Raw genomic sequence first — 57,671 nt, 5'->3', positions numbered from 1 at the left:
GACACTGGCGTGACACTCATGTAAGAGTAGTGGGTGAAGCTTCATCTGATTTGAAAATGATCTTCGAAGACCATTGGAATATTGCTTCACCAGAACAAATAAATACAAAATCTAGAATGAAAACAAAAACTGGAAAAGATGGTTCCCCCATCACTCCTACAACCAGCTTATCAAACCCATTTACCATGTTGACAGAATGGAGCACCGAGTTGGGGACTATTGAAGAAACAAACGCGAATGAAGTTCCGACCAATGGGATGCACCAAGCCTATGTACAGACAGTGGAAGGCAATCCTGGTATTCCTACGCCAGTTATTAGGCAGGCTTACTTTATCGGGATAACACAAGCCACAAAGACCGTTGATATCACCACACCCTACTTTGTACCAGATCAAGATATTATTATGGGACTTAAGACAGCAGTTGAACGTGGAGTACGTGTAAGACTGCTGGTTCCTCGTCAAGGGGATCAAAAAATCGTAGAACATGCAAGTTTTACTTATTACGGAGAGTTGTTGGAAGCAGGGGTTCATATCTACCTATATAACAAAGGCATGCTGCACGCGAAGTCGATGGTTATCGATGGGGAAGTAGCGGAAGTAGGAGCAGCAAACTATGATATGAGAAGTTTTCGCTTAAATTACGAAGTTTGTGAATTTTTTTACAGTAAAGACGCGGCAAAAGACCTTACAGAACAATTTGAGCGGGACCTACATGATTCTGTCTCTTTACAAATGGAGGATATATGTCAGCGCTCTCCTTTACAGAGGTTAATGCAGCAGGGTGCCCGTCTCCTTTTTCCGTTGTTGTAGCCATTAACATAGTATCAAATTTGGGAATACAGAATTGGAAGAGAGATTACTGGTTTATTTTTAAGTTGTTATATAATAATTGTGAAAGGTTTCACTTAAACTAACGGGTGCGTTCGTATTATAGGGTTAACCAGTTTTTAAACTGTACCCGTTGTAAAGGACATTTTTAAAAAGGTTATGCTACATTTAGAAGATGATTTCTGTATTCAACAGGAGTCATCTTCTTTAAATTCCATTGATATCTAAAATTATTATAGTAGGTCATATAACTCCTTATTTCTCTTTTAAGTTCCTCTAAGGAATTACATGGTTTTATATATGCTTCATCCTTAAAATGACCAAAAAAAGACTCTTGTGGAGCGCTATCCCAACAATTTCCTCTTCTTGACATAGATTGTCCTAGCCCAAATTTTTTTACATGCTTCTGAAAAGTAGGACTAGTATAGTGTACTCCTTGATCTGAGTGAATAAAGGCTCCTTCCGCAAACTTTACTTTTCTATTATTCTTTAACTTTACCAATGTATCCGTTGCTAAATCCAATGTAAGTCGATCTGAAAGATTATAGGCCAATATTTCATTCGTGGAACTATCCTTAATAGTGGACAAATAAGCTTTTTGTCCCTTCCCGTAATATAAATAAGTAATATCAGTGAGTAATACTTTACCTGGGATTTCTTGTTTGAATTCTCGGTTTAGTAAATTCGGTAGTACGGAGTGTTCTTGGGTAGCTTTCAACATCTTCTTATATGGATTAGGTCTTCTAACTGGGCATACAATCTTATATTTCTTCATAATCCTTCGGATTCGTTTAATATTATATTTAATATCAAACTGCCCTTTTAAAGTCATCTTAATTTGGCGAGCACCTTTATGACGTCGTTTAAAATGAAACGCCTTTAAAATATTCTCTTTTAAAATTAAGTCCTCTTTTTCACGGCGTTCTCTATTTTCCTGAGATTTCGGAGAAAAATAATTATAATAACCTGAACGAGAAACTCCAGATATTTCGCATAAGAAACTAACCATATGTTTAAGATCATACTTTTCAATTACTGTACGAATTAAAAGGAACTTCTGTTCCGCAGTTACTTTTACTCGTTTCTCTCTAGCCCCCTTTCCATCATATCTAACTTTTTTAGCAATTCATTTTGGCGTAGCTTTCGGTCGGCCAAGAGCTCAGGTAACAGAAGAGTTTAAAGAAGTATACCACCGATGGAAAGCAAGAGAGATGACAGCTGTTAAGGCCATGGAGGAAGTTGGTTTAAAAAAGACGACCTTTTATACACTTGTCAGGGACTATGAAGAGTTAACACAAAAATAAACATATATAATAGGAAGAAACTCGTCAAAAAAGAATCACCTGCGGGATGTAGGTGCTATTCAATTAAAAAAGGAATACATTTTATATCTTTTTTAGTTTTCTAGATTTATGTACCGCCTCTTTATAATAAAGCAGGAATTTCCCTTTCATTTATCTAATCTTATTAAGTGACAAACGTGTAAAACATATGTTATGTTTTTATGCCTACATAAATTTTAAAAATAAAAAGAAGTGTGCTTTACTAGAGCAAACCTTTTATCGAGTTTGCTCTTTTTTCAATTCCCGATAATTGTAGCAGCTACCCCAGTAGCTTCCTTAATTTCTTTTTCAGCCATTCTTTGGAATGGTACAAGACGATATCTTGGTTAAGTTTTTTGTTGATTAACCTTTGGTTTTCCATCTTTACGACTCTAGCTCTGGCTGCCTTTAGGCCAGCCGTGGTCCGTTCACGAATGATGTCCCGTTCAAATTCCACCAATACTGATAACATCCCAATCAAAGCTTTACCTGCAGCAGTACTTTTATAAAACTTTTTTTGAATACTTACAAGTTCTACTTCTTTTTTAAGAGGAATTAATATAAAAAATGAGGATGCCTCGGACTTGGGACAAATTTATGGTCTACAAACTAGATGTCTGGCCAGGTCTTCAGAACGATTAATTGAAATTGCTAAACCTTGCGTGGTGCCGTATCCGATGAACTTGTCAATTTGTAGTTCTAAATCCTCATCTTTAGTAGCTATCAAGGATAACTAATTATTTCCTATTCTAATGCCTTCTCTCTTTATTTTCTAAAAGCAATAACTTCAGCACAAACTGTAATGGACTAACATTCAGACACCACAAAGTTTAGTTGATCCACTAGACACTGGCCAGTGGGAGGTCAATGTTGTTTCAACTAAGAATTTGGACAGCCATTTTCCTAAACAAAAAACGGTTTCTTTGTCCTCCCTTAAAAAGATTGCTTGGCCAGTTTTGTATAAAGAAATAAAAAATGCAATCGGCAATTTAGAGTAAATAAAAATATCCTGTTTTTATCCGATTTGTCAAAACTAATAGTAACAATAATAGTCAAAAGACAGCTTTTTTCTGGTATAGTAAAGATGGACTATTTTACATATTTTCGGTAATGAAATAGCTAAGTATTTTGGAGGTTTTGTCTGAGATTAATGGTGGATTTATATTTCGACCCCAAAAATCATTATTATTATTTATAGAGCTTAAAGGGACCTCTCCTAAGATCTATTTTTACGCTATTCTGGACTTTTCTATGTCCACCTAGCCATCTTCTTCAAATTCATGGAAGCTAGTCCTATTTTGTTACACCCTTCTCAGAAATCAACACATGTATTTTTACATTGATCTTTACATTTGGATATTGTTTTAACCACTTTTGATCATTAAAGTTTCTAGTCCGGCTTCTTACTTCGTCGCCTATGCCAATTGGATCAATCTTATACTTTTGAAACGATCGAATCATGGTTGTAGCTTGTTTTTCTAATTGTTCAGTCATTTTTTTTTCTATTTTGATTTTTTCTCTTTGATCTAATTTATCCCCTGTAAATTCTTTGATATTCCCTTTTACATTCAGACGTATAGCGATTTTAGGTAATTCTTTTATGTTGTGAATATTGAATTTATGTTTTGTGTAAACGCTCTCTATAAAAACATTATCCCTTTTGTTAAGCCTTACCTTGTAAGAACCTAAAGTGATATTTTCAATAAGCGCCTTAAAAATAAAAAAATTATTTTGGCCAAGAGTTTCAATATACCGGTCACCCTTAAACAATGCGATTCCATTTATATTCACTTCATCATCCTTTTTTTGTATTAATGGCAAAAAGGGGTCACTGATTTTAGAAAAATAAGCGGATAAAAAATAATGAAGATTAGTGGTTGGCATTAAACCGGTATCCATATTATGTTCGATAAGCTCTGATAAATATAAGCCATTATCTACTTCACCAAATTGTTTATTTAAAAGTGTTTTTGCTTGACCATCTACCACAGTTAAATAAATTTTTTCACTGATCGTCGGATCTCGGTAAAGGGTATCAAGCAGGTTACCAATCCCATGCCTGGCGATTTTTTTACTATAAACAGCGACTTCTAATTTGCCATTTTCTATTCGCCGGGATGATTTTCTTCTGAGTGTGCCCAACGTCTCTTTGCTTAATTCGCCCTTTGCAGATAAGGTTTTATTCTCTATACTTTTATCCGGCTTGTAGATAGGGAGAACAGCCGTAGTTTGGATCATATCTTTATCTATGTAGTCATATCCTACCGCGGCAGGCATTTCAATATCATCCACAATCAGTTTTGGCTGCCTGCCATAAAATAATATAACAGTTATGATTATAATAACTAACACGATTTTGGTCTTCATGTTCTATCCCTAAGTCGAAGTCGGATATGATAAACAATAAATAGAAATGGTATATAAATATAGAAAGCATAAACTGCGAAAGATAGAATTCTGGTAGCGAATAGAATGCTTTCCCTATCTTTCAACAGAGAGCAAATCATCAAACCAACCAGTAAAAAAATCGCGACTGCTCTCTTTTGATTCATCTTAAACAATTGCTTTGCGATACGGCTCGCCCCCCATACTTCAAGGCAAATAATTGGTAAAATGATAAGCGACCAAGAGGTAATTCCGATAAATTCAAATCGCTCTACAAATGGTAATTCGATGATTTTCCATAGGGTTAAAGTCGGCCAAGTCGTTTTTAACAAATGGTCCTGCTTAAAATAAACAAGCGTCACTATCAGAATAAACAAATAAATAGCCATCGAAAAAAGATTGCCATAATGAGCCCATTTCTGTGATGTTTCAGGCTTTTGTATAAAGGGATAATACAAAAACAATAGCTGGAACCCAGAAAATCCAAACATCGAATCAAGTGCGGAAAGAGTTACATTTTTCACAGAAGTATCCCATACAGGCAATAGATTGCGAAATTGAGAAAATTCAAGCGGTACAAAAAAAGTAAAAAATAAATAAAAAGGAAGGACCACTCCTAAAAAGCAAACCCCTGTAACGGTACGAAAACCATTTGATACGACATAGTAAACACCAAGTAAAAAAACTAAAGCAAAGGGCCATGTTTTCATTAAAGGAAACATCCAAACTTGAATAACTTCGTTATACGTACGGAGGACTATTGCACTGTCAGCAAGAAAAAAAAGAAGAAAACCTATACTCAACAGCCCACCTGCCCATTTCCCAAACGTTTGTTGGTGAATCACGATAAGGTCGCCCTTTTCCTTATCTAATATCTTATAAATCATCGAAATTAAAATATGGACAATAATTCCACTGATAATGACTGCCATCCATGAGTCGTGACCAGAAGATTCAGACAGCGTTCGCTGAAAACTTAAAACTCCAATGCCAAACTGCATTGTATGTATTAGAAAAAAGACAAGGAAAGGTTTTACACAGAATTGGTTTTTTATAGTCGTTTTTATGCTTCCACCATGCATCCTAATCATTTTAAACCTCTCATTCATCCATATCTTTCTTTTCTTTCGCCTTTTCCTCATTAAAACGTCGGTTATCCTCCGTTTGTAAAAGAAAAGGTCTTTTGGATTGCCATGAAAATGGAAGGCGAACAAAGGCATCTTTAAAGTCATTTAGCCTTGGAGGATAGATCGGTTCCAAGTATGGCCTTCCTAAAGATGTTAACCGTAATAAATGAGTAATTAAAAAAATAGAGGCAACTGCAATTCCTAACAGTCCCCACAGTTCCGCTAAGAAAAGAAAAGGAAAACGAATTAAGCGAATCGCATTTCCCATCCGGTAGACAGGCGTTGTAAACGAAGCAAGGGCGGCAAGAGCCACAATGATGAGCAGTACATTACTCGTTAATCCAGCTTCAACCGCCGCTGTCCCTATTACGATACCGCCTACGATACCGATCGTCTGTCCAACTTTTGTCGGTAATCTTGCTCCCGCTTCCCGAAGCAGCTCAATCGTTAATTCTAAAATGATTGCTTCAAGAAAGGGCGACAGTGGAATCGCTCTTCTTGAAGAAACTAATGTAACCATTAAGTCTTTTGGTATTAATTCATAATGATAGGATAAGACCGCAACATAAATAGGTGTAACCATTATAGAAAAACTGACAGCAAGTAAACGAATAATTCTAAGAGCAGAGGACAATTGCCAATGGATAAAGTAATCATCAAACGCACCGAAAAATGCGATTAACGACGTCGGGCCAATAAGGGCATGTGGTGAGCCATCTACTAAGATAACAACACTTCCTTCGGCAAGTGAAGCTGCTGCACGGTCTGGACGCTCTGTATCTATTAACTGAGGAAACACAGAATTTGAGTTATCGGCGATCAATTGCGCTATATATGAACTATCGAGAATTTGATAATATTGCAGATCATGGAGACGTTGCATAACCGTATTAATATTTTCTTCATTTACAATCCCGTCGATATATAAAACGGCAACTTTTGTATTTGAAAGAGTTCCTATTACCGTTTCTTTGACTTGTAATTGTGAAATGGGTAATCGTTTTCGAATTAAATTTAAATTCGTCGATAACGATTCCACAAATGATTCTTTTGGCCCGACCACACTATACTCTTCTTCTGGAATCGTGACCTCACGCGCCTTCTTTATTTCGGCAGGAACCAGTACCCCTGTAAAATCCTTTTCATCAAAATGAATGAACACTGATCCTTTTAATAATTCATTTTGAATTTTTTCTAAAACATTTGTAATTACAATATTTTCAAGTGGCAATACGGCCTGTAACTCTTCCAATGAGGTCAAGGATGTTTTTTTTAGATTTGGCAGTATATCCCGGTGTAAAATCTCCACATCAATTAAGGAACTAAAATAGGAAATCCAAAAGGGTTTAGGGGATTGCGGGTTATAAAAATGAACAAAATCACCTGATTGTTTGAATTGATTAATTAATGTTAAAATATCAGATTCTTGATGATTTTTTATGAAACCACTTTTTCATAGGTTTATCCTTTCATTCTGTAACCTGGAATTAACTCCATTTCGATTGACCTATAAGATACTTTCTCTAACGAAATTTAAATGAAAAATATTCTACATATTAGGATTCCCAAATAACCGTTTCCTTATGAGGGGGTAGCGTCAGGAAACTTTAATTATCTATACTTAGAAGTAAAAAACCTTGATGTGATAAGGATTTTACATTGAAGATATGTACACAATGTATTCGTCTAGATAACAAAACTCGTAACAAATCCCTTGGGTTCCAAGGGGTTTCAACATGTCTAAATTTATCGTATGCATGATTTTATACATCGTTGATGAATCAACGTTTCAGGCTTCTGAAGAATCCGGGCAGCTGCATAAAAAGTAGAGTTTTATACAACTTTCTTATTCAATTAACGAGCACTTTTGTTGAATAGGGATAGAGGTGATATGGATTTATCACCTAATACCTATTTAAACATTTCAAAATGATTCGCAACCCATTTTTTATGATTGAGAGCCACATATACTCTATTTGAATGAGTCTATTTACAAGCTCTTCTTTTGAAAACTTCATATACTTTGGTCTTAAGTTTGAAAGATTGCGTTTAGGTGATATTTTTCTAATTGCTGATTCGTCAAATGTTGTGTTCGATAAAGGATTTTTCTTCACTTGGCTTACTTTAAAAGTCTTACTGTGTTTTTGTAATGGGAGTATAGTTCCTTACCCATGTTATGATGGATAAAATAATAGACAGCGAAATAAGGAATATGTAAAATACCCAAGGATAATCATTGATTACTTTGGACTGCCAAGGCCAAAGTAATTTTTCCATTGTCAGATTCAGCTCCTTTTCATTCTAAAATCCACTTTTTTTCATTTGGTTGATGGAAATTTTTTTGCGAATGACTGCCACGATCAATAGCAGACTTGGGAGTATCATATAAGCTGTTATTGACTTATATCTAATGTTTTTTGCAGAATACCAATGTTCTGAAGTGTTCCTTGATAGAGTTATTCCTAAAAAGAGGACAACAACCACTATAGGAAGAACGAGTACCCTGCTGTCACGAAGGTACAACAATTGCTGTATTCCTCGAATGGCTCCATATTTGTATCGTCACTTTAAAAAAGGCGGTGCCAATAAAATACAAAATTCCCAGTGCATCAAGATTTTCAAGAAAGTCCGCAACAGAGATCACTTTCACTAACCTGTATAAGGGATACCTATTCGTTGAAAAAATTCCTTCACCAAAGGTAAGAATGGTCAGTATATCGAAACTGGAAAGGAGAATTCCGTATAATATGGTTGCTATGATAGTCGTTTTTATAATGCGTTTCGGATGTAAAGTTAATGTCCAGATCATCGCAAACTAAATGGTCTCCCAAAATGATTGTAGGATGCCAATCGGCCATACAGCTTTCCAAACACGCCCCCATCCTTCTCCCAAAACCGGCTGTAAACGCTCGATATGAATTGTATTTGAGGCAAATATTAAAATGATCTCAATCAAAAACAAAATGACAGGTAAAATGATTTCTCCGAGCCGGGCTAGAACTTCAATTCCACTAAACAACGCATAGGTGATGGCAATCATAAATACGCAAAGTATGATCCAATTAGGAGTACCCAATGAGATGAGATCCTTTATATCACCCAGTGTACGACTCGCGGTATATAAAAAATGAAGGCTATAGAACCACGCAATGGGGGTTGTCTTGTTATCGTACTCTACAATTTTTCCATTAGGGTATTCTTTAACAAGTCCATTTTCTGTTTCATAAACAATATATGTGTCATTGGCTTTTGCATCAATTTTATTCCACCCTGTCTTAAATAGGATTCTTTAATCATGTTTCTCTTGGATATCCCCCTGGCTTCATAAACGGGGCCGAGCGGCAGTCGAAGCTCATGTAGATCCGATGTATCTTAACTGCGCACACCTTGGCTTATATGTCCGTTCAAGAAACAGGGAAGCTATACCGTGGTCGGACAAAATTATCCGCATGATTTTACAGTTATTGTTAGTACGATACTAATGACGGGATAGGTATGTCCTTTTATAGTGTTATTTACAAAAAAAGTAAAAAACAAACCAATGGTTTGACCGAATTATCTATCACCCCCTACTTTATTTTTTAAATTATTTCATTTCGATTTTATTTTGTCCTGTTTAACCGTTATTGCATGGTTTAGCTTATGTGTCTCGTTTCATCTATTAACAACAAAATTTTAAAGTGGACCCTCTTACTTGTCGTTAGTCTAGCCTTTCTTTCAGTCCTTTCCATTCTACACTTATGGGTCCTGTCACTCACAGTTTCATAAAAAAAGCCCTTCGCTCAATGGTAGTAAAGGGCTGGAAATTTTAGTATCTACAAACTAAATTACTTTTTTATTTCCATTAGTCGAGGTATTCTTCCTTCCATTCACTTCTTTCGCTGATTTAGGCAAAAGCATAATCGACACGATGGCCATTAATCCTGTTCCTATCAAGAAGAAGGCAGGCATTAATTTATTGCCTGTAGATGTCTGCAATGAAGTGATGATGAAAGGTGCACCGCCACCAAAAATGGCCGTCGATACATTATAAGAAATACCATAGGCACTATTTCTTACCCGATTTGGAAACAGCATTGGAAGTGTAGAAGGGAAAACACCAATAAAGAGTGCAACGATAATACTTAAAGCAAAATAACCGACCAATGGACCTGCTGGCGATCCACTTGAGATGAAAGCGATGATAGGGATGGCAGTGAATATAGCCAATAAGGCTGATAAAAGCAGAAACCTCTTTCTACCATAGCGATCGGCCAGAGTCCCAAAAATCGGAAAGAGGATCATCATGAACACCATCCCGCATGTCGTGACCACTAGTGATTGGAGAGTCGTTAACCCAACTTGTGTCTCGAAATAAGAAGGAAGAAAGGTCAATAACGTGTAATAAGCGCCATTTGCGAACGCCACACTTAAAAATGAAATAACAAGCGGCTTCCGGGCAGTTGAGAACATCTCTTTCAAAGGATTGTTTGACAAAGTGTTTTCATTCTTCATTTTAATAAAAGTTGGTGTATCATCAATTTTCGTTCTGACATACATTCCGACTAACGCTAAAGGCAGTGAACAAATAAACGGGATACGCCATCCCCATGCTGCCATATCGTCTGTGCTGAGTATCGAATTAAGCACAGTAACAAAAATAGAACCAATAATGTAGCCTAGCAGTGATCCTGATTCAAGTAAACTAGTGAATAGTCCGCGTCGGGAATTAGGGGCAGACTCATTCATAAATACTGACGCACCAGTATATTCCCCGCCAGCGGCTAATCCCTGTGTCATCCGCATCAAAATTAATAACAGCGGAGCAATAAAACCGATTGACACATAATTAGGAATTAGACCAATGATTGCAGTAGAAGAAGACATCATCAGAATCGTGACGACTAATATCTTCTTTCGCCCCAACCTGTCACCGATTGAGCCAAAAATCAATCCGCCTAGCGGCCTAAAGAAAAACGAAATGGCAAACACCGCAAAACCGTAAAGCAAAGCTACCGAACTACTCTCTTCTGGAAAAAACTGCGCTCCGATAATTGCTGCAGTATAACTATAGATACCGTATTCATACCATTCGACTAGATTCCCTATTGCAGTAGCCATTATAGCTTTCTTCATTCATGCACCATCCCCTTTGTTTGAAAACTCATCCCTTGTTCAGAGATGAAGGATCTCACTATACAAATTCTTTCAAAGTCAAGTTTCTTAGCAGCTGGGCAAAGTTTCGCATCCCGTTTCAGTGATTCTGATTGACTCGCTCGTAATGATCCAACCATATCCCGGAATAAGGTGGAAGATCATATTAGGCTGCAAAATAGATTTGTCGCTTTTTCGAATACTTACGGTGTGCTCGCCCCAATCTGGAGGGTAATTCAGTCCCATTGAATATCCAAGACGCGATTCTTTCACAAAGCCCTTTTCTCAATCGTTTTTCTCCATGTTTCTTCAATTTCTTCACAAGCAATGCCTGACAAATCATATCTAAACATGCATTTATACCTTCTACCGCAATCTATGAAAGGGTTTGCATTTAGTCCTTTGGTCTTCCAATCTGAACGGTTCGGGCTAGTGGCGAATGATACCTCTTATAGCCAGCCTGCTAATTCCAAAATTACGGCGTCTTCGTCTTTATAACCGGTCATCCGTCCAGGTTAAATGTGGAGTAGAAGTTTTTTCGCCTGACGGCAATAGTGGAACGATTGCCGGATAATCAGACCTTTTTTAAGTTGTTCATAGCTTTAATGTATCTATTTCTACACCAACAGAGCGGTTATCTTAGTCAATAATGAGAACTAACATCTGATACATATAAATCGACCAGCCATCGTAGCCAGATAGGTAATTAATTTTAGCCGGATCGGTGATAAGCAGAACATCGATTCCTTTTTGCATCATTCGTTCTTTTGTTTTACGAGTTCTCTCTTTATACTCATAGGTTGTAAATGACTTGAGCAAATTTCCTTCTTCATCTGGAATCAATTTTCTAAATTGTTTTATCTTTACCGATCTAATTTAACTTAAAGCACACTACTTTTGGTTCGGTCATTTCTTGGAGGGCAAACTTAATGCCTTCTCTGCCTAAACCAGATTTTTTTACTCCGCCGAACGGCATAGCATCAATCCGATAGTCGCTGCTGTCATTGATCATAATGCCGCCAACATCCAATTGAGCAATGGCCTTGTGCGCTTTTTCAAGGTTTTTCGTGAAAATACCAGCCTGCAAACCATAATCAACGTTGTTTGATTTTTCAATGGCTTCTTCCAAATCCGCTACCGGGTAAAGAAGAACCACTGGACCAAAAATTTCTTCCTTAGCAATTTTACAATTCTCAGGAACATTTGTTAAAACAGTCGGAGAGTAAAATGCTCCGTTCCGCTGTCCGCCAGTAAGTAGAAGGGCGCCTTTTTCAATCGCTTCCTGAACCAATTTTTCAACACGGATTGCTTCTTTTTCCGTAATCAGCGGCCCCATATCTGTTAGGTTAGATTGCTTATCCCCTACACAGTATTGCTCCGTTCGCGAAATAAACGCTTTTTGGAATGTCTCATAAATGCTTTCTTGAATATAAATACGCTGTACACCGAGACAATTCTGACCGGCTGCCCAAAATGCTCCTGATACAGACGATTCAACGGCATCCTCAAGATCTGCATCTTCCAAAACAATAACCGGAGAATTCGATCCAAGCTCCATACTAATTTTTTTCAAGCCAGCTTTACGAACAATATCTTCTCCTGCTTTCAATCCCCCTGTGAAGCTAATCATTCGAATAGCAGGATGGATGACAAGAATATCGCCGATCTCACGTCCATGCCCTGTAATAACAGATAAAACTTTAGGCGGGAGTCCCGCGTATGAGAATGCTTCAGCAAGCAATAGAGCACTTAACGGTGTTACAGTTGCTGGTTTCACGATAATCGCATTACCAGATGCAATGGCTGGTCCAACTTTGTGAGCAACAAGGTTTAATGGATCATTAAATGGTGTAATAGCTGCGATAATCCCAATTGGGAAACGGTAATAATAGCCAACCCGATTCTCACTGCCAGGCATTTGATCAAAGGGAATCGTTTCACCATTAATTCGTCTGGCTTCTTCGGCACTAATTCTTAGTGTCTGAATACATCTTGCTGCCTCTTTTTGTGCTTCCCGAATCGTTTTGCTTCCTTCCTTACTGATGATGAAAGCATATTTTTCTTTATTTTCTTCTATATAATCTGCAGCAGCATTGATGATTCTGATTCTTTCGTGAACAGGCATTGAGGCAGCGATTTTCGCACCTTCTTTTGCCTCCTCGATACATTGAAGCATATCTTCTGTACTAGCAGCTGGAACGGTATCAATTAGACTATTATCTTGAGGGTCACGAACTTCAATAATCTCGTCGCTTCCTACCCATTTGCCGCCAATCAACATTTTCTGTCCTCTAATTTGATCTATCATCACTTTCCCACCCTTCTCTTTCTTTTTAAACAGTTACCGGTTTACGTTCACGGTTGATCGTAATCAAGTCTATTAAAAGAGAAAATCCTGTTTCTGTTTTACCAGCTCCCACCCCGCTTAATGTGACAGGACCAAGTAAATCACATTCATAGGTGATCGCATTAACAGCGCCGCCGATGGAAGCCAAAGAATCCGTAATTTCGACTTTTTCCGGTGCAACCTGTGCCACTACATTACCGTTTTCCTTTTTGACTTTCGCAAGCAGTTTCCATCGTTTTCCTTCAGCCTTTGCTTCTTCTATGTCTTTTAACGAAATATCGGAAATTCCTTTGCAGGAAACGTCTTCTACTTTTAACGGTACGCCCATGATATAATTTGCCAGAATGACAATCTTATATCGTGCATCGTAGCCCTCTACATCACTAGTAGGATCTGCTTCTGCATAGCCAAGATCCTGTGCTTCTTTTAAGGCTGCTTCATAGGAAACGCCTTCCTGTTCCATTTTCGTTAAAATATAATTGGTTGTACCATTCAATATTCCACGAATTTCCTTTATCTCATTTCCTGCTAACGTAACAATTGGCATTCTTAATGATGGAGTACCACTCATGACGGTACCTTCAAAGCCCCAAGAGACATCATGCTTTTCAGCAATTTCGGATAGCTCCTTATAGGCAAGGGCAACTGGACCTTTATTGGTCATCACCACATTTTTTCCGCTCTTAAACGCTGCTTTGCAGTGGTCGATCGCAGGCTGCCCTGTTTTTACATCTGTATAGGACACCTCAATAATCGTATCGGCATTTGTCTGGGTGATGGTTTTAAAACTGTCCTATCCTGTGATTAATCCAGGTGTTTGCGGATAATTTTCTATATTTCCTGTTTCACGTAAAGTCTTTAAAACCACTTCTAAATCAAGGCCGTTCGGGTTATAGATGGAGCCTTTTATAAAATCAGAGATTGCAACAATAGTTGCTTCAAATCCTTCTTTTTGCTTTAATTCTTCTTTTTTCTCCAGCAATATTTCGGCTAAACCCTGACCCACAACACCGAATCCGATAAAAGCTAATTTATGAGACATGTACCTAAACCTCCGTTTTTTTGTTAATTGGTAAATGGGATTTTTTTTGCAAAAAGTTCACAGCTGTCTGAGTAAGGATTGCTGCGCCTTTTGTCAAGCTGCTCTCATCAAAATCAAAGATAGGGGTGTGCAAATCCCTTTGAATTCCATCTTTTGTTCCACTTCCTAGGAAAAATAAAGCACCTGGCAGTTTTTGCGTCACATAGCCAAAGTCTTCTCCGCCCATGCCAAACGGACGCTTGACAATCTGTAAATCCGGATACATTTCTTCCATCGACTTTAAAAATAAACGGTTTATATGAGCGTCATTGTTTAAAGCCGGTTCTCCTCTTTCAACATCGAGCGAATAGCTGCCGCCCATTGGTTCAACGATGGACAGTGCCTTTTTTAACTCTGAACTCAATAAATCACGAGCTTCAGGTGTATAGCTGCGGATGGTACCTGTAATCACGATTTCATTAGGAATAATATTACTTGCGGTACCAGCATGGATTTGCCCAATACTAATCACCCCAGCCTCTAAAGCCGACAGTTTTCGGGCAACAATCCCATGCAATGCCTGCATCACTACTCCAAGCATCCAAATTGGATCTGTTCCCATCTCTGGATAAGCGCCATGGCCGCCCGTTCCAAAAATTTTAGCCGTAAATACATCAACATTGGCCATGCTGTATCCATTGTTCACTTGTGCTGCACCATCAGGAAGCCAAGGGCACATATGAAGGGCAATAGCAGCATCTACATTGTCATAGGCACCTGCTTGAACCATGTATGGCGAGCCCGAAAGTCCGTTTTCATCTGTTGCCTCTTCTGCAGGCTGGAAAATAAATTTGATGGTTCCTTTCAGTCCTTCTTTTTCAAATTTAGCTGCCAGAAGATGGGCTGCTCCAAGTAAGATCGCCGTATGGGCATCATGTCCGCAAGCATGCATGACCCCTTCATTTTTCGATTTATAGTCGAACGTGTTTTCTTCCTTAATCGGAAGCGCGTCCATATCAGCACGGATCGCAATCACTGGTCCTTCTCCAGAAGTTAACGTAGCGACTACACTTGTTTCTACTCCAATACCAGTTTCAACATGTATACCCTTTATATTTTTCAGTGTTTCCGCAACAAAATTAGAGGTCCCGAACTCTTGAAAACTGAGTTCGGGATGTTGATGAAACTGACGCCTCCATTCGATCAGCTTAGCTGATAACTCGTTTGCCTGAACCACTGTAGGATGATCGGTATGTTCTGCCATCTGCTACTTGCCTCCTGCCATTCGAATGGAAGATTACTTCACTTTTAAAATACTATCAACGTGGTTGAATGCTTGCTCAAAATCAGCAATGATATCATCAATTTCTTCAATTCCACAAGAAATACGGATAAGCCCTTCAGGAATTCCCATAGCCGCGCGTTCTTCTGGTGTACATTCTACATGGCTTGTTGTACGAGCTGGTCCAACAGTTGTTTCTACTGCACCTAAGTTAGCAGCGCGGTTAGCATACTGTAATTTAGGAAGAAGATCTCGAACTGTATCCACACCGCCCTTAACTGCAAAGCTAAGCATGCCGCCAAAGTCTTTCATTTGTTTTTTCGCAACATCATGGTGCGGATGTGTTTCAAGACCTGGATAATAAACAGCTTCTACGATTTCTTTTGTTTGCAAATATTTTGCTAGAGCCAAAGCATTTGCACATTGCTGACGAACACGTAAATGAAGGGTTTTCATCCCGCGTAAAATTAAATATGCTGCCATTGGATCCATTGTGGCTCCGTTAATTTCACGGAAATGATAAATCTTTTCAACTAATTCTTCAGATCCGCATACCACACCGCCTAAGGCATCTGCGTGTCCTCCTAAAAACTTAGTTGCACTATGGATCACTAAATCAGCACCCAAGGAAAGCGGATTTTGATTCATTGGTGTACCAAATGTATTATCTACAACGACTAGTGCCCCAGCAGCTTTACCTGCCTTTGCCATCCGTTCAATATCGGTAATTTTTACAGTTGGGTTTGTTGGTGTTTCTAAATATAAAATTTTGCAGCCTTTTTCAACTTCCCGTTCAATTTGCTCGTGATTTCCAGTTTCACATAATGCTACTTCGATTTGCTGACGAGGTAAGAACTCAGTAAAGATTTTATTTGTACCACCATACGTATCTTTAATGGAAACAATGCGGTCCCCAGGTACTAAGAAAGTGGATAGTGTATTGCTGATTGCTGCCATCCCTGTTGAAAAGCTTGTGGCTGCTTCTGCTCCTTCAAGAATTTTGATTTTATCTTCAAAAGCCTGAACAGTTGGGTTTGTATTACGTCCATATATATGGCCTTTCTTTTTCCCAATTGCTACGTCATACCATTCATCCATATCGTCATATCCGTAAGCTACACTTAATACAACTGGTACTTGTGTTGCTCCATGTACTAAATAATCCTTTTCTCCTGCCCATACTGCTTTCGTTCCCATTTTTGTATTTGTGTTTGTCATTAAAACCACTCCTCTTTAGTTTTTTAATAAATTTTTGTTATCTCCGATTTTTAACCCTTTATTTCTTTTGATCATTTCTTGATAGGCAAACAGGGCAATAGCTGTATCTTGTACACCCGTTCCTGTTAAATCACAAACGGTAATTTGTTCATTATTTTCACGACCGGCCACCTTCAAGGATGTCAGGTCACCTAATTCCACAACCTGTGACTCCTCGGTAAGTACACCCGCTGTAAGAGCATGATGAAGTTCCCCTAAGCGAGCGCATTGAGCTTTTGTATCACAGACAAGAATGTCTGCTTTTGCCAATACTTCCGGCTCTAATTCTTGCTTATGTTCAGCATCCGATCCCATAGCTGTAATATGAAGACCTGGATGCAGCCATTCTGCTTTTATCATCGGCTCTTTTGCCGGGGTCGTAGTAATTACAGTATCACTGTTTCTGACCACCGCTTCAGCACTTTCAGCCGCAACGACTTCTACCCCTAATTCAGCTGTCATTTCTTCAGCAAATTTTTGGGAGCGTTCCAATGACCGAGCATATACGAGAACTTTAGTAAACTTCCTCACTATGTTTAGCGCTCTAAGCTGATATCTTGCCTGGCTTCCTGCCCCGATGACACCGACAGTTTCAATTGTATTTTTGGAAAGATGGGCAGCCGCAACCGCACCTGCAGCAGCCGTACGAACATCTGTTAAGTATCCATTGTCTAGCAATATCGCTTCCGGAACTCCGGTTTGCGTGTTAATTAAGATCATCATTCCATTTCCAGTCGGCAGCCCTAGCTGATAATTATTGAAAAACCCGGAAGATATCTTAATCGCAAACATCTCTTTTCCCTTGATATAAGCAGTTTTGACATCCACTTCACCATTTTGATCCACAATGTCCACTCTCATAATGGGCGGCATCACAGCCTCATTATTTGATAGTTTGGTAAATGCATCTTGGACTAATTTCACTGCCTCGAGATTTAGTTGAACATATTGCTTTAGTTCTTGTTCTGTAAAAATAAGCACCGGTCTTTACACCTCCATTTTAGTTTTACTTTGAAAACTGATGACCTTTTAAAGTCAAGTCCCTTGGGAGATTGGCAAACGTTTCACAGCCGTTTTCCGTAATTCGGATTGACTCACTCACTTCAAATCCATAATCATCTAGCCACAATCCCGGAATGAGATGGATTGTCATATTAGGCTGCAGGATCGTTTTATCGCCTTTTCGTATGCTTACGGTGTGCTCGCCCCAATCCGGTGGATAATTACATCCCATTGAGTAGCCCAACCGGGATTCTTTCACAAATCCACTTTTCTCAATTGTTTTTCTCCATGTTTCTTCAATCTCTTCGCAGGCAATGCCTGGGCGAATCATATCCAAGCAGGCGTTAATGCCTTCTACCGCTACACTTGAAAGGGTTTTCATTTCATCCTTTGGTCTGCCAATCTGAACTGTTCTTGCAAGCGGTGAATGATAACGTTTATAACATCCAGCCACCTCTAAAATAACGGCGTCCCCATCTTTATAGCGGTCATCCGTCCAGGTTAAATGTGGTGTAGAAGTTTTTTCTCCGGATGGCAGCAGTGGAACGATGGATGGATAATCTCCGCCAAATTCTTCAGTTCCTGTAATCTGCGTGTAAAAAATCTTTGCTGCAACATCACATTCCCTGACGCCTGCTTCAATTAAATCGATTCCTGCCTGCATTGCCTTTTCTACAATCCTTGCCGCTCGTTTCATGTATTCAATTTCAACATCCGACTTTATCAAACGTACCCAATTGACTAGTAAAGTAGCATCTTGGAAAGAGGAATTCGGAAGTCCTTTCTTTAACTGTTCATAACACTTGGCTGTGAAATAATAGTTTTCCATTTCAACTCCAATGGAGCAGTTTCCTTTGCCAAATTCTTTTAATCGATCCGCTACAAAATCCATCGGATGCTTGATTTCAGAATGTACATAATCATCAGGATAAGAAATAATATTTTCATGAGAGAGCCATGTCGTTGCTTTTGCTCCGTTGGCATCCTGCCCCCGTCCAATCCATTTTGGCTGTTCTTCATCAATCATTAAGACCAGCATTTGATGCACATAAAACGACCATCCATCATACCCAGAAAGATAATTAAGGTTAGCTGGATCTGTAATAAGCAAAACATCGATTCCTTTTTGCATCATCCGTTCTTTTGTTTGACGGATTCTTTCTTTGTATTCTGTCATTGAAAATGACATATATTCTATCACTCCTACTTGTAAAATGACTTTGTTTAATTTTTGGGAATATTTCTATTTGATTGTATTATACAAAGTCATAAAAAGCTTTTTCACCTGATATTGTGTATGAAAGATTTTGACGATTTCTAGTCAAAATTATCAAATGAATGAACACTGTCAGTTATTAGCTTAATGACCAAGGCATTCATGCATTTCTATTGTTAGGATTATCTACTTTTAAATTATTCAAAATGTCCCAATTGAACTGTATATTATTCCGACAATCTGTAGGATGACAGTTCATTTCTAGTTCAGTATGATAGATAAGAAAAGCGGAAGCGCCCGTTTAGCGAGTATGGACTGGAGCGCTCTGACTGAGATAAAGGAAACACAGAGAGCGGGGAGATTCGATGTTGACTTATGAGGAGAGCGAAGTACACTAGTCGCTGGGCGCTGGACAATTCTCAAAGTTAAAATGATATAAATTCTAGTGTTAAAAACAATGAAGGAGAAATGCGAAAATGCTGCCATTTGAAAAAGTGGAATACCAAGAGCGAGTACGTAAAGTAAAAACTAGTATGGAAGAACAAGGAATAGAAGTATTATTGATTACAGACCCGGCGAATATGAATTATGTTTCGGGATATGATGCAATGTCCTATTACGTACCTCAATGCATTATCCTAGCAACAGATTTAGAAGAGCCAGTATGTATTGTAAGATTGCAAGATCTGTACTGTGCAACTGAAACAACCTGGATGTCAGAAGAAAATGTAATCGCGTATCCTGATAAATATTTGTGGGAGCCTAAAGTTCTCCATGTAATGGATTTTATTGGTGATTTTTTAAAAGAAAAAGGACTTCATACTAAAAAAACAGGTCTCGAATTCGATGCTTATTATTTTACTGCTCATTGGTATAAAAGGTTAGAAAGAAGTTTACCGGATGCAGAATTTATAGATACGACATCCCTTGTAAACTGGGTAAGAGGGCAAAAATCCGTAAAAGAATTAGAATACATGCAAATCGCTGCAAGAATCGTAGAAAAGACCATGTATAATGCAATCGAAAAGATTAATGTAGGCGTTAGAGAATCCCATGTTGCAGCAGGAGTATACAGCGACTTAGTGGAAGGAACAGGCGTGTACGGCGGTGAATATCCAGCACTGGCACCGGTCATGCCGGCGGGAGAAAGAACAGCTGGAGCCCACTTCTCATGGACAACAGAAGGAAAATATCAAGATGATCAATTAGTCTACATGGAATTATCAGGAAGTTATAAACGATATCATGCTCCCTTGACAAGGACCATCTTTATCGGAGAACCGCCTGTGAAAGTAAAAGATACAGCCAAGATTGTTATAGAGGGACTAAACACCGCACTAGCGGCCGTAAAGCCTGGGGTAACATGTGAAGAGGTAGAAAAAGCGTGGCAAACAACCATCAATAAATACGGTTTGGAAAAAGAATCAAGAATGGGCTATACCGTGGGCATTGGCTATCCGCCTGTGTGGATGGAAAATTCAGCATTTTTCAAACCGGGAGATAAGACAGTCTTAAAGCCGAATATGACGTTCCATATGATGCCTGGTATGTGGCTTGACGGCTATGGTGTGGCCATAACTGAAACTATTCGGGTTACGGATAATGGCTGTGAAACCATCACGAGATTCCCAAGAGAGTTGTTTGTAAAATAAAACAAAAACCAGATATCTGCTAAACCAATGGGTCCCTTGAAATAGCGGTACTTCTAAGGTTCGTAGTATCTGGTTTTTCAATTATTATAAACCTGTTTCTTCAATGAAAAACCGCCATAAAATCCTCTTTTAACGGATTATTATGACGGCCATTTACTTTAGATTACCAGCCGCGCTCCTGCATACGCTGTTCAGGATTTAAGCTGGATATTTCAATTCCCTTCATCGGTGTTCCTAGATTTTTTGAAAGATGGGCAATAAGTTCATAATCTTGGTAATGGGTTGTTGCTTCTACAATGGCTTTAGCAAATTTTTCTGGGTTTGCTGATTTAAAGATTCCAGATCCCACAAATACACCGTCAGACCCCAGCTCCATCATCAAGGCTGCATCAGCTGGAGTTGCGACTCCGCCAGCTGCAAAGTTTACGACAGGCAGACGTCCTGTTTCTCTTATTTGCAGTAAAAGTTCAAATGGCGCCTGCAAATCTTTCGCTTTAGTCATTAACTCATCGTGATTCATATTGGCCACTTGGCGAATTTGAGCTTGAATAAGGCGCATATGGCGAACAGCTTCGACAACATTACCTGTTCCAGGCTCTCCTTTTGTTCGAATCATTGATGCTCCTTCACCAACTCTTCTTAATGCTTCTCCAAGATTTCGGGCACCGCATACAAATGGCACCACGAATTTTCGTTTATCAAGATGATATTCTTCATCAGCAGGTGTTAAGACTTCACTTTCGTCAATATAGTCGACTCCAAGTGCTTCCAATACACGCGCCTCAACAATATGTCCAATTCTTGCTTTTGCCATAACCGGAATGGATACAGCATTCATGACTTGTTCCACTATCGTTGGCTCCGCCATACGTGCAACTCCGCCAGCTGCCCGGATATCTGATGGTACCCGTTCAAGTGCCATGACTGCTACTGCACCCGCTTCTTCTGCGATTTTTGCTTGTTCAGCATTGACAACGTCCATAATCACGCCGCCTTTTTGCATTTCCGCCATCCCTCTTTTTACTACATCTGAACCTGTTTCCATTATTCATGTCTCCCTTGCTGGTTTATGGTTGTTCATTGTTTCTGTAACTCTTTTTTATACAAAACTACTAAAAATCAGGAGTAGTTAAACTTCTCCTTTTCTTCAATCTCTATCAAGAAGAGAGGCACCAGCTATTCCTGGTTCGGTCATTTCATAAGGGTTTAAAATCAGATCTAATTCTTCCTCTGTTAACACATCGTATAGAAGGCATAGTTCACGAACTGATTTGCCTTTTACGATTGCTTCCCTTGCAATCCGTGCTGCCTCTTCATACCCAATATGCGGATTGACGGCTGTAATCATTCCTACACTTTTTTCTACATATTTCTTTTTTCATGGATGTACCGGCTCCGCCTTGAAATGGGGGCAACAGCTGTCGGAACGGGACTCAATGCGGACCCTCGCTATATTAAACAAGTGGTCGGCCATCTGGCTGATATTAGCGGTCTCCCGCTTACAGGGGCAGAACATCAGGGTCAACGATAAAAAATTCATGCCATTTTCCTTCAATGATTTCGTCTGCTGCTTTTACGATTGTTTCCCCAAGTCCTTCATATAAACTTTTCACGTCCATATTCGCGAGTGCTGCAGCCTTTTTTACCATCGCTAGAGCTTTAATTAAATCTTCATGAATTCGATAGCCTGTAATAGGGAAGTTCTCTACGGCTCGTAATGTTTGAATACCATAATAGACTTCCTTTGGTCCAAGGAAATCGCTTTCAATCCTTACATTACTAATACCGATACCATTTGACATAATTTTCACCCTCTGTTTTCAAACGTGTAATTTTGAATTAACGTAAGCAGTACGGAAAGGTCAACATTCTGTCCGCTGATAATAACAGCAATATCACCCTCTTGATGCGGGATTTTGCTCCCTAAAACGGCTGCAATCCCAGTCGCTGCGGCCCCCTCCATAATCATTCGGTGTTTGTCCATCATAAAGGCCATACTATAAGCAATTTCTTTTTCAGGAATGAGTACCACATCATCCATATATTGCTGTACCATTTGAAAGGTGTATTGATTATCAAGTCCAATTCCGCCTAGTAAACTATCAGCTAGAGTCTCGCTTTCCTCTAGCATGACTGGTTTGCCAGCTTTTAAACTTTCATACATGACGGCGGATTTTTCCATTGAAACCCCGGTTACTCTTATATCACAATCATTGGATTTCAATGCCAAACCAATTCCAGAAAGTAGTCCGCCGCCTGAAAGCGGAACAATCACATCTATTAATTGTGGAAGATCCTCTAGAAATTCCAACCCGATGGTTCCTTGTCCGGCAATAACATGGGGATCATCAAATGGCTCGATCACGGTTAATCCCTTCTCTTTTTCAAGCTCATAACAGCGCACACCAGCGGCATCCTGGCTATCACCGACGATCTCAATTTGAGCCCCAAGCCTTTTTAATGAGTCCACCTTTGCTTTTGGCACCCGATTTGAAATACATACAACTGCATCAATTCCAAGCTTTTTGGCAACATACGCAACCGCCATACCATGATTTCCCGTTGAGTATGTTGCAACTCCTCGTTTTCTTTCTTCTTCACTCAAGCTTAAGATTTTATTGGCCGCTCCCCTTACTTTAAATGCTCCAACCTCATGGACATTTTCTAGTTTTAAATAGACATTACGGCCAATTTTCTCTGATAAAATAGTAGATTGAATAACTGGCGTCCGATTGATGATCGGACTAATCCGTTTTCTTGCTTTCCAAACGTCACGGATGTTCATTTCTTTTGTCAGTTTTGTAGAAGTCATCGAATTCTCCCCTCCTCGTGTTACTTTTATGTATTTATAAAATAAATACTAAGTCCTTCTAAAAGTGATATCAATTGTCAAAACTGACTATAATTCTAGTTACTTTTCATACAATTTTATGGTTGAATATCTCTATCCATTCTAGTTGAAAACTAGCAAAGCCCTAGAGCTAAACAGTTTCTAAAATATAGCTGGCTTAATAAAAAAGCCAACTATGAGAAGAACTGCACCTCTTTAGCTGGCTACTTTCTATTTTAAAAATAGGTTTTCTTTTCTATCTGATAACTTAAATTATTAGCTATTAAATCCCATTTTCCAAGTTTTAATACTTAAATCTAATAAAAACAAATCATCCGGATCAACAAGTGAAAGCCCGGTTACTTCTTCAATTTTTCTTAAGCGGTAAAGTAAGGATTGCCGATGCAAGAATAAAGCTTTAGCTGTCTTACTTACATTACCTTGATAATGAGTATACGTACTAATCGTACCGATTAAATCGAGGTTCCGCTGTTTATTATATTCTACTAATGGTTCAACTGTTGACGTAATGATTTCTTTCATTTCTTGGTTTTGGAAGAGATTTAAAAGCAAGCGGTCAATGCGCGTATTTTCATACATGACCCGATTCCCAATCCCTTTTTTATTTCTGCTGATATTTAAAGCAATGTTTGCATTTTGATAGCTTTCCTTAAAGCCTAAAACATCTTCATTATAATTGCCAATCCCCCAAGAAATGACGACATTCGGAAGTAAACTCCGCAGTCGGCGGTCGACAAGGTCTAAGAAGTTTGTTACGCTTTCTTTCTTATTTTCTAGGGAAACTTCTAGAAAAACTAGAAATTTTTCTTCCTGATAAGTAATCATGACTTCTTTTTTTAATGATTGTGCTGCATAGTAAATTTCTTCTTTTATATAATGAATCATGCTTTCAGACCATAGCTGATAAGATGCTTCATCTAATTTTCTTTGTTTAAAAAGCTTTTTTAAATTTTCTGGTGACCCAACGATACAAATATAAGGCAGTTTAAGATTATAGCCAACAATTTCAGCTCTTGAATTGGCCAAATCCCAAGATTTAAATTCTCCACTAATAATTTCTTTAATAAAAGAATCGTGGAGGATAGATTTTTCTTCTTCAACGGCATTTTTCCTTGAAAACCATAGAGCGATTGTTGTCACAGCATGCTCTAATACATTAACTGTATACTGGGTTAGAAACTTATCCAGCGCGATATCAGAGGGAAGGATGACAAATAAAAAATCTTGTGTATTTCCTGAGACTTGAATAACAGGAAGCTGCAATATGCAGTAATCTTCAATTTCAATCGTTTGTATTTTTTGAATCATCGGGTCATGTGAAGATGGTGACACCGGTTTTCGTGCTGGTATGATTCCTTTCACAGCATATTCTCGCCAATTATCAAGAAAATTAGGGATCTCTTTACTTTGAGCTTGAATGGTTCCAATCTGGTCGGTAATAATAACGGGGTATCCGACATGCTGATATAAATAATTCGCTATACAAGTAAGCTCTGTTTCTTTAAGAATTAAATTTAAAAGCTCCTGCTGGACTTTTTCGGATCTCCTGCTTTCTTTATAATTGACATCATTTATTTCTAACATTACCTCTTCAATGATTTCTGAAAAACGTAATTCCCACGGAATTTCAATAAGAATAAGTTTATTATTATTCGCCTTTTCGATAACTTCTGTTGGAATATAGCAAATGTATCGCCCTAAAGCCACGGCCAAAGCTGATGCCTCTGAATCAATGACATCCTGAACAAATTTTTCAAATTCCTTAAGGTTATGGCCGCAGCCAATCGCGGTAGTTAAAACAAATTCATTCTTGCGGACAAAGCTTTCTACCGGCATTTCCATTGCTGAAACCCATTGAACTTCTTTTTCCTTAATTAAATTTTCCCCAGCGACCACCTTCGCGTCCCTCATAATCTCTAATTGTAAGATGTCATATACCTGTAAACTCATAGAAACCTCCTAACTACTCAAACCAATTACCAGTAAAATTGCAGCGATGTTACTTATTGATTAGATTTTCCAGATGTATCTGTTAAAAAGGAGGACTGAAAGCCTGTGAAAGTTGAATGTGATACTTCCCAGGCTTTTTAAAAAATTTCAAGGTTCTTCTCCCATTATGGTAGTCAGTATTTATAAAAAACACCAGTGTATTGTCTAATGGGTCCATTAAAAGAGGTGAAAGCCTTTACATATTATATACCAAAATAATATTATTTAGTAAATTGGGTAAAAGAATTAGAACCTGGGTAACGGAGTGTATATTCTGGTTGTTAATCCACAAGTATGCATAGGACACGAGGAAACCAAAGACAGCTCCTAACCGTAATGCAACGCCTTTGCCTGTCCCAAGCCAGGTTGTCACAAGAAGGACTAGAATACCCCAGGGCACCGCATTCAGCAAAAGTGTTCCATAATTAAGTCGACCAAAAATAAAAGCAGTAACCAGAGCGAGAAGTATCGTGGACCAGTAACGAGTCGGCAGTTTAGTCAAAGTGTGTTTCATCATATAACCTCTCTTAATGAAAAATGTTTTTTTTAACGAAGTTACGCTTGTGTTAACTGGTCAATTCCTTTGATTGTTCCACGTTTAAGTCCCATCGAAGCAAAGATTGTACCTAGTGACATTAAAATGATTCTAGTGATAAACATTGAGCTACTTACATCTTGTGTGATAAATAATTGTGGTGCATGAACAGTAATCCTGACGATTAAGATGGTTGACAGCACTACTGATACTACCATTCCAAACAAAATGATGATTTCAGGGATATATACGAATTTTAGTTCAGATAATTGAAACTCAGGTTAAACCGAAAAAGTGCCCACAACTAGTAGGAGACCCGAAAGTATAAGATACCCAATCAAAATGGCATAAATATGAGCGTGCGGATGCCAAATCACAAGGATTGTTGTAGAAAGAGCAAATAAAAGTAGGCATGAAAGAGCTACCCAAAATGGACGTAACACATCTTGCTTTCCATTTCTGAATGCTCGTCTAACTATATGGTGTCGGTTGGAGTTTGCTTCAACGGCTCAATGACCCAATTCCTAATTTTCAAGTGATAGACAAAATTCATCCTGAGTTTGGAATTCTTTATAATGCCATTTTTATTGTTGGATTTATCTCATTTTTAGCAATTTTAATAGGTGGTTTTCCTATTTTCTTTATTTCACAAATATAGCGTATCCATGTTTCGGTCCATTTGCTAGACTCGAAAGGATAAGAAATGATGCATCAGAAAAACGCCCTAATTCATTATGTCTCATAAAAAATTTCCTCCACTTTTTATTACGTTTAACTTAATAAGTTTAACTGAATAAAAAAATACCCTTTAATTGTTGTCAAGATTTTATTGGCGATTTAAACAAGTTATTTATAAGTTTATATTAAATCCCCTTATTTGAGGAAATTTTTCATTGTGATAAAAGGTTTGATAATTAAAAAACGAGCCCTCTTCTTTCGTGAAGAGGACCCACTTCTACTTCTCAACGGAACCCGTTACAAAAAGTCAGTTATCCTACTTTTTGGACAGCCCCTTTTTTATATTAATCTTCCATCGTTGAAAGGTCGCCTGTCGGCAGGTCAAGTTCCCAAGCCTTTAAGACACGTCTCATAATTTTGCCGCTTCGGGTTTTTGGCAGCTTGTCCCGGAATTCGATTTCCCTAGGTGCGGCATGGGCGGCGAGGCCTTTTTTCACGAACAGCCTGATTTCTTCTTTCAGTTCCTCTGATGGCACGAACCCGTCTTTTAAGGCGATGAATGCTTTAATTATTTCACCGCGGACCGGATCTGGTTTTCCGATTACACCTGCTTCCGCAACTGCCGGATGCTCAACAAGCTTGCTTTCCACCTCAAATGGTCCTACACGTTCGCCGGATGTATTAATAACATCATCAACGCGTCCCTGGAACCAGAAATAGCCGTCTTCATCCATGTAAGCTGAGTCCCCGGAAACATACCAGTCCCCCGGGAGAAAATAGGATTCATATTTCTCCGGATTATTCCAAATTGTATGCATCATGGAAGGCCAGCCCTTTTTAATCGCCAGGTTGCCCATCCGGTATGGAGGAAGCTCATTTCCCTGGTTATCGACAATCGCCGCGACAATACCCGGAATTGGTTTACCCATCGAACCAGGCTTAATCTCCATGCAAGGATAGTTGCTGATTAACTGGGCGCCGGTTTCCGTCATCCACCAGTTATCATGAATGCGGCTGTTAAATACTTTTGCCCCCCATTTTACAACTTCCGGATTCAGAGGCTCACCAACGCTTAAAATATGCCGCAGGCTGCTTAAATTGAATTTCTTAACCAGCTCATCACCGGCCCCCATTAACATACGGAAAGCTGTTGGAGCGCTGTACCATACAGTAACACCGAAGTCTTCAATCGTTTTATACCACGCTTCAGGAGTAAACCGTCCGCCGACAATCACATTGGACGTTCCCGTTAACCATGGGCCAAAAATGCCATACGTTGTACCTGTAACCCAGCCGGGATCTGCTGTACACCAGTAGATATCGGCTTCTTTTAAATCCAGTACCCATTTGGCAGTCTGGTAATGTTGAAGCATTGCATTATGCACATGCAAGACCCCTTTAGGTTTTCCAGTAGAACCGGATGTATAGTGAAGGATTAAGCCATCTCTCCGATCTACCCATTCAATTTCAAGTTCTTTGCTGGCGCCGGCCAATTTCCCCAAAAAGTCAATGTATGGACCATCTTCCACAATATTTTTCCCGACCAAGAAAATATGCTTCAATGCAGGCAGATCCTGAACCGGCACCCGATTTAACAATTCCGGCGTTGTAACAAGCACTTTCGCTTCACTGTCCTGCAGGCGGTCCCTGACGGCTCCTTCCATAAAAGCTTCGAATAAAGGACCGACAATCGCACCTAACTTAATGGCTCCCAAAACAGAAAAGTAAAGCTCTGGAGAACGCGGCATAAAGATAAAGACGCGGTCGCCTTTTTCAACATCCCCGTAATTTTTTAAAACATTTCCTGCCTTATTGGAAAGCTCCTTCAATTCCTTAAAGGTATACTTTTCATTTCTAGTATCATCACGATAATAGAGAGCGATTTTATTTTTCCGATAGGTTTCCACATGGCGGTCAATCGCCTCGTAGGCCATATTCACACGGCCAGTAAGACTCCACGTAAATTCTTTTCCAGTTTCTTTCCATTCAAAATTTTTATAGGTTTCTTCATAATTACGGAGGTTATGCTCCCCTTTCACAACTGGTAAAGCTTCCACTTTCATTTAATCTCCCCCTCTGCCTAATTTAACTGATATTCCACAAAACAATTTCACGTTTGTACGGATCGTCAGCTACTATCCTACGCCTCATTAGCTGTCCAACGGACTAGTCCCTATACGGTTCCTTCAATAATATTTAGTTCCTCAATGAACCACTTCGCCTTATCATTGAAATTGAACAATCTACAGCTTCATATATATACTAAAATTATTAAAGGAGTCAGCCGTGAAATATTTTATTAAAACATAGGGAAGGATTATTATGGCGGTCTATCACTTTAGATTACCATCCCCGCTCCTGCATCCGTTGTGTAGCATCTAAGGTAGAGATTTCAATCCCCTTCATTGGTGTTCCAAGTCCTTTTGAAAGATGAGCAATAAGTTCATAATCCTGGTAATGAGTAGTTGCTTCCACGATTGCTTTCGCAAATTTTTCAGGGTTTGCTGATTTAAAGATTCCAGATCCAACAAACACACCGTCAGAACCCAGCTCCATCATCAAGGCTGCATCAGCTGGAGTTGCGACTCCGCCAGCTGCAAAGTTTACGACAGGCAGACGTCCTGTTTCTCTTATTTGCAGTAAAAGTTCAAATGGCGCCTGCAAATCTTTCGCTTTAGTCATTAACTCATCGTGATTCATATTGGCCACTTGGCGAATTTGAGCTTGAATAAGGCGCATATGGCGAACAGCTTCGACAACATTTCCTGTTCCAGGCTCCCCTTTTGTTCGAATCATTGATGCTCCTTCACCAACTCTTCTTAATGCTTCTCCAAGATTTCGGGCACCGCATACAAATGGCACCACGAATTTTCGTTTATCAAGATGATATTCTTCATCAGCAGGTGTTAAGACTTCACTTTCGTCAATATAGTCGACTCCAAGTGCTTCCAATACACGCGCCTCAACAATATGTCCAATTCTTGCTTTTGCCATAACCGGAATGGATACAGCATTCATGACTTGTTCCACTATCGTTGGCTCCGCCATACGTGCAACTCCGCCAGCTGCCCGGATATCTGATGGTACCCGTTCAAGTGCCATGACTGCTACTGCACCCGCTTCTTCTGCGATTTTTGCTTGTTCAGCATTGACAACGTCCATAATCACGCCGCCTTTTTGCATTTCCGCCATCCCTCTTTTTACTACATCTGAACCTGTTTCCATTATTCATGTCTCCCTTGCTGGTTTATGGTTGTTCATTGTTTCTGTAACTCTTTTTTATACAAAACTACTAAAAATCAGGAGTAGTTAAACTTCTCCTTTTCTTCAATCTCTATCAAGAAGAGAGGCACCAGCTATTCCTGGTTCGGTCATTTCATAAGGGTTTAAAATCAGATCTAATTCTTCCTCTGTTAACACATCGTATAGAAGGCATAGTTCACGAACTGATTTGCCTTTTACGATTGCTTCCCTTGCAATCCGTGCTGCCTCTTCATACCCAATATGCGGATTGACGGCTGTAATCATTCCTACACTTTTTTCTACATATTTCTTCAACCGTTCTTCATTTGCTTCAATCCCTGCCAGGCAGTAATTTGTAAAAACCTGAAAGGCATTGTTCATGATGCTAATTGATTGAAGCAGGTTAAATACAAGAACAGGTTCCATTACATTCAATTCAAGCTGGCCGGCTTCAGAGGCTAAGCAAATGGTATGATCATTTCCAATTACTTGAAAGGCAACTTGATTAATCAGTTCAGGCATAACAGGATTTACTTTACCTGGCATGATTGAAGAGCCAGGCTGCCGTGCTGGCAAAATAAGCTCACCCAGACCTGCTCTCGGCCCTGATGCCATAATCCGAATATCATTTGCTATTTTCGACATGTTCATCATGCATACTTTCAGTGCAGCTGAAACTTCAGTATAAGCATCTGTATTTTGCGTAGCATCCACTAGATGTTCTGCCCCTGTAAGCGGGAGACCGCTAATATCAGCCAGATGGCCGACCACTTGTTTAATATAGCGAGGGTCCGCATTGAGTCCCGTTCCGACAGCTGTTGCCCCCATATTCACTTCGTATAAATGCTGCCGTGAATGTTGAATTCTCTTCATATCACGTTCAACTACTCGGCTATAGGCTTCAAATTCTTGACCAAGTCGAATCGGAACGGCATCTTGAAGATGGGTTCTTCCCATTTTTATCACATGATCGAACTGCTGCGCTTTTTTCTTAAAGACAGCATGCATATGCTGCATTGTCTGTACTAATTTTTCCAGCAGGCTGAGGGTTGCAAGATGGATCGCAGTTGGAAAAACATCGTTGGTTGATTGTGACATATTGACATGGCTATTAGGACTAAGTTGTTTATAGTCCCCTTTTTCTTTGCCAAGTAGTTCAAGAGCCCGATTGGCAATGACCTCATTTACATTCATATTCATGGATGTACCGGCTCCGCCTTGAATAGGGTCAACGATAAAAAATTCATGCCATTTTCCTTCAATGATTTCGTCTGCTGCTTTTACGATTGGATCCCCAAGTCCTTCATATAAACTTTTCACGTCCATATTCGCGAGTGCTGCAGCCTTTTTTACCATCGCTAGAGCTTTAATTAAATCTTCATGAATTCGATAGCCTGTAATAGGGAAGTTCTCTACGGCCCGTAATGTTTGAATACCATAATAGGCTTCCTTTGGGACTTCCTTTGGTCCAAGGAAATCGCTTTCAATCCTTACATTGCTAATACCGATACCATTTGACATAATTTTCACCCTCTGTTTTCAAACGTGTAATTTTGAATTAACGTAAGCAGTACGGAAAGGTCAACATTCTGTCCGCTGATAATAACAGCAATATCACCCTCTTGATGCGGGATTTTGCTCCCTAAAACGGCTGCAATCCCAGTCGCTGCAGCCCCCTCCATAATCATTCGGTGTTTGTCCATCATAAAGGCCATACTATAAGCAATTTCTTTTTCAGGAATGAGTACCACATCATCCATATATTTCTGTACCATTTGAAAGGTGTATTGATTATCAAGTCCAATTCCGCCTAGTAAACTATCAGCTAGAGTCTCGCTTTCCTCTAGCATGACTGGTTTACCAGCTTTTATACTTTCATACATGACCGCTGAGTTTTCCATAGAAACCCCAGTTATTTTTAAATCACGATCATTGGATTTCAATGCCAAACCGATTCCAGAAAGCAGTCCCCCGCCTGAAAGTGGAACAACCACATCTGTTAAATGAGGAAGATCCTCCAGCAATTCCAATCCAATCGTTCCTTGTCCGGCAATAATATGGGGATCATCAAATGGCTCAATCACTGTTAATCCTTTCTCTTTTTCAAGCTCATAACAGCGCACGCCTGCGGCATCCTGGCTATCACCGACGATCTCAATTTGAGCCCCAAGCCTTTTCAATGAATCCACTTTTGCTTTTGGAACCCGATTTGAAATACATACAACCGCGTCAATTCCAAGTTTTTTCGCTACATAGGCGACTGCCATGCCATGATTTCCCGTTGAGTACGTTGCGACTCCTCGTTTTCTTTCTTCTTCACTCAAGCTTAAGATTTTATTGGCCGCTCCCCTTACTTTAAATGCTCCAACCTCATGGACATTTTCTAGTTTTAAATAGACATTACGGCCGATTTTTTCTGATAAAATAGAAGATTGAATGACTGGCGTCCGATTGATGATTGGACTAATCCGTTTTCTCCCTTCCCATACGTCACGGAGTTTCATCTCTTTTGTAAGTTTTGTAAAAGTCATGGAATTCTCCCCTCCTCATCTGTTACTTTATTTTTTTATAGTATAAATATTAAGCCCTTCTATCAGGGATATCAATTGTCAAAACTGATGATAAGCAGCGTCTCTTTTCATACAATTTTATATATATTATATTTTTTATTTATTGTAATGGATGTTAAAACCAGATTATTAGGTAAAAAAAGATGACTCCAGCCAAAAACCGAAGCCAACTTAAACTCTGTCGCCTATATATTAAATACTCTAAAACTTATTTTGTGACCGCTTGATTTTCAGCAATTATTTTCTTAAATTCTTCCATTAATAATGGAACTACCTCAAATAAATCCCCGACATTGCCATAATCTGCAATGTGAAAGATATTCGCTTCTGGATCTTTATTGATTGCTACGCTTACCTTAGAGCTGGACATTCATGCTAAATGCTGAATGGCTATAAATCCGGTGTTACAACTTTCCCAGTTTGCCAAATTTGAAAAGAGTAATCACAATATTCTGCATCACAAGCAGCACGTGATGCTTCGCGAAGCTTTTTTCACAACCTCTCTAACCACTGTGCGCAAATCTTTGATCTCTGGCAGAAGTTTAATTGTTTCACCAGATGCTTGATTTTCTACAGCTTCGATATTATAACGATTCGTTGCTTTTTCCCATCTTTGAAGGTAAGGTAATGCTTTGTTCCGTCCCACTCTGAAAAAGCTTGAAAATGGTCTAAAAATCCCTCAATTTCAGATTTTTTCTTGATAACCATGCTTTCACTACTTTCAGCTTTTCATTTTTAAATTCGATTTAATGAGGGTAGGTTCTTGCTTTTTGGGTGTAACTTTGACCTTTAACGTTTGTAAAAAATCACTAAAAGACGGTGCTTGCATCACTCTGAAGGGATATGATTCATCGACGGCATAAAGCTGATCTGATAGGATGAGAACGTGCGGGAATACTTTTTTATCTACTGGTTGCCAAGGTTCATTTTCGATAATCCTGCTATTGAATAAGTCTAAATATCGGTCCATTTTATCCTTCATTTGCTTTTCAGAATAAATACTCTTCTGCACCTCGACAAAGAATGGTGTTCTCCTATAGATACAAAACACATCAGGCTCAGCGGTGCCTTTGTCCCCGTACTTTGGCTCTACTAGAAACGTATCCAGTTCACCTAAGCGTTTCATCTCCTTGTAAACTTCTAAGATGGCTAGAAAATGACCGATTTTGGCACTTTTTTTCTTCATACTCACTTCTGGTCCAAAATAAACATATGGCACGAATGCGGTAGAACGTTGAATATATCCTTCCCGATGCAGCCTTAGTAAGATATTATTTGCTACGTATTTAGGATTCTTTAAGGCTTTAAAATGCAATTCGGCTATAGAATCACGGTCCATCACACGAAACTTGTTTAAATCCTCCATAATAGCCTTATCTCTTGCAGTTAACATCACTTTAACACCTCGTTAAAAACATCTTCTTCCCTTAAATCTTTTTTCTCATCGTTACAAGGTTCAGAACAGCCTATAAAGAGATTTTTCCATTCGGCAGACTTATACCCCACTAATAGTTTTTCAGCTTCCTTATCGGTTAAATACGGGGCTTGAACCTCCATTATCTTATCTCTTTTCAAGAAAATCCTTCCGGGAGTTTCTATACTTATCTTTTCGCTCCGTGGAGTACCTATAATTTTGGCGTTTGCTAGATCGACAGTACGGAAACCCATTCTCACAGTTAGCAAAGACCGGACTTTTGTATCAAGTATGTCGTGAGAGGGACGTTGTAAGGATAAAATGTTATAGATTCCAAGAGCTCTACCTAACGAATCGATTTGTACTAACATCTTTTTAATATCCTTGTCTTCCATCACCATTACAATCTCATCGATGGCCAGCAGAATATAAGGAACTTTCTTATTCTTTGGCAGCTGGTCAACATGCATAACGCCTGTAGTGTTCAATAAACGGCTCCGTTTCAGCATTTCTTTATAAACGTGTATCAGCATTTTTTTTAATTCATCAGGGAATATAGCCACTCCTTTAACGTGTTGGACGCCTTTAAACAAGTGAAACTCTGACATTTTTAAGTCTCCAAGGTAAAAATGTAGGTCTTCAGGAGATTTATATTTTATAAGCGTGGTTATGATAGACCGTAGCTGTGTAGATTTCCCACTTCCCGGTTCTCCACTAATTAAAGCATTAGGCTCCGTGATAGCATCATAAATAATCCAACCGTCATGTGGGAGATAAATGGTGGTTGAATTCCATTTCCGACGCGTAAATGTGGGGGCAAAATAGCATAAAACGCCATTAAGGCGTTTTATTTACCCAATTTCTTTAGAAGTCATTTTTTCAACTTCTCTCCAATGTCGACCATACATTTGCGCATGCCGTTTTGTCAGGAATGAATTATCATACGGCTGATAACGGTCCGTTGTTGGTGGGAGCATTCGAACAAGAAAAGCATGTTGCCTTCTTCCTCCAAAATTTAAAATATTAATCGCATGAAAGGCTGGGATATTTATAGATTCTTCTACAGTAAAGTTAGGATCGAGCTCTGCTCTTTTCATTTCAAATACCTTTTTGTAATCATTTGAAAATAAGAACCAATTTACGCCTCCTGCCTGCAAATCTTCGACTAAATTATCTGGTAGTAGTCCAATGTGATGAAAGGCAAATAGGCTTCCTAGGCGCTCTTTCCGTCCCTCCAGGGCGATTCTCTTCATCAGCTTCTCTAAACCCTTAGTCATGTACTGATGAGGCTCATTAAAGACAATAAACGTACCTGCTCCTCGACTTTCCTTTTCCATTAGCTGGCAGGTCATGAATGTCTTCAGTGTGATCCAGTGCATCAACGTCTTGACGGCAATCTCGGATAATTTTCTGTTTGGAACCCGGATAATCACAACCTTTCCTTCTTCCATCCATTTTTCAAAATTCAATTCCGGTATCGGAGGCTGACCGAAAATATCAAACAGATTGTCGTCGCCAAAAAATTCATCCAGCCGGTTGAGAACGCTCAGCCCGCAACAATTGAATTTGAGCTTCTAATTTTGCATTCGTTTCTTCTAAACTAAGCTCTCTTTTAGTCGGTCTCCCAGAATGATCTTTACGTGTATCTCGAAGTCCCAATACTCCCGATTCATTATAAGCTACACGCCATCTATAAGCTGCTCTTTGTACCCTAACGATACCAATGATATCAACATCAAAACCATTCTCCTCAAAAATCTGCCGTGGTAATTTTCCATTCACACTTTCAGATATAAAAATCCTTTTAAATTCATCAGTGTAGGTAATTCCTTTTGTACTTACAGATTTGACATAAGGATTATTAGAAAGGATCTTTTTTTCTTTATCAGTGAAGAGTTTTTTTGACATAGGATTATTCTCCGATTCTTACATTTTTTATTCATTATACATAAAAGTACCCGATAGGGCAGACCTTTTTTAAGTGTCTACTCTATCAGGTACAGTTTATTTTACTGGTTGACCTTTTTTATATAGGACATATTATTTCAGTAGCCAGGGTAGAACGTACGGGTGCTTGGGAGATTGATCTCGTCAACTAAACTGTTCGCCCCCTACTTGTAGAATGATGTTTGAGGCTGGTTGGGACATTTGATCTCGTATAACAAGCGAAGCTATGGAACTACAAGAAGGAATAGGGGTTACTGGTGACTACAATTGAGGGAGAGATAAATAATGAATCCAGTCGTTGGCCTGGATGTAGCCAAAGGGGAAAGTGAAGCTCAAGCCTTTTTAGACAAAGATAAACCGTTTGGAAAGAGTTTTAGTGTTAGTCATACAAAGGAAGGATTAGATTCTTTCATTTCATTTCTAAAAGAATTAAAGAGGAAATCTGGGATAAAACCAGCAGTCATTCTTGAGTCCACTGGACACTACCATACTCCGATTATTCAATGCTTGGAGGAAAATCAGTATTTATATATCCTAGTTAATCCAATAATTTCATATCAGGCTAAAAAAACTAGCCTTAGAAAGGTAAAGACTGATGCAGTCGATGCCCATCACCTTTGTATTCTTTATTACAAGGTAGAATTTGAACCGTACAAGAAAAGAGGGGAAAGATTCTTAAACCTGCGAACATTATCCAGACAATACGAAACAGTAACGAATCTTTATGTTCAGACAAAACTTCAGTTCCACACTATACTTGATCAGGTATTTCCTGAATATAGAGGAGTATTTGGAGATTTATTTTCGAAGGTTTCTCTAAAACTATTAAAGGAATTTCCAACATCGGAAGATGTACTTTTAACAGGGATTGCTGAGATTATAGATCGAATGGAGGAAATGAATACTAAACGATCTCGAAGTTGGATAAGGGAAAAAGCAGTTAAATTGTTAGAGTCGGCAGAGCGGAATCCCTTCCATCAAGGCGTGTATGAAAGCCAATTGTTTAGTTTGGATATGTATATTACTATGCTGCTTCAATACCAGGACCACCTATCCAACTTGGAGACGCAGATAGATGACCTGGCTGAAGAAATTGAAGAATGTAAGATTATCCAATCAATTCCCGGAATAGGAGAAAAAATCGCTGCAACGATTATTTCCGAAATCGGTGAAATTGATCGGTTTAATCACCTTAAAAAACTTGTGGCATATGCTGGAATAGATCCAAGTGTCCATTCATCAGGTAAATTTACCGCAACAATTAATCATATTACCATACGAGGTTCAAGCCGCTTAAGACACGCTTTGTATATGGCTGTTCTTTGTGGAATTAGAAGCTCAAGAAACAAAAAGCTGAAAGAGTATTATGACCGAAAAAGAAATGAAGGAAAGCCTTCAAAAGTGGCTATGATAGCTGGTTTAAATAAACTATTACACTGGATTTATGCAATACTAAAAAGTAATGAGCAATTCCTAGATTTGGCTTAATCCACAAGAAAACACAGCTAAAGAAAAACCTTCCAAATAATAGATGGAGGGTTATTTGGCGTGTCGTTTTATAGTATATCACGACGGATTCTTATTTTTAATAAAAAACTATTGACTCCTATTAGCTGGTTTAGTTGAAGAAGCTATCGAAAATGGATAGGAGAAATAGCTCAGTATTGAACTGAGCCATTTTATTTTCATTACAAACACAGATACAAAAAGCGGTACAAATTTAATTACATTTTTAATTGCATTTTCGGGTTTTGCGATAGGAAACTGAACCCGGTTAGCTTTATGAACCTCTCTTATCGACCGAGGACCCTCTTTTCTCCTGTGGACAGGCTTTATGAACCTCTCTTATCGACCGGCGACCCTCTTTTTTTCGGTGGACGGGCTTTATAAATTAAATTTTCCCTTTAGAGGAACATCCGCTACCACAGCTTGAACCGCTAGCATGATCGCTTCCATGCCCACAATCGCTTACTACGTGTTAAAATTAAGAAAAGTTTCATTACTTATCAAACAATAACAAGCGTTACGTTAACTAATAAATTTTTCCTCCAGTTTTTAATAGCATTAGTTAAAAAAAATTATCTGTTCTGCAACTTTATTTAACTTTCTCCCAAACTACTTTCCTCTCCAATTTCTTAATATCCTTCTTTCATTAACCTGCAACCTTTAATAGAATAAGAAAAAGGCTGTCGCAACAGCCTTTTTCTTTGATATACAAGCGCACCGATTTCAAAAAGTATATAACTTATCAGTCCCCTTTTTCTGTTAAACACTCTTCTTCGGGCATCATTTTTATCTGTTTCCACTTTTCAATGCCCACTTTGCGAAATTGAGCAATTTCGATGTCAGTTCCATTTGCTAATGTAATAAACATTAAACAATGATCAGCACCATCCTTACCGTGAAAACAAATATTTTTAACATATCCACTTTTTATAGTTGGGTATATTACCTGAATTAACTTGCACCAATTTCCATATTTCACATCTATTACTGATTCCCCATCATGACTCCATCCATGATATGGTGCGCATAGAAAGTCCTCCGGATGCTGTTGCAAATCTGATATTCGATAACCTCCTTCTTCGTGAATAAGCTGGATAAATCCATATGAATAGCCAAAATACTCAGCCCTCTTGCCCCCAAACCCCTCTATCGTTTCGATTTCATAAAAAAACCTTATTCCCCGTTTTCCATCTGGCACTTGACAAAGCTTTATCAAATTCGTATGACCTACCCCAGCAAATAAATTTAAATAATCTTCATAGCTTAATTTTATTTGATAATTCTTAGACAAAAAATTGTATGCAAGCGGAAATGGAATACGTGCTTTACCAATCGAACCGCAACTTCGCCCTCCCATATTTTCTGCTTCACGCAAAACGCTAAAATAATTAAGTAGGGTATCTTCTGGGGTTCTAGTTAATTCTTTTGGTACTTGAATTTGGTCATGAGTTTTTTCATAATATGGTAAGAAAAAATCCCCATTATTAAATCTCAAATTTAAAGTTGGTAAACATGATGGACGAAAATACTTTTGTTGATAAGAAGTGGTGTCCATTTGATTTCGTAATAACACATTCATCACCCCATATTTAGTTTATGGGTGAACGAAAGATACGTGTAACCTGGATTTCTCCCTGTTTTCCATATAATTCTAATTTCATCAACTTAAGTTCTTTATTAAACCAATAAGGCCTAGTTTATTATTCTATTTGTTTAATTACTTTTGCGGGATTACCGCCTACTACTACATTATTTGGTACATATCATCTTGTTATAGTCCTTCATATTTTAGGTTTTGTTTTTAGGTTCCACAGTTATGACGACATTTCCTTTTTTGTGTCCTTTTTCGACATATTTATGAGCCTCAATGATCTCTTCAAACGCATAGGATCTGTCAATGACCACTTTTAACTTCCCCGTCTCAACAAGTTCTTTAAGAAAATCTAGAGCTTCTGAAGTTTCAGGTGAGTTTTGACTCAATATTAGTTTTTTGCTGCTTGTCAATTTAGTCCATAGCATTCGAACACCTGGTAACGGTACAGTGACATTTATATAGGTTCCGTCCTTCTTTAGCGATTTCATACAATCCGAAAACGAACTCTTGTCAACCGCTTCAAAGATCACATCATAAGTCTCGCCTTTACTCGAAAAATCCTCTGCAGTGTAATCAATTACCTGATCCGCTCCAAGAGATTTTACCAATTCTATATTTGTGGTACTGCATACCCCTGTAACATTTGCTCTAAGATACTTGGCAATCTGAACTGCATAACTTCCTACGCTTCCTGAAGCACCATAAACTAGAACCCTTTGACCGCTCTGAATATTAGCTTTTCTAAGAAAATACAATGCAGTGCGTGCTCCAATCGGAATGGCAGCTGCTTCCTCATATGTTAAATTGGAGGGCTTAATAGATACTGGTCCATCTTCAGGCAGACACTTATACTCGGCATAAGCACCAAAACCCAATAGAGAAGCAGCAAAAACCTGATCACCTTCTTTAAACCTTTTGACACCTTTCCCTACTGACTCAATTTCCCCAGCTAACTCCATCCCCAATGTAGTTTTTTTGGGTTGTCTAAAACCAAGTGTTATTCGGGCAGGCAGCCAAAAAGCGGGAGGAACTGTAAAACTCCGTGCCCGAATATCTGCTACTGTTACGGTTGTCGCTTTTATTTTTACCAGGATTTCATTTTCCTTAGGAGAAGGTTTTTCTATCTCTTTCAGTTGAAGAACGTCGGGGGGGCCGTATTTTGTGTACTCAATTCCGCGCATTTATTCTCCTCCAATTCGTTATATTCATTAATATCTACGAAGGGCTACCAATAAATAGAACGAGGGTTTACTCCTTAAACTATCGGGCAGTTAAATATAGTATCAACAACAAAACCTACGAATGGTGCACCTTTTATCTTTGTTAATATGTATCCATAGATTAGCGTTTTAGGTCTTGTCTTGGAGCCTCTGGGTGTATTTGGAAATTAAAAAATGCTGTATGTGGGAGAATGTTTTTTGAATGTAAAAAAAGTTAAAATATGCAAGTTGTGCATAAAAACTTGGATATTTTATGCTTATTAATTTTATTCATTACTGTGTTAGTCGAGTAGAAGGGAGCCTTTCTACCTTGCGGTAAATTGTACTCCACCCCTCCGGGTAGAAAAGTTGCCCAATTGGCGACTCAAACCCCCACAGAACCCGGCGTGCGGATTTCCCGCACCGGGCTCTTCAGAAATTGCTTCACAGTTTCGCGTACATTTTTAATTCCGAAAATGGAATTGAAAGTTTAGGACGCTTTAGAGGAAAAAACGACTTAATCTTATTGAACTTTTCCCACGTTATATAGCTCTTTTGGCTTCTACTACTTAACATTCTTCTCCAATAACGTTCCGTAATTTTATAGATTTTTGTTATTGACCGAAGATTGCCAGCCATACCATAGTAATTGTAATGACCTCTAAGAATTTGATTTATCTTCTCAACTTGGTCTTTTATAGACCAATGTCTGATAGTACGAAGTACTTCTTGGATTTTATTTACACTTCGCTTAAATCTGGTCTTCTCGGTTTTCCTACCTACCATGAAATTACCCTTACGGTTTTTTGTACAATAATGTGTAAAACCTAGGAAATAGATCGTTTCTAATTTCTTTCCTTTTTGCAGGGCATGTTTACTGGCAAACCGTCCAAACTCTACTAACCTAGTCTTATTAGGTTCAAGCTCTAATGAGAATTTCCTTAATCTTTTCACAAGGACTTTCCCAAACCTTATTGCATCTGAACGATATTGAAAACACACTACAAAATCATCGATATATCTTATTAGATATGACTCTCCTTTGAGTCTTGGTTTTATTGCTTTCTCAAACCACAAATCCAATACATAGTGAAGATAAATGTTACTTAATAGTACACTAATTGAACCACCTTGCGGTGTTCCAGTTTCACTGGCATAAATATCCTTACCTTCCATTACACCTGCTTTTAACCATCTTTTAATCAGACTAATAATTCTAGGATCACCAATCCTATGTTGCACGAATTTAATTATCCAATCATGGTCTAAGGTTCCAAAGAAGTTCTTCAGGTCGGCTTCCAGCACCCAGCTAACTTTCTTCCCTGAAATAATCTCATTAAGGGTAGCTAAGGCATTATGTGCTCCCCTATTTGGCCTACCACCGTATGAACAATTTAGAAAGTCTTGTTCATAAATTGATGAAAGTACCGTTGCTGTACTTCTTTGTAAAGCTCTATCTGCCACCGAAGGTACTCCGATCGGTCGTTTTTCTACTTTCCCAGGTTTAGGTATCCAGACCCTTCTTACTGCTGGAGGTTTATAGCTATGTCTGTAGATTGAATTCATCATATCTCCAACCCAATTTTCAAACTCAATTATAGCCATATCCCTTGAGGTACCATCAATGCCAGGTGAAGTGTTCTTTGGCATATGGTTTAAACTAGTCCAAATCAACTCTTTTGTAATGTGATGTGCTAATGATGTAAATTGTAGTTTTTCATCTTGTTGAGCTTTTACTGCTATTCTCTCTAATCCTGTTGTCATGATTGGTTTCTCCTTACTTTGAATTAAGGACCGAAATCTTCCATTGAATGAAGCTCATGTTTCCTTAGATTGATTCAATTTCCGCTAACCGCTTCCCCATGTAATAGGCTCTCCCTATCTCAGAGTACTATCAGTTAGTAAGACTTCCAATAAACCATCGAATTCTCCTTGCTTTGTGGGCTTGTTGAATTCTTATCTATATGTTATAGAAGTTTATTGGATCTCCCTTGTTCCCAAAGGAATCCATTGATGACATGCCGTAGGTACGAATCCCGGGAGTAACGATAATACCCTTGCCTATAGCGGTTATTTCATTGTTGCCTTCCCCATTGAGAGAAAAGGTCGGCTACTCCACATCACGTTTAATTTCGGGACTAATTATCCTTTTCACTTTATTCCGGCCTGCCATCTTCCTGTCTACGCTTCGCAGTACACGTTACCGTGTACCACGCAAGACTCGGTACAAGACTGCTGGCTAAGCATTATCTAGACGACTATCTCAAGTCGTATGTATTCCTTGAGCTTTCAAGGCGCAACCCTCACAGAACCGTGCTTGCACTATTAATGCACACGGCTCCTCCTAGTTATCATTTACAGAATGTAGCTAATCTCTTTTTTTAAATCATATATATTCACTTTTATCCTTGGTGATGGGAGTGGATACTTCTTAAGAAATAGATTGAATTTATCCCATGTAAAGGATTTCCTTTGGCTTCCTCTATTGAGCCATTTAAATAATAACTCTTCGATTTTGTCTTTAAAGTTGTAAACATTTTGGGTATTATCAGTGATGCAATAATAGTTGTAATAACCTATTAGTGAGCGTTTAAATCTATCCATAATCATATGAATATCTTTACTTCTATTGCTCTTCAGCCATTCTTTCGTTTCTTTTAGTTTACCTTGGACTTTCTTCCTGCTTGTTTTCCGTTTTACTCGAAATTTCCCTTGTTTACTTTTACCGCAAAAGTGTGTAAACCCAAGGAAATCAAAAGTTGCTGGTTTATTTCTTCCCTGTTGATTTGCATTTTGCTCCGCAAACCGCCCGAAAGGAATAATTTTGGTTTTATCCTCGGCTATTTCTAGATTAAATTTCTTTAATCTAAACTTTAATGAATGGAAGAATTGCTGGGCTTCACTTTTATATTGAAAACAACAAACAAGGCAAGTAGGCCACTGGAACCTCCCCAGTAGCCCCTCTCAGAACCGGACGTGAACCTCTCAGCTCATCCGGCTCCCATTATTCAGCCGTAGGCTTGATACCTATTTCCCAATGTTTAAATAGTTTTGGAATCTGTTTTGCAATTCTACCTAATAAGTATTCAGCTCTTTTCTTGTGACGAGCTAACCTTTTGTATTTCTTCCTTGCCCACATTATTAAGGCTTTATTGATGTGTCTTAATGTTGAGTACATTTCAGATTTGTAGAACTTGCCATAGTAATTAATCCACCCTATAATCTGTGAGTTAAACATATTTGATAGGTCCGTAAGGTCCTTTTCGGCTTTTAACTGTAGCTTCCAGTCCCTTACTTTTTGCCGAATTGATTTCTTAGATTTATTACTAATCGCTGGTGTAAAGTTAATAAAATGTTTTCCCCATCTGTTTTTGGAACGTCTTGGTCTGAACGTATATCCAAGAAAATCGAACGAAATATTTTCGTGATTTTCTTTCCTATCTGCATCTTTACAATACACAATTCGTGTTTTGGTTGGATGTAGTTCCAGTTTACATTCCTTCATCCTTTTGTTAAGTGATATCAGCAATTCTGTTGCCTCAGCTTCCGATTCACAGTGGATAACTGCGTCATCTGCATATCTCGCAAAAGGATTATTTGTATGGTTTATAGTCATCCACTTATCAAATGTGTAATGAAGAAATAGATTTGCTAGAACTGGACTTATAACTCCACCTTGCGGTGTACCAAAAGTCCGTTCTACTACCCCTTCTTTTGTTTGAAAAGGTGCCTTTAGCCATCTATTAATATAGAGTTTTACCCATTTATTACTTGTGTGCTTTTCCACTGCTTTCATTAGTAAACCGTGGTCAATGTTGTCGAATAGTCCTTTTATATCGAATTCTAGAACCCAGTTGTACTTCCAGCACCTTTTACGGGTTATCTCTAATGCTTGAATTGCACTTTTATTTGGTCTATAACCGTACGAATCCTTGTGAAAGAAAGGTTCCACCGAGGGTTCAAAGTACAACTTCACGACCATTTGTGCAATTCTATCTTCAACAGTTGGGATCCCTAGTGTCCTAGTACCGCCACCTTTCTTCGGTATTTCTACAGCTTTTACTGCTGGAGGAAAGTAGCTTCCTGAGGACATTCTGTTCCATAGTTTGTAGAGATTATCTTTTAGATTCATTTCGAATTCTTCAATCGACTCTTCATCAATACCGGCTGACCCTTTATTTGCTTTTACTCTTAGAAAGGCTTCATAAACTACCTTTTTGGATATCGCAAACGACTTTGTTTTATTCATAAGTTCCTCCCATTTAAATGGTTGACTTGGTCATAAAACTGAATAACATAACCCCTTTGCTCCTCCTCCGTTAGGAGGTTTCATTACTACTACGGGTTATTCCGCCCCTAGACATGGCATTGGTACTCTGATTCTTGTGGTGCATCCACTTGAATTTCTCCCTTGGCATCCATGTCGTAGGTTCCCACGTTCCATACTCAAGCCTGTATTAAGTTCACGCCGCCTTTATACCGGTCACCGAACGGACAGTAAACAGGTTCCCTCCGAACTAATCCTGAGTTAACGACTCCCCCTCAGTTTTGATGACATCACTACGCTTTCGATACTTCCTCAGCGGTTCAATGGTTTTCGTCTCCTTAATACGTACCTGACAAAGTCTTGCTCTGCCTTTTCCTTAACGCTCAATACCATAGCTTTTGACTAAAGCACCTTAAGGTGGTTTGCAACCTCTACCTGTATAGCGATTGCGAGAGACCTGCTCTCATCTTGAGTGCAGCACAACTAGTTGATTGTGCCTTTCAGGCACACCTCGCCAGTTTTCGTGGCACACAATCATCTGCATATCTCACTATGTATGCTTGTCCCTTGCACTGTTTCCTTACCCTTTTCTCAAACCATAGGTCGAGGACATAATGGAGGTATACATTGGCTAATATCGGAGATATTACTCCACCTTGCGGTGTGCCATTGTCTGTTTTATATTTCTTACCTTCCTCCATGTATCCACCTTTAAGAAACCTACCAATTATCCTTAGTAGGTTAGGGTCAGCGATTCGCAGTTTTAAGAACTCCATCATCCAAGTGTGGTCAACGTTGTCGAAGAAACCTTTGATATCTACATCTACTACATAATTTACTGCCCTCTTTTCAATATAGTGGTTCAGTATTTTCAACGCATCATGGCAGTTGCGATTTGGACGGAATCCAAAGGAACAATCTAGAAAATCATTTTCATAAATGGTATTTAGTATCTTTGTAATACCTTTTTGAACAATTTTATCTTCATGTTCTGGTATTCCCAATGGTCTTTTCTTGTTTGAATTGAGTTTTGGAATATACATTCTCCTTACTGGAACAGGACGATAACTTTTGCTTTTGAGCCTACTTACTAAATCCTCTATGTTTTCTTCTAAACTCTCACCGTACTGCTCTTTGGTTGTACCGTTAATCCCAGCTGCCTTCTTATTGGGTAGTTCAAGATGGCATTTAACTAATGCTTTCTTATTTAATAAATGTACAAGAGATGTAAATTTCATTTTAGGATCAGATTTTGCTAATTCTGCTATCCTTATTAGTTTTGTTTCCATTTATTATACCTACCTCTGTGTGTAGTAAATGTGTCCCTAGTAAGGGTGATAACTGGTAGCTAGCCTTTCCTCCATCGGCATTACCCAACTTCATTGGTACTACGCTGCTATCCGACTCCCTACACGGCATTTGGTTTCCTCGCTTTTTATCACTTGTAGACCATACTCTTCTATTAAAATAAGAAAAGACCGGTAGGGTCTCCCGAGTTGCCGTATCATATCAATGTATAACGTGCCAAGGTCACTGACTCCAGAGAGGTTTTATCCTTCTTGCCTTTAACGAATGATAAAATGTAGCTTTCTGCAGTGCTTAAAGCATCAGCCCTCTCGGTTTACTAACATTATGGAGCTCAATCCCTTCAACCATTTGGCTTTCGGCCCGTCACCTAACTGTCTACGCTTAAAGACTAAAGTTACCTATAGCCCTCCAAGACTCGCTACGAGCGAATGGCTAGTTCTTACTCGACGGGAATCCCACCCGCTATATGATACGACCTAGGCTCGGCCGCACAAGCACCCATTACTTTAAGTACATTCCTTCACAAATTAGTACAAACGGGCACGTAAGCTTTTTATATTCAAAAAGAAGGAAAAGTATATTCATTTGAAGCAAAAGATAAAGAAAATCTTTTTTTCATAAAACCTTACCATTACTAATATTATAAACAGTATTCTAATTTAAAAGGGGGTTCCATTTTATGAGTAAAGTTCAAAGGGGAAGAGAAAATTATGAAAGAAATAAATCTCAAAATGAAGAGCAGCCTAACAAAAAAACAAATTCTGAAGAATCTGCACAAACACATGTTCATGAATTTTTGGCAAGTACCAAATTAGCTGAAGAAGGAGAGGACAGACATAATCATCGTTTTGCAGGGGTTACAGGTGAAGTAATTCCAAAGGGTGATAGTCATGTACATGTAATATTAACTAATACCGACTTTTTAGATCATCATCATGAGGTAGGAATACAAACAGGTCCTGCTATCCCAGTTGGCAATGGTAAGCATGTACACTTTGTCAAAGGAATCACTACCCTAGATGATGGACATGTCCATCAGCTTGAATTTGCTACTTTAATTGAAAAGCCTCTTGTATAAGGGGAAAAGGTTACCTTTAAGGAGGACAAGGGTGAGCACCTACTAGTGTTTCACCTTTTCTATTCCTCTACAATTGTGTTTCAGTAATTAAATTTTGGGATTTTGAGGTAACCACTCTTAATGGTAACCTAGTTTAATAGATAGAACCTGATCATTCACGGCTACCGCTTACCATATCCAATCTTTCCTTCGTAGTACCCGTTACATAACTTATGACTCCTATTATGACTACAACGATAGAATTAGAAACCTCTATCTGGGACAACAGTAAACCTAAACAAATAGCTAATAAAAGAAGAATAATTACATTAAGGGCAGCCTATTAATTTTACTAAAAAGGCTTTATTGCCCTACAATTTTTATTTGTTCGTTTTGCCATACTCCTTCACTCATTTCTGTAATTATCCGAATTGCTTGGCATTAATCTATATTTTATTACTAAAAATAATTATTTATCCATTTATTAATGCTGGTCTACCGCATAATGTTTAACCAATTATGCTCCAATTTATTGAACAAACCTGCTTCGTTAGCTTAACAAAAAATAAGCCGCCCAAATGGCAGCTGAATCTTCAACTCTTGCACCCGTTACTTTAAGTACAATTCTTCACAAGATTATCTAGTAGAGCTATCCATTTTCCACATTGTTTTAAATAAATTTTGAGAATATTTGTACAAAATGTACATTTCTTCACAAACTTAACTTCTTCCCTTTAGCTATCTTAATCCCAAAGGCCAATTCGTATCAATTATGGTAAGTGCAGTAATTTATTTCTAAGAAGAACCTAAAAAAGCCCTTTCTTGAAGGGCTTTTTTTTGATTGAGGCTATTCCTGATTTAAGGTCTATGTCTATGCTTTAATATGGTCTATAGCGGCTACTTTCTAGATTATGCATCTGTTTATATGAAGAACCACGGTAGTTAAGCCTTTTTATTTTTTATTTTTTAATTTAACTAAGCACTTTTAGAGTTAAGGAGTCTTTTTTTCGCTACATAATGCAGTTTCTTGTAATGAATAGAAGAGATTGGGCTTTTGTATTTCGCAAGAGCCCTGACACCTTTTGGATTTAATCATATTTTGTATTGAATAGATGTAAAGGAGGTTATTAAATGGATGGTGTAGGAGCTGGTGGAGGGTTCGCATTAGTAGTTGTATTGTTTATCCTTCTTATTATTATTGGAGCATCTTTTGTTGGCGGCGGTTACGGTGGCTGTGGCGGAGGATTCGGAGGCTTTTATTAATCTTTAAAAGGAGGGGATATTTATGTTCGGATATGGAGGTTTCGGCGGTTGTGGTGGCTACGGTTACGGTGGCGGCTTTGGTTATGGCGGAGGTTTTGCCTTAATCGTTGTCTTGTTTATTTTATTAATTATCATTGGAGCAACTGTCTTTTATTAATTAAAAGCATCCAACCTAATTTTTTACAAATAAAAAAAGCCCTTGTTTTTTTAGGGCTTTTTTATCTGGCTTTAATGCACCGAACGCATAATAAAGCACTGAGGAAGTTAAAAGTATGGCGGTATAGCTGATGCTCACTACTAGCTTATGCATCAGTTTATATAAAGTATCATCAGATTAAGCTCTTATTTTATTTCATAATTTCTATACCTAATACCACAAGGGCATTCGACTGTTAACTAGCGTTTGTAGTTTCCTTTTTATATAAATTCTTTAGTGTAGTGGAAAATCCTTGTTCAACCTGCTTCGTTCAATAAGAAAAGCCGCCAAAATTTCAGCTTGATCTTAAACTCTTGCACTCCGTTACTTTAAGTACAATTCTTCACAAACTCAAATTGCTCCACAAAACTGAATCCCCCGCAGAACAAGGAAAAGTTGATTCTTTTTAAATTATCACACCCATAAATATACAGAAACCCACTAAATTAATTTCTATTTGAATTATTTATTGGAATAAGAGGAAAGACCCCGACCAATAAGATTTGCAGAAACAGGCTTTTTTCCGATTTCCCTTGCCCAAATTGATAATTGACCTATATGGTGAATTTCATGAGCAATGGTATGTCGCATGATTTCCCCCCAAGTATCCGTCACAATTTTTCCATCAGGTAAGGTATCGTAAAATAAACGATCTTCCATACTAGCATCCCAGTTGTTCACAAAGTTTTCCACTTCTAAATGAAATTCAGCGTCTAATTTTCGAACCTTATTCAAGTTTTTATAACCATCAAAACTCTCCTGAAAGTCAGTTTTACCTTGTAAAAGACGTATCCAGCTCCATTCGACATCAACTATATGGAAAAGTGTATGCAATATACTTCCCATTCCACCCGTTCGGTTTTGCAGAAGTTCTTCTTCACTTAACTTTTCACACCAAGGATACCAGTCTTCTCTTACCATCCAGTTATATCTAAAAAAATTTGCAAAAAAGCCCCTCCCCATTTTAGAAAATTATTGAACTGTAAAAATACTATAAGAGCAATACTAAATATTGTTAGATATTACTATTTCTACAAATATAAGTCGAAATCCTTCTTCAACTATCCTGCTTCTTTAGTTCAATAAGAAAAGCTAAGAATTTACAATTAAATACAATAATAAAATAAATGTATATGTTAAAATGTGGTAAAGGGGTGGTTGTATGAAAGAAGAAAATAAACCATTTAATGATGTAATAGACCACATTAACAGGATAGAAGGAAATGCTGCAAATGTTAGCAAGGATGCAGTAAAAAAGTTGCCAAAGCCATTAAAATATTTTGGGTATTTTTTTGCTGGCTTCTTATCAATATCCATCTTGTTAATGATTATATTAAATTTATTAAACTACTAACTGACACTTGATTGGTACTCCTTCTAACCGCAAAAATGCTGTGAGCTGCTCTAAAATGGGTTAGGAGTTAGAATTAACATTAATAACTTCCATACCATTTTGGAATTATATTCAAAAAAGTAAATTACCCATATATGTGAATTGTTTTTTCGTTCTTAAATTAATCTGCTCCGTTACTTCAATAAGAAAAAGCCGCCAAATGGCAGCTGAATCTTCAACTCTTGCACCCGTTAGTGCAATAAAGTCGGTGTCTAACATTTACCGTTCAATGGGGATTGGGATTTCCCCATTCCTCATTTTTTTTATTTTGAAATTTGTGGTCAGCAAAATCCTTCGGTTTGCTATTGTCCGGATTAAAACGGTTCAATGGCTTTCTCGTTTTTACCTGTTTGCGGCTGATTTTCAATTCTTCTTTCTTCGGCTTCCTTGGGAATTTTTTTCAGTTGTTTATTTATTTCTTCTACTTGATTAGTAGTTATCATTTCATCCATTTTTCAAAGAGCTCAATTCATTAAAATATTTTTATAAATATAATATGCCGCAGTAACGGAAATTTTATGCCCGCTAAATTAGACAAAAGCACCCTTTAGTTGAATAACACTCTAAACAACATTTTTTATTTATTTTTATTAAGCCAAGTGATAGCAATTAAGAACATGACTATGGGTTGATTTCATTATGATAATTTAGTAAATTAAAGATGAATCAAAAATTTATAAAGAAGTTAATAATTAAGAATAAAATTGTCTGAGAAAGACGTAAGCTAATTTTATCATTAATGAACAATGCTTCTTAAAAACCCCCAAAATCCAATTGGAGTGTGTCGGAAAATTAATTCCGTTACTAATTATCGTTGAATTGTCAATGAAAACTGTATAAGAGTAGATCGTTCCCGTCTCTTTACTTTAAGAGGCGGGATTTTTTTATTAAAAAGAAAAGGAGAAATAACATATGAAAATGACAAAATCAATTGCAAACGTGCTACTATTGATAACTGCTACACTTTGGGGTTCTGGGTTTGTTTTAACAAAAATAGCTCTAGATGCAAATGCGTCTGCGGGATTCATAAATTTTTTCCGAGGCTTTCTCTTTGTTGTTTTGGTACTTATGTTTTTTTATAAAAAGATATTCAAAATGACCCTTAAGGACTTTAAAATTGGGCTAATTGCGGGATTGCTTAATTTTGGCGGATATATTACACAGACTATTGGTGTTCAGTACACGACTCCATCTAATAACGCCTTTATTTCAGCAACATATGTGGTAATTATACCTTTCTTGGCTTGGGCTATATATCAAAAGAAACTCCCAGTAAAAAGCTTTGTTTCCATTGCCTTTTGTTTACTTGGAATGACTATTTTAACTGGAATATTAAACAAAACACTAACCATAAATATTGGTGACGTATATTCTTTTATTTGTGCGTTGTTTTATGCAGCATCTATTGTATATCTCAGCTATGGAGCAAGAGCAACTGATGTCAGCATTGTAGCTTTTATGCTTGCGGTTGTACAAGCATTAGGTGGGTTGTTTTTTTTCTTCTTCGTAGAGGAAGGACAGCTTACTAATATCAATTGGTCTGTTGCAATATTGCCATTGTTATATATGGGAATAATATGTTCGTTTGTTGGTCAAACTGTTCAGGTTTTAGCTCAAAAGCATACTTCCGCAACATCTGCTGGATTAATTATGATGCTTGAAGGAGTTTTTGGAAGTATTTTTTCAGTAGCGTTTGGTTTTGAATCATTTACAGTACAGTTAGTTGTTGGAGGAATGCTTATTATGCTATCGATTATTCTTATGGAAGTGAACTTTAAGCAGATATTGGTCAGAAACAAGCAACAGCTTAGTAAGCAATAATTTTAGCAATTTATAAATGAAAACAAACGACAAAATGGGTCTGCATTGTAATTCGAATGCAGACCTTTTTTGATTGCTCAAAATATAGTTCTAGGTGTATGACTGGAACTGTTCAAATACAACATCTGAATAGTCGAAAACCTAGTATACCCTTATAACCTTTTGTGAAGTGCAAGTGCTTTTCAAGAATTTCAAAGAATTTATCATCAATATTCTCCGAAAGTGAGAAATCAGTAACATTTTGCACATCATTTTCATCAAACTCAAGATTGAACTTCTCTACACTAACTTGTTTAAAACTGGCTCTTTTGAAGAAGTTGTACCATTCATTTTCAGTTAGTAATTGAGAAACTCCATAAAAATTAACGATAGCTTTCAATTCATCTTCAGAAAGTGATTTTTCAAGTACCATTTCAATTGCAAGCAAAACACCATTTGGCTTTAATACTCTTTTAAATTCAGGAATTGTTAAGGATACATCTGTAAAGGATATGACTGATTCTGAAAGAATCATATCAAATAAATCCTCATCGAAAGGAAGATTTTCAGTGCTCCCTTGCTTTACATCAATTGGCAAATGTAAGGATGAAAATCTTTGCCTAGCCTTATCCAACATGATTTTATTACAATCTAAGGAAGTAACATGACATTGGTACTGTTCTCCAATATAGGCAGAGGTTTGCCCTGTTCCACACCCAGCATCAAGAATCGACTTTGTTTCATCTATTTTTTCCCTTGATAAAATCTCTTTTGTTAGTTGAAGGCCTCCAGGATGGGCACCTCCAACTCCAAATATTGCTAAACAATCAAGATAAGTGTAATTCAAATTCAGTCTCATCCTTTTTTAGAAATTTTACATTATTTTATGAGAATGAAATAAATTTGTTGCCGATACTTTTATAAACATTACTCAACTTTTAAAGGCCTATGAAGGGGGAAAATAGGAACCTTTTAAGGATGCTAAGAAGGTAATGAAAAAGGTTTCGGAACGATTATATGATAAGCGCATAATGTATTTTAAACAAAATGTGTAGTAGGGGTGCTGATATGGGCGTGATTAGAACAGATAAGTGGTTGCACGATTCATTTCATAAACCAATTGAAATATGTGAAAAGTTAACAGTTCACTTTGAGGGTGCTCTAGCTTCCGAAATCTACGATTACTTAACTCTACATGGAATGTATCATCCTTTTGGGAACGGAAACGAGGTAGTGAAAAAATTACAAAAAAATAAAGTATGGGAAATTGTACAAGAAGAAAGTCTACAACTTCAAAAAGTGTGGGAAGGGCCAAATATCCCTATCTTTGTTTTTCCATCAGATAAGGACAATCGAAAATTAACACAGGACTTTAACGGAAAATCAGGTTTGGCCTTTAAGGATAAACTACTTTTATTTATTTCAGAGGATAACACGGAAAAGGAAATAAGGGCATTGTTTACACATGAGTATAACCATATTTGTCGGTTATCCAAGTTTCAAAAAAACGAAGAGGATTACGTATTGCTGGACACAATCATTTTAGAAGGATTAGCTGAAAATGCAGTACGTGAAAGATTGGGTGAAGAATTCTTAGCTACTTGGACATCGTATTATACCAATGAAGAGTTAAAGAAAATGTGGAAAAACTTAGTGCTCCCAAATAAAGATGTTCCAAAAAATGACCTTAAACATCAAAACATATTGTATGGATCACGTTTTTATCCGAAAATGTTAGGGTACTGTGTTGGGCATTACTTGGTTATGAATTATATTGAAGCAACTAACAAGACAAGTAAGGATCTACTTAATATCAAAACAGATCATATTGCTCAAATAAAGTGAAAGTGTTTGATAAAACGGAAAAAAACAGACGAAAGAAATTCTCGTCCGTTTTTATTTTTATAACTACCAAAAGAATAGAGAAAGTACAGCTAATGAAGCAATAAATCCTAGCCCAATTCCAGCGCCCCAACCCCAGCCCCAACCTCCATAACCAAAACCGCCTAGGTTTCTAGGTCGTTCAATTGGTTGAAGAAAAACTCTGTTGTCGGTAACACGATGAATGATTCCCCTATGAATTCTCCCGTCGTGGGTTCTGATTTCAACAGCTCTACCTATATGTCTGTGACACAGTCCATGAAAATGTTCAACTGACATTTTTTCACCCCCATTTACTTATGACCATACGACATTATATGTATTGAAATAACTTTCGTAATGGACAAGTGTAATAGGGTTTTAGCGGAAACTTAAAATCTCCGAATTAATTTTCCGACATGCCTAAGATAGATAAAAATGATGGACATTAGGGTGAAAACATAAGATAAACCCGCTCCAGCCCAATACCATAACAGCGTCGTAGGTATTCTTCATTTTCACCAGCCCAAAATGCCATATCCTGAAATATTGCACTAAAATCCAAAAACCGTCATAACCAATGAAGAAAAAGTCCACTAAGGATTGTTTTGTCCATTCTCTATTTAATTTACTTATATCAGCACTTGTCCCATTCAGTTTTATTCTGAGTGCATATGTTATAACTACCACCGTAAGAAACATCTGCATATAGAAATACCTCCGAAGAGGCGTTTGCATGGATTGCAGACGCTTTTTTATTTTTAGAAATTGTTTAAGCAAATCGCTGATTTTGTCCTAACACCATGATGCTTGACCAAGCAACCCTTGTCTTAAGGAATATATATACATAGTAGGAGTGCTTCTCCTTCTAATAATCCAATAAATAGGTGGTGAAAAGATATGAGTGGATCATATGGATACGGCGGCGGTTACGGCGGTGGTTATGGCGGCAATACTTTTGTTTTAATCGTGGTATTGTTCATTCTGTTAATCATCGTACTGTCCAGCTGGTGCTAATGTTTAAAAAACCAAACGGTATGATTTTGGATGAGTAATATCCTATTTTAAGCAAGTATTGGAGGTGTTATAAATGGAAGAACATAGACACGGTATGGCGTTCGTCGTGGTATTGTTTATTCTCCTTATCATTGTAGGAGCTTCTTTTATGAGTGGCTACTAAATTGTCTGGAACAAAGGGCAGGTTAAGTTAATCTGTCCCTTTGTCATATAGATTCTGAAATGAATGTAGGACTTTGAATTTGAAAGAAGAAGAAAACGCAGATTCTATTAAGCAAATGATTTAAACATTGTTTCAAAGAGCCTATGGGCTCTTTTTTTTATCTGCTGTAAAAAAAAAAATCCACATTTCATTTTTTGCAAATGGTTTATTTACGAATCTCCCTCTTTATCCGCTGCAATAATAATGCCATCTGCTTCGTTAGTTAAAGAAGAATTATTATAAAAAGAGAAGCACATTTTTCGAGCGTAAGTCCTTATTTGCGATAACTGAGGAGCTTTATCATTTAATTAAACAATGTGGCAGATGTTCATATAATGACAGAAATGGCGTAAGAGGTGGGGAAATTGAAATTTAAGATAATACCATCAAAGCATGCGGAAGCAAACGAATTGTTAAAGATTCAAAAAGAAGCGTTTCATTCAGATTTAATCAAATATAAGGATTATCATACAAGTCCTGCAACTGAATCATTGGATTACTTTTTTTTTAGAATGCAAAATTCTTTGCACTATTCTATTTTCGTTGATGGCAGGCTTGCAGGCGGAATCTGTCTTGTAAAGCAAGCAAAAGATCATAATTATTTGTATCGAATTTTCCTTGGCTCTGAATTTCAAAATAAAGGATTAGGATCAAAAATTTTACAGGAGTTGGAAAGGCAATTCCCTAAAGTTAAAAAGTGGTCACTTGATACACCTAACGACAACCGTAGAAATCGCCATTTTTATGAAAAATTTGGCTATAAAAAAACAGGGGAGCAACAAGTTAACGAATACTTAACTCTTATTAATTATGAAAAGATTCTTTAACCTTTTTTAAGGCACCTTTTATAAAGATTGATATTCTCAAAAATAACAGTTTTCTCATTCACACCTCTTTGATGGATGCGGGGGTTTTTATTTGTCGTAATAATTTCGTAGTATGCATCATTTCTAAATCATTTCTATTTATAAAATGGGTATCTAAATTAGTCCCTACAAACAAAGGCTCACATAGACTAATGATGTAACAAGACAAATTCATATGGAGGTCATTTAATGATGAGAAGAAATATTGGATACGGTGGTTTTCCATCAAATATTCCACCAAATATTCCACCAAATATAATGCCTAAACAGATAGCTCCTATACAACCATTACCAGCTCAATACTGTCCGCCACAACCATGTCCACAATACTGCCCACCTCAAGTGTTTCCAGCTCAGTATGATCCACCACTTGTTTCACCAGGGCAACAATATGTTAAGACAAATTTATTTAATAAGGTAGTAACTCATGTCCATCCTTCTCACACGACAACAGTCAACAAGCATATGATTAATAATCAACACTTTTTCCCTCACACAGAATCATTTGTAAATGAATGTTGTGAAACACATACAATGTGCGGTGTACCACATAATCCTTGTTGTCCGCCAAGACCATTTGGATTCTAGTTCATTTAACCCCCCGTTTAGGGGGGTATTTTTGTTAGCATATAATAAACAATTGCATATACTTATAAACGTTCTGAGATACAAGTTTTCCTTGGGTGCCCTTTGGGTACCTTTTTTATTGAAAATAAGTCGTTCTTACATCGCAATATTGGTCAAATGCGACATAAAGGCGTCATTTCCTTCTTCAACAATCCTGCTTCGTTAGTACAGTAAGAACAGCTTCAGAAATTTGTATAAATATTAGCATCCATACATTTTCTCCTAATTAATGCCTAAGATCAATTAACATACTGCCAAAAAATACTTCAATTAATTGCCCAGAAACACTGTGGGTAAGATTTGTCTTGAAAGGGCTGAAGCAGTTGTTTCAGAGGCAGCAAAGTCATCATACCCACCCCTCCAAGTTAAGTTTATGTTTGTTAAGGTTAAAAACTATAAATACTTACTGTAGATAATGCTTCTACAAAGATAGAAAACTGACATTTTTCGTATCTGTGCATACGTTTAATACGGTGGAAAATCATACTGTATATAAGGGCAGTTAATTAATTAAGCCTATATAAGTATTTTCCCATAATCTTACTAAAAACATGCTAAAAGCAGTGTGCCTCCATTGAGAAACACACTGCTTGGCTTTTTCCTATGCGGGTTTACTGGAGTTCAAATTTGTATTCTGGTTAGATCCTTTCGGCGATATACGCTTAAGACAATCCCAATTAATATTGCATTGAGCAGCGTGGGCATTAATCCATAACTTATAAAGGGCAAGGATATGGAAATTAACGGGAAAAGACCTAGTGTCATTCCGATATTAGTCGCTAACTGTATCGTATAAAGTGCAACTGCACCGATGAGAAGAAGTTTTCCATACGAATCTTTTACTCTACTTGTGATGACAATGATTCTTACACCAAATAGGAATAGGATTAAAACAAGCATAATGGCAAAAAGCCAACCGTAATAGTAGGTTAAACTTACAAACACTAAATTAGTATGGGCCTCAGGAATAAATTCTTTGTTCATGGCGTTACCAAACCAGCCTGCTTTTAACAGCAGTTCTTTCACACGCAGGATCATAAATCCTGGTCCATCTGAATATTTTTCCGGGTTTAGATAGGCCAACAATCGATCTTTCTGATAATAGTTTAAAAACCTCCAAGAAATGAAACTCACGAACAAGAAACAACTAACTGATCCTCCCCAGATCAAAAGAACAATTTTTCGACTAAACTTGCTCCACCAAAGCATCGAAAATACTATGATGGTGTAAATGTAGGTAGTTGAAATACTTGGTACCGTAAATAGTAAAAGGAATGGCAGGAAGAACAATAGAATAAACTGCCAGAACTTCAACCTCTCATTACTAAAAAATGTTGCCCACGCCATGAAGAAGAAGGGTAGAGACATGATACTTACAATGGTTAACGGTCCAATCCTAAGAAGTGGAAGTCCATTAATCGTCGTGTTTGAAAATAGTCTTAACACCAATAGAAAGATTACTCCAATAGAATAAAATAACCATCCTTGTCTCTTTAACTTCCTATAATCCATTAGCATTATCCCTAATGTAAACGCACTGCCGATTAGAGTAATAACAACTTTATAAACTAATAAATATTCTCCCATAATGCCGATTGAAAACATCGGTAAAAAGCCGAGACCAAAGATAGTTATTAATAGAACTACGAGGATCCAATCTACTTTTGGCCGATGGAGTTTATTCAGCTGCTGGCCTAATTTAATCGGGCTTCCCA

General features: G+C 37.9%; 49 protein-coding genes and 8 pseudogenes (2 of these 57 cut by a window edge). 14 read left to right on the top strand and 43 right to left on the bottom strand.

The features are described 5' to 3' along the window. Positions 1 to 812, top strand: partial view of a phospholipase D-like domain-containing protein gene (locus CCK98_RS04780; RefSeq protein WP_088085523.1) — the 3' portion only. The gene continues 691 nt to the left of window position 1, outside the view; the window shows 812 of its 1,503 coding nt (coding positions 692-1,503); the start codon falls outside the window, past its left edge; its stop codon occupies positions 810 to 812. Between the two features lie 175 nt (positions 813 to 987). Here CCK98_RS04780 and CCK98_RS04775 read toward each other — a convergent pair. The 15 genes and pseudogenes from CCK98_RS04775 to CCK98_RS04700 all read right to left on the bottom strand — a co-directional run. Next, positions 988 to 1,956 (bottom strand): annotated as a pseudogene (locus CCK98_RS04775) (IS3 family transposase); the annotation flags it as partial. A gap of 476 nt (positions 1,957 to 2,432) precedes the next feature. After that, positions 2,433 to 2,675, bottom strand: coding sequence for a recombinase family protein (locus CCK98_RS04765; protein ID WP_256942528.1), 243 nt, complete (start codon positions 2,673 to 2,675; stop codon positions 2,433 to 2,435). A gap of 770 nt (positions 2,676 to 3,445) precedes the next feature. Next, entirely contained in the window at positions 3,446 to 4,504 is a 1,059-nt protein-coding gene (locus CCK98_RS04760) for a Ger(x)C family spore germination protein (RefSeq protein WP_179195716.1), read from the bottom strand. Positions 4,505 to 4,515: 11 nt separating this feature from the next. After that, on the bottom strand, positions 4,516 to 5,628 hold the full coding sequence (locus tag CCK98_RS04755; protein ID WP_179195715.1) for a GerAB/ArcD/ProY family transporter: 1,113 nt from the start codon (positions 5,626 to 5,628) through the stop codon (positions 4,516 to 4,518). A gap of 10 nt (positions 5,629 to 5,638) precedes the next feature. Further along, entirely contained in the window at positions 5,639 to 7,105 is a 1,467-nt protein-coding gene (locus CCK98_RS04750) for a spore germination protein (protein ID WP_088085518.1), read from the bottom strand. 1,068 nt (positions 7,106 to 8,173) lie between these two features. Next, positions 8,174 to 8,896 (bottom strand): annotated as a pseudogene (locus CCK98_RS36060) (GerAB/ArcD/ProY family transporter). Between the two features lie 590 nt (positions 8,897 to 9,486). Next, positions 9,487 to 10,779 (bottom strand): MFS transporter, encoded by a 1,293-nt coding sequence (locus CCK98_RS04735; protein WP_088085515.1) that lies wholly within the window; start codon positions 10,777 to 10,779, stop codon positions 9,487 to 9,489. A gap of 87 nt (positions 10,780 to 10,866) precedes the next feature. Further along, positions 10,867 to 11,043 carry a hypothetical protein gene (locus CCK98_RS36970; protein ID WP_373408522.1) on the bottom strand — a complete coding sequence of 59 codons (177 nt, stop codon included), beginning with the start codon at positions 11,041 to 11,043 and terminating at the stop codon, positions 10,867 to 10,869. Positions 11,044 to 11,436: 393 nt separating this feature from the next. Beyond that, on the bottom strand, positions 11,437 to 11,616 hold the full coding sequence (locus CCK98_RS36965; protein WP_373408482.1) for an aminopeptidase P family N-terminal domain-containing protein: 180 nt from the start codon (positions 11,614 to 11,616) through the stop codon (positions 11,437 to 11,439). A gap of 52 nt (positions 11,617 to 11,668) precedes the next feature. After that, positions 11,669 to 13,105: an aldehyde dehydrogenase family protein gene (locus CCK98_RS04725; RefSeq protein ID WP_088085514.1), complete on the bottom strand. Its 1,437-nt coding sequence runs from the start codon at positions 13,103 to 13,105 to the stop codon at positions 11,669 to 11,671. 25 nt (positions 13,106 to 13,130) lie between these two features. After that, positions 13,131 to 14,186: pseudogene (locus tag CCK98_RS04720) on the bottom strand (homoserine dehydrogenase). A 4-nt stretch (positions 14,187 to 14,190) separates the two neighbouring features. Continuing rightward, positions 14,191 to 15,429 (bottom strand): M20 family metallopeptidase, encoded by a 1,239-nt coding sequence (locus CCK98_RS04715; RefSeq protein ID WP_088085513.1) that lies wholly within the window; start codon positions 15,427 to 15,429, stop codon positions 14,191 to 14,193. A 33-nt stretch (positions 15,430 to 15,462) separates the two neighbouring features. Further along, positions 15,463 to 16,665 (bottom strand): cystathionine gamma-synthase family protein, encoded by a 1,203-nt coding sequence (locus CCK98_RS04710; protein WP_088085512.1) that lies wholly within the window; start codon positions 16,663 to 16,665, stop codon positions 15,463 to 15,465. A 15-nt stretch (positions 16,666 to 16,680) separates the two neighbouring features. Further along, positions 16,681 to 17,685: a cyclodeaminase gene (locus CCK98_RS04705; protein ID WP_088085511.1), complete on the bottom strand. Its 1,005-nt coding sequence runs from the start codon at positions 17,683 to 17,685 to the stop codon at positions 16,681 to 16,683. Between the two features lie 25 nt (positions 17,686 to 17,710). Beyond that, positions 17,711 to 18,895: a M24 family metallopeptidase gene (locus CCK98_RS04700; RefSeq protein WP_088085510.1), complete on the bottom strand. Its 1,185-nt coding sequence runs from the start codon at positions 18,893 to 18,895 to the stop codon at positions 17,711 to 17,713. A 503-nt stretch (positions 18,896 to 19,398) separates the two neighbouring features. On the opposite strand from CCK98_RS04700, the gene CCK98_RS04695 reads away from it, so the two are divergent. Further along, positions 19,399 to 20,574 carry a Xaa-Pro peptidase family protein gene (locus tag CCK98_RS04695; RefSeq protein WP_088085509.1) on the top strand — a complete coding sequence of 392 codons (1,176 nt, stop codon included), beginning with the start codon at positions 19,399 to 19,401 and terminating at the stop codon, positions 20,572 to 20,574. Between the two features lie 163 nt (positions 20,575 to 20,737). Here CCK98_RS04695 and pdxS (CCK98_RS04690) read toward each other — a convergent pair whose 3' ends face one another. Further along, entirely contained in the window at positions 20,738 to 21,619 is an 882-nt protein-coding gene (gene pdxS, locus CCK98_RS04690) for a pyridoxal 5'-phosphate synthase lyase subunit PdxS (RefSeq protein ID WP_088085508.1), read from the bottom strand. Positions 21,620 to 21,721: 102 nt separating this feature from the next. Beyond that, positions 21,722 to 21,949, bottom strand: a pseudogene (gene aspA, locus CCK98_RS34710) (aspartate ammonia-lyase); the annotation flags it as partial. A 24-nt stretch (positions 21,950 to 21,973) separates the two neighbouring features. Here aspA (CCK98_RS34710) and CCK98_RS34705 point away from each other — a divergent pair. Further along, a pseudogene (locus CCK98_RS34705) lies at positions 21,974 to 22,090 on the top strand (lyase family protein); the annotation flags it as partial. Positions 22,091 to 22,115: 25 nt separating this feature from the next. Here the strand turns inward: CCK98_RS34705 and CCK98_RS34700 are convergent. The 14 genes and pseudogenes from CCK98_RS34700 to CCK98_RS04620 all read right to left on the bottom strand — a co-directional run. Further along, positions 22,116 to 22,376, bottom strand: a pseudogene (locus CCK98_RS34700) (lyase family protein); the annotation flags it as partial. A gap of 5 nt (positions 22,377 to 22,381) precedes the next feature. Continuing rightward, positions 22,382 to 23,386: a hydroxyectoine utilization dehydratase EutB gene (gene eutB, locus CCK98_RS04680; RefSeq protein WP_088085507.1), complete on the bottom strand. Its 1,005-nt coding sequence runs from the start codon at positions 23,384 to 23,386 to the stop codon at positions 22,382 to 22,384. 294 nt (positions 23,387 to 23,680) lie between these two features. Beyond that, on the bottom strand, positions 23,681 to 25,375 hold the full coding sequence (locus CCK98_RS04675) for a PucR family transcriptional regulator (protein WP_088085506.1): 1,695 nt from the start codon (positions 25,373 to 25,375) through the stop codon (positions 23,681 to 23,683). 235 nt (positions 25,376 to 25,610) lie between these two features. After that, entirely contained in the window at positions 25,611 to 25,931 is a 321-nt protein-coding gene (locus CCK98_RS04670; RefSeq protein WP_142292126.1) for a hypothetical protein, read from the bottom strand. Positions 25,932 to 25,969: 38 nt separating this feature from the next. After that, positions 25,970 to 26,152, bottom strand: a complete 183-nt coding sequence (locus CCK98_RS34695) for a hypothetical protein (protein WP_142292125.1) — start codon at positions 26,150 to 26,152, stop codon at positions 25,970 to 25,972. An 819-nt stretch (positions 26,153 to 26,971) separates the two neighbouring features. Beyond that, the gene (acsA, locus tag CCK98_RS04660; protein WP_088085504.1) at positions 26,972 to 28,690 is read right to left on the bottom strand and encodes an acetate--CoA ligase; all 1,719 of its coding nucleotides are present in this window, start codon (positions 28,688 to 28,690) and stop codon (positions 26,972 to 26,974) included. A 280-nt stretch (positions 28,691 to 28,970) separates the two neighbouring features. Beyond that, a complete protein-coding gene (gene pdxS, locus CCK98_RS04655; protein ID WP_088085503.1) occupies positions 28,971 to 29,852 on the bottom strand; it encodes a pyridoxal 5'-phosphate synthase lyase subunit PdxS in 882 nt (293 codons plus the stop codon). A 102-nt stretch (positions 29,853 to 29,954) separates the two neighbouring features. Next, positions 29,955 to 31,391: an aspartate ammonia-lyase gene (gene aspA / locus CCK98_RS04650; RefSeq protein WP_088085502.1), complete on the bottom strand. Its 1,437-nt coding sequence runs from the start codon at positions 31,389 to 31,391 to the stop codon at positions 29,955 to 29,957. 5 nt (positions 31,392 to 31,396) lie between these two features. After that, positions 31,397 to 32,401, bottom strand: coding sequence for a hydroxyectoine utilization dehydratase EutB (gene eutB / locus CCK98_RS04645; protein ID WP_088085501.1), 1,005 nt, complete (start codon positions 32,399 to 32,401; stop codon positions 31,397 to 31,399). Between the two features lie 247 nt (positions 32,402 to 32,648). After that, positions 32,649 to 32,917, bottom strand: a pseudogene (locus CCK98_RS04640) (electron transfer flavoprotein subunit alpha/FixB family protein); the annotation flags it as partial. 244 nt (positions 32,918 to 33,161) lie between these two features. After that, positions 33,162 to 33,833 carry a replication-relaxation family protein gene (locus CCK98_RS04635; RefSeq protein ID WP_256942258.1) on the bottom strand — a complete coding sequence of 224 codons (672 nt, stop codon included), beginning with the start codon at positions 33,831 to 33,833 and terminating at the stop codon, positions 33,162 to 33,164. Continuing rightward, on the bottom strand, positions 33,833 to 34,705 hold the full coding sequence (locus CCK98_RS04630) for an FtsK/SpoIIIE domain-containing protein (RefSeq protein WP_088085499.1): 873 nt from the start codon (positions 34,703 to 34,705) through the stop codon (positions 33,833 to 33,835). The genes CCK98_RS04635 and CCK98_RS04630 overlap by 1 nt, the downstream gene beginning before the upstream one ends. Then, on the bottom strand, positions 34,706 to 35,287 hold the full coding sequence (locus tag CCK98_RS04625) for a hypothetical protein (RefSeq protein ID WP_088085498.1): 582 nt from the start codon (positions 35,285 to 35,287) through the stop codon (positions 34,706 to 34,708). Between the two features lie 112 nt (positions 35,288 to 35,399). Continuing rightward, positions 35,400 to 35,762 (bottom strand): annotated as a pseudogene (locus CCK98_RS04620) (HTH domain-containing protein); the annotation flags it as partial. Positions 35,763 to 36,086: 324 nt separating this feature from the next. Here CCK98_RS04620 and CCK98_RS04615 point away from each other — a divergent pair. After that, the gene (locus CCK98_RS04615; RefSeq protein ID WP_088085496.1) at positions 36,087 to 37,289 is read left to right on the top strand and encodes an IS110 family transposase; all 1,203 of its coding nucleotides are present in this window, start codon (positions 36,087 to 36,089) and stop codon (positions 37,287 to 37,289) included. A gap of 760 nt (positions 37,290 to 38,049) precedes the next feature. Here CCK98_RS04615 and CCK98_RS04610 read toward each other — a convergent pair. The 6 genes from CCK98_RS04610 to CCK98_RS04585 all read right to left on the bottom strand — a co-directional run bounded on the left by CCK98_RS04610 (position 38,050) and on the right by CCK98_RS04585 (position 45,656). Continuing rightward, positions 38,050 to 38,880, bottom strand: a complete 831-nt coding sequence (locus CCK98_RS04610) for a hypothetical protein (RefSeq protein WP_088085495.1) — start codon at positions 38,878 to 38,880, stop codon at positions 38,050 to 38,052. Positions 38,881 to 39,095: 215 nt separating this feature from the next. Continuing rightward, positions 39,096 to 40,082 carry an NAD(P)-dependent alcohol dehydrogenase gene (locus CCK98_RS04605; protein ID WP_088085494.1) on the bottom strand — a complete coding sequence of 329 codons (987 nt, stop codon included), beginning with the start codon at positions 40,080 to 40,082 and terminating at the stop codon, positions 39,096 to 39,098. Positions 40,083 to 40,544: 462 nt separating this feature from the next. Further along, the gene (gene ltrA, locus CCK98_RS04600; RefSeq protein WP_088085493.1) at positions 40,545 to 41,864 is read right to left on the bottom strand and encodes a group II intron reverse transcriptase/maturase; all 1,320 of its coding nucleotides are present in this window, start codon (positions 41,862 to 41,864) and stop codon (positions 40,545 to 40,547) included. A 591-nt stretch (positions 41,865 to 42,455) separates the two neighbouring features. Beyond that, positions 42,456 to 42,920 carry a group II intron maturase-specific domain-containing protein gene (locus CCK98_RS04595; protein ID WP_256942527.1) on the bottom strand — a complete coding sequence of 155 codons (465 nt, stop codon included), beginning with the start codon at positions 42,918 to 42,920 and terminating at the stop codon, positions 42,456 to 42,458. Between the two features lie 184 nt (positions 42,921 to 43,104). Continuing rightward, on the bottom strand, positions 43,105 to 44,349 hold the full coding sequence (gene ltrA, locus CCK98_RS04590) for a group II intron reverse transcriptase/maturase (protein WP_088085492.1): 1,245 nt from the start codon (positions 44,347 to 44,349) through the stop codon (positions 43,105 to 43,107). A gap of 518 nt (positions 44,350 to 44,867) precedes the next feature. Next, positions 44,868 to 45,656, bottom strand: coding sequence for a reverse transcriptase domain-containing protein (locus CCK98_RS04585; protein ID WP_218780146.1), 789 nt, complete (start codon positions 45,654 to 45,656; stop codon positions 44,868 to 44,870). A 698-nt stretch (positions 45,657 to 46,354) separates the two neighbouring features. Between CCK98_RS04585 and CCK98_RS04580 the strand changes: the two genes are divergently transcribed. From CCK98_RS04580 to CCK98_RS04570, 3 genes are all read left to right on the top strand, one after another. Beyond that, positions 46,355 to 46,753 (top strand): YmaF family protein, encoded by a 399-nt coding sequence (locus tag CCK98_RS04580; protein WP_088085491.1) that lies wholly within the window; start codon positions 46,355 to 46,357, stop codon positions 46,751 to 46,753. A 1,110-nt stretch (positions 46,754 to 47,863) separates the two neighbouring features. Continuing rightward, complete coding sequence (locus tag CCK98_RS04575) at positions 47,864 to 47,995, top strand: YjcZ family sporulation protein (protein ID WP_088085490.1); 132 nt, start codon at positions 47,864 to 47,866, stop codon at positions 47,993 to 47,995. Positions 47,996 to 48,017: 22 nt separating this feature from the next. Beyond that, complete coding sequence (locus tag CCK98_RS04570) at positions 48,018 to 48,152, top strand: YjcZ family sporulation protein (RefSeq protein WP_088085489.1); 135 nt, start codon at positions 48,018 to 48,020, stop codon at positions 48,150 to 48,152. A 501-nt stretch (positions 48,153 to 48,653) separates the two neighbouring features. Here the strand turns inward: CCK98_RS04570 and CCK98_RS04565 are convergent. Further along, positions 48,654 to 49,154 (bottom strand): DinB family protein, encoded by a 501-nt coding sequence (locus tag CCK98_RS04565; protein WP_088085488.1) that lies wholly within the window; start codon positions 49,152 to 49,154, stop codon positions 48,654 to 48,656. A 199-nt stretch (positions 49,155 to 49,353) separates the two neighbouring features. On the opposite strand from CCK98_RS04565, the gene CCK98_RS04560 reads away from it, so the two are divergent. Beyond that, positions 49,354 to 49,545, top strand: a complete 192-nt coding sequence (locus CCK98_RS04560) for an amino acid transporter (protein ID WP_088085487.1) — start codon at positions 49,354 to 49,356, stop codon at positions 49,543 to 49,545. A 353-nt stretch (positions 49,546 to 49,898) separates the two neighbouring features. Here the strand turns inward: CCK98_RS04560 and CCK98_RS35130 are convergent, their stop codons facing one another. After that, entirely contained in the window at positions 49,899 to 50,036 is a 138-nt protein-coding gene (locus CCK98_RS35130) for a hypothetical protein (protein ID WP_179195714.1), read from the bottom strand. Positions 50,037 to 50,496: 460 nt separating this feature from the next. Here CCK98_RS35130 and CCK98_RS04555 point away from each other — a divergent pair, with 460 nt between their 5' ends. Further along, a complete protein-coding gene (locus CCK98_RS04555) occupies positions 50,497 to 51,405 on the top strand; it encodes a DMT family transporter (RefSeq protein WP_088085486.1) in 909 nt (302 codons plus the stop codon). Positions 51,406 to 51,517: 112 nt separating this feature from the next. Here the strand turns inward: CCK98_RS04555 and CCK98_RS04550 are convergent, their stop codons facing one another. Then, positions 51,518 to 52,231: a class I SAM-dependent methyltransferase gene (locus CCK98_RS04550; protein ID WP_088085485.1), complete on the bottom strand. Its 714-nt coding sequence runs from the start codon at positions 52,229 to 52,231 to the stop codon at positions 51,518 to 51,520. A gap of 221 nt (positions 52,232 to 52,452) precedes the next feature. Between CCK98_RS04550 and CCK98_RS04545 the strand changes: the two genes are divergently transcribed. Then, positions 52,453 to 53,229 carry a DUF2268 domain-containing protein gene (locus CCK98_RS04545; RefSeq protein ID WP_088085484.1) on the top strand — a complete coding sequence of 259 codons (777 nt, stop codon included), beginning with the start codon at positions 52,453 to 52,455 and terminating at the stop codon, positions 53,227 to 53,229. A 63-nt stretch (positions 53,230 to 53,292) separates the two neighbouring features. Here CCK98_RS04545 and CCK98_RS04540 read toward each other — a convergent pair whose 3' ends face one another. Together CCK98_RS04540 and CCK98_RS04535 are read right to left on the bottom strand one after the other, a co-directional pair. Next, positions 53,293 to 53,544 (bottom strand): hypothetical protein, encoded by a 252-nt coding sequence (locus CCK98_RS04540; RefSeq protein WP_088085483.1) that lies wholly within the window; start codon positions 53,542 to 53,544, stop codon positions 53,293 to 53,295. 123 nt (positions 53,545 to 53,667) lie between these two features. After that, positions 53,668 to 53,952 (bottom strand): hypothetical protein, encoded by a 285-nt coding sequence (locus tag CCK98_RS04535; RefSeq protein ID WP_088085482.1) that lies wholly within the window; start codon positions 53,950 to 53,952, stop codon positions 53,668 to 53,670. A gap of 192 nt (positions 53,953 to 54,144) precedes the next feature. Here CCK98_RS04535 and CCK98_RS04530 point away from each other — a divergent pair, with 192 nt between their 5' ends. From CCK98_RS04530 to CCK98_RS04515, 4 genes are all read left to right on the top strand, one after another. Continuing rightward, a complete protein-coding gene (locus CCK98_RS04530; RefSeq protein ID WP_088085481.1) occupies positions 54,145 to 54,261 on the top strand; it encodes a YjcZ family sporulation protein in 117 nt (38 codons plus the stop codon). Positions 54,262 to 54,334: 73 nt separating this feature from the next. Then, positions 54,335 to 54,424, top strand: a complete 90-nt coding sequence (locus tag CCK98_RS04525; protein ID WP_088085480.1) for a YjcZ family sporulation protein — start codon at positions 54,335 to 54,337, stop codon at positions 54,422 to 54,424. A gap of 404 nt (positions 54,425 to 54,828) precedes the next feature. Continuing rightward, complete coding sequence (locus tag CCK98_RS04520) at positions 54,829 to 55,290, top strand: GNAT family N-acetyltransferase (protein ID WP_179195712.1); 462 nt, start codon at positions 54,829 to 54,831, stop codon at positions 55,288 to 55,290. A 228-nt stretch (positions 55,291 to 55,518) separates the two neighbouring features. After that, complete coding sequence (locus CCK98_RS04515; protein ID WP_373408480.1) at positions 55,519 to 55,917, top strand: CotD family spore coat protein; 399 nt, start codon at positions 55,519 to 55,521, stop codon at positions 55,915 to 55,917. 660 nt (positions 55,918 to 56,577) lie between these two features. Here CCK98_RS04515 and CCK98_RS04510 read toward each other — a convergent pair. Continuing rightward, positions 56,578 to 57,671, bottom strand: partial view of an FtsW/RodA/SpoVE family cell cycle protein gene (locus CCK98_RS04510; protein ID WP_088085478.1) — the 3' portion only. Its footprint extends 169 nt past the window's final position; the window shows 1,094 of its 1,263 coding nt (coding positions 170-1,263); its start codon lies beyond the right edge, outside the window; it ends in the stop codon at positions 56,578 to 56,580.

Origin of the sequence: Bacillus sp. OV166 (assembly GCF_900177675.1) — a bacterium.
Classification (GTDB): domain Bacteria; phylum Bacillota; class Bacilli; order Bacillales; family Cytobacillaceae; genus Neobacillus.
The sequence above is the reverse complement of the archived record's forward strand: the minus strand, read 5'-3'. Positions and strand labels throughout refer to the sequence as shown.

Coding starts and splice junctions, on each gene's coding strand:
- CCK98_RS04755 (WP_179195715.1), bottom strand. CDS start 5,628: ATGATTAGGATGCATGGTGGAAGCATAAAAACGACTATAAAAAACCAA.
- CCK98_RS04735 (WP_088085515.1), bottom strand. CDS start 10,779: ATGAAGAAAGCTATAATGGCTACTGCAATAGGGAATCTAGTCGAATGG.
- CCK98_RS36970 (WP_373408522.1), bottom strand. CDS start 11,043: ATGGGACTGAATTACCCTCCAGATTGGGGCGAGCACACCGTAAGTATT.
- CCK98_RS04725 (WP_088085514.1), bottom strand. CDS start 13,105: ATGATAGATCAAATTAGAGGACAGAAAATGTTGATTGGCGGCAAATGG.
- CCK98_RS04715 (WP_088085513.1), bottom strand. CDS start 15,429: ATGGCAGAACATACCGATCATCCTACAGTGGTTCAGGCAAACGAGTTA.
- CCK98_RS04710 (WP_088085512.1), bottom strand. CDS start 16,665: ATGACAAACACAAATACAAAAATGGGAACGAAAGCAGTATGGGCAGGA.
- CCK98_RS04700 (WP_088085510.1), bottom strand. CDS start 18,895: ATGTCATTTTCAATGACAGAATACAAAGAAAGAATCCGTCAAACAAAA.
- CCK98_RS04695 (WP_088085509.1), top strand. CDS start 19,399: ATGCTGCCATTTGAAAAAGTGGAATACCAAGAGCGAGTACGTAAAGTA.
- pdxS (WP_088085508.1), bottom strand. CDS start 21,619: ATGGAAACAGGTTCAGATGTAGTAAAAAGAGGGATGGCGGAAATGCAA.
- eutB (WP_088085507.1), bottom strand. CDS start 23,386: ATGACTTCTACAAAACTGACAAAAGAAATGAACATCCGTGACGTTTGG.
- CCK98_RS04675 (WP_088085506.1), bottom strand. CDS start 25,375: ATGAGTTTACAGGTATATGACATCTTACAATTAGAGATTATGAGGGAC.
- CCK98_RS04670 (WP_142292126.1), bottom strand. CDS start 25,931: ATGATGAAACACACTTTGACTAAACTGCCGACTCGTTACTGGTCCACG.
- acsA (WP_088085504.1), bottom strand. CDS start 28,690: ATGAAAGTGGAAGCTTTACCAGTTGTGAAAGGGGAGCATAACCTCCGT.
- pdxS (WP_088085503.1), bottom strand. CDS start 29,852: ATGGAAACAGGTTCAGATGTAGTAAAAAGAGGGATGGCGGAAATGCAA.
- aspA (WP_088085502.1), bottom strand. CDS start 31,391: ATGTCAAATGGTATCGGTATTAGCAATGTAAGGATTGAAAGCGATTTC.
- eutB (WP_088085501.1), bottom strand. CDS start 32,401: ATGACTTTTACAAAACTTACAAAAGAGATGAAACTCCGTGACGTATGG.
- CCK98_RS04635 (WP_256942258.1), bottom strand. CDS start 33,833: ATGTTAACTGCAAGAGATAAGGCTATTATGGAGGATTTAAACAAGTTT.
- CCK98_RS04615 (WP_088085496.1), top strand. CDS start 36,087: ATGAATCCAGTCGTTGGCCTGGATGTAGCCAAAGGGGAAAGTGAAGCT.
- CCK98_RS04605 (WP_088085494.1), bottom strand. CDS start 40,082: ATGCGCGGAATTGAGTACACAAAATACGGCCCCCCCGACGTTCTTCAA.
- ltrA (WP_088085493.1), bottom strand. CDS start 41,864: ATGACAACAGGATTAGAGAGAATAGCAGTAAAAGCTCAACAAGATGAA.
- ltrA (WP_088085492.1), bottom strand. CDS start 44,349: ATGAATAAAACAAAGTCGTTTGCGATATCCAAAAAGGTAGTTTATGAA.
- CCK98_RS04585 (WP_218780146.1), bottom strand. CDS start 45,656: ATGGAAACAAAACTAATAAGGATAGCAGAATTAGCAAAATCTGATCCT.
- CCK98_RS04580 (WP_088085491.1), top strand. CDS start 46,355: ATGAGTAAAGTTCAAAGGGGAAGAGAAAATTATGAAAGAAATAAATCT.
- CCK98_RS04575 (WP_088085490.1), top strand. CDS start 47,864: ATGGATGGTGTAGGAGCTGGTGGAGGGTTCGCATTAGTAGTTGTATTG.
- CCK98_RS04570 (WP_088085489.1), top strand. CDS start 48,018: ATGTTCGGATATGGAGGTTTCGGCGGTTGTGGTGGCTACGGTTACGGT.
- CCK98_RS04565 (WP_088085488.1), bottom strand. CDS start 49,154: ATGGGGAGGGGCTTTTTTGCAAATTTTTTTAGATATAACTGGATGGTA.
- CCK98_RS04560 (WP_088085487.1), top strand. CDS start 49,354: ATGAAAGAAGAAAATAAACCATTTAATGATGTAATAGACCACATTAAC.
- CCK98_RS35130 (WP_179195714.1), bottom strand. CDS start 50,036: ATGGATGAAATGATAACTACTAATCAAGTAGAAGAAATAAATAAACAA.
- CCK98_RS04555 (WP_088085486.1), top strand. CDS start 50,497: ATGAAAATGACAAAATCAATTGCAAACGTGCTACTATTGATAACTGCT.
- CCK98_RS04545 (WP_088085484.1), top strand. CDS start 52,453: ATGGGCGTGATTAGAACAGATAAGTGGTTGCACGATTCATTTCATAAA.
- CCK98_RS04540 (WP_088085483.1), bottom strand. CDS start 53,544: ATGTCAGTTGAACATTTTCATGGACTGTGTCACAGACATATAGGTAGA.
- CCK98_RS04535 (WP_088085482.1), bottom strand. CDS start 53,952: ATGCAGATGTTTCTTACGGTGGTAGTTATAACATATGCACTCAGAATA.
- CCK98_RS04530 (WP_088085481.1), top strand. CDS start 54,145: ATGAGTGGATCATATGGATACGGCGGCGGTTACGGCGGTGGTTATGGC.
- CCK98_RS04525 (WP_088085480.1), top strand. CDS start 54,335: ATGGAAGAACATAGACACGGTATGGCGTTCGTCGTGGTATTGTTTATT.
- CCK98_RS04515 (WP_373408480.1), top strand. CDS start 55,519: ATGATGAGAAGAAATATTGGATACGGTGGTTTTCCATCAAATATTCCA.